Here is a 57,671-nt window from a genome sequence, read left to right as displayed (position 1 = left end):
GTATGCAGAGGGAACCGATGAGATGGTTTTAAGCCATATTAATTTTACAGTAGAACCAAGAGAAACCATTGGAATCATTGGTGCTACAGGAAGTGGAAAAACATCTCTTGTACAAATGATTCCTCGCCTTTATGATACAAGTGAGGGAGAAGTTCTGGTAGATGGAATCAATGTAAAAGATTATTCCATTCGACATCTTCGTGAAAACGTAGGTATGGTTCTTCAAAAAAACGTCCTGTTTTCCGGAACGATTGAGGAGAATTTGCGTTGGGGAGAAGCGGATGCTACGATGGAAAAGATCTATCAGATGTCGGAAAGTGCCCAAGCTCATGGATTTGTATCCAGTTTTAATGAGGGGTATAATACAGATTTAGGGCAGGGCGGATCGAATGTATCGGGAGGACAGAAACAAAGGCTTTGCATTGCAAGAACCTTGTTAAAGGAACCGAAAATATTAATTCTTGATGACAGCACTTCAGCGGTTGATACCGCAACGGAAGCCAAAATCAGACAATGTTTTCAAACAGCACTAAAAGACACTACAAAAATCATTATTGCGCAGAGAATTGGATCTGTAGAACACGCAGATAAAATCATTGTCCTGGATGAAGGAAAAATCACAGGGATGGGAACTCATAAGGAACTCATGAAATCTTGTGAGGCATATCAGGAGATTTACTATTCACAAAAAGATCGGGAAAAGGAGGCAGGTGCCTAATGGAAGAACAAAAGAAAATTAACAGTTTGAAAAAGCGCTACAACCGTTATACAGCACCTGCTAAAGTGGGAGGAGGTATGAGTGGCAGAGGGCACGGCCGAGGAGGATCAGTGAAAGGAAGCGCACCAAAGAACACGAAAGCTACAATTCGCAGGCTGATGTCATATTTAAGTGAATATAAACTTTCAATGGGAGTTGCCTTCTTTTGTGTTATTATCAATACACTTTCCATGCTGGGTGGTTCCTATATGCTTCGCCCTATCATCAACCAATACATTGCTCCTCTTGATGGAAGCAGAGGAAGTGCAGCAGGTCTTTTTCGAGGATTGGCAACAATGGGAATTATTTATTTGTTTGGAATTATAGCCAATTATACACAGGCAAGAATTATGCTTACAGTTGCTCAAAACGCATTAAAAAGGATAAGAGATGAACTGTTTGAAAAAATGCAGAAACTTCCAATCAGATTTTATGATACCAATAACACGGGTGACTTAATGAGTCGATTCAGTAACGATGTGGATACCATTGGTCAGATGTTAAGCAGTACACTGGTACAGATGTTTTCTGGTGCTCTGAGTATTATCGGAACTCTGGCTCTTATGATCTACACCAATCTCTGGCTTACTTTGATAACTATCGTGATTATACCGATCATGATAAAAGCAGCAAGTCTGATCGCTTCTAGAAGCCAGAAATATTTCTCGGCTCAACAAAGTTCCCTGGGAGCTGTCAATGGTTATATAGAAGAAACGATTAGTGGACAAAAGGTAGTAAAAGTTTTTTGCCACGAAGAGGTTGCGGAAGAAGAGTTTGGATTATTAAATGATGATCTGAGAAACAACATGATTCATGCCCAGTTTTTTGGTGGTGTCATGATGCCTGTTATGTTGAATTTAAGCCAGTTAAATTATATCTTCACTTCCTGTATTGGTGCGGCACTATGTGTACTGCGGGGCTTTGATGTAGGTGGATTGACTGTATTTTTAAACTTCTCCAGACAATTTAGCCGTCCCATTAATGAGATTTCCATGCAGATCAGCAACGTCTTCACTGCTCTGGCAGGAGCAGAACGTGTCTTTGCAATTATGGATGAAAAACCAGAGCCAGTAGATGATTCCAGTGCCGAAGTACTGAAGCCCATGAATGGCTTTGTAGAATTAAAACAAGTTACATTTGGATATAATCCAGACAAAGTGATCTTAAAGAATATCAGTCTTTATGCAAAGCCAGGACAGAAAATTGCTTTTGTAGGATCCACGGGAGCTGGGAAGACCACAATCACCAATCTGCTTAATCGGTTCTATGATATACAAAGTGGAGAGATAATCATTGACGGAGTGAACATACAACATTTAAGAAGAGATAATCTCCGCCAGAATATCGCTATGGTACTTCAAGATACCCACCTATTTACTGGTACGGTAATGGATAACATTCGTTATGGAAGACTGGATGCAACGGATGAAGAAGTGATTCAGGCGGCAAAAACAGCGTCTGCCTATTCCTTTATTATGAGACTGCCAGAAGGGTTTGATACTGTTTTAGAGGGAGACGGATCGAATCTAAGTCAAGGACAGCGGCAACTGCTTAATATAGCAAGGGCTGCCCTCTCGAAGGCCCCAATTCTAATTCTTGATGAAGCTACCAGTTCCGTTGATACAAGAACAGAAAAACACATTGAACAAGGAATGGATCGGCTTATGAAAGATCGTACCACCTTTGTGATCGCACATCGTCTTTCTACAGTACGCAATGCAAATGCCATTATGGTACTAGAAAATGGAGAGATTATAGAACGGGGGGATCATGAGGATCTGCTGAAACAAAAAGGCAGGTATTATCAGCTTGATACAGGAGCCCTTGAATTAGACTAACGATATAAAATAACAGTGATCAGGGAGCATGGAAACGATTTTTCCTTGCTCCCTTCATTTATTAATTATTTTAATAAGTAAAATATAACTGATAAAAATTCGATGGATGCAAAAGCCATATAAGGCAAAAATCAGCAGTTTATCATTAAAACTTTCACAAAGATAAAAATTTATTTTATGTAAATATGGTTTATTTTACAAAGATGATTCGTTAATTGTATTTTATCAAAAACAATGGCGAAGAAAGTCATTCCGAGCTGATAAATATTTAACAATAAGGAGTTATAATAAAAGGCATATATTTGATTCAATGGAAGGTTTTACTTTAGAAACACAGTATACAATATGTAATTTTCCATTGTTTCGGTTTTTTATTTGTGATATACTGTTTCGAGTGACGGAAGACAAAAATTCTGTCGGGAGAGACTAAGAATTGTAGAGAAAGAGGGTTAGTTAAATGGGTTTGGCTACATTTAAAGGCGGCATTCACCCTTATGAGGGAAAAGAACTGTCTGAGAGTAAATCAGTTCAAGTGCTTCAGCCAAAAGGTGAGATGGTGTTCCCACTGTCCCAGCATATTGGCGCACCTGCAAAGCCATTGGTGGCTGCAGGAGATCAGGTACTTGTTGGTCAGAAGATAGGAGAGCCGGGTGGTTTCATATCAGCATATGTGATCAGTTCCGTATCCGGATCGGTTAAGACAATTGAACCAAGAATGGTTGCCAATGGTTCCATGGTTCCATCTATTATTGTAGAGAATGACGGAAAATATCAAACTGTGGAAGGATTTGGTGCAGATAGAGATCCCAAGTCCTTGTCAAAGGATGAGATTCGTAATATTGTAAAAGAAGCTGGAATCGTAGGTCTTGGAGGAGCAGGATTTCCCACTCATGTAAAGCTTACACCAAAGGATGAAACCAAAATTGACACCATTATTGTAAACGCAGCAGAATGTGAACCATATCTGACTTCGGATTATCGTATGATGTTAGAAGAATCGGAAAGCATTGTAAAAGGTTTGAATATCATGCTTCAGCTTTTTGACAACGCGAAAGGTGTAATTGGCATTGAAACCAATAAACCAGAAGCGATCAAACGGATGACTGAGTTGGTAAAAGATGAGCCAAGAATCACAGTTTGTCCATTGAAGACAAAATATCCTCAGGGTGGAGAACGCTCTCTGATTTATGCTGTGACAGGAAGAAAGATTAATTCTACCATGCTGCCAGCAGATGCAGGCTGTATTGTTAATAATGTGGACACGGCTATTTCTATTTATTATGCAGTTGCAAAGAGCACACCGTTAATCCGTCGTATCATTACGGTTACCGGAGATGCCATAGTACATCCTCAGAACTATGAGGTGAGAACCGGAACAAATTATCGGGAACTTTTAGAAGCGTCAGGTGGATTTAAAACAGAGCCGGAGAAAGTGATATCAGGAGGTCCGATGATGGGGCAAGCCCTGTTTCATATGGATATTCCTGTTACAAAGACTTCTTCTGCGCTTACCTGTCTGACAACAGATGAAGTTGCAATAAACGCACCCACTGCCTGTATTCGTTGTGGCCGGTGTGTAACTGTATGCCCCAGCCGTGTCATTCCACAGATGATGATGGATGCTGCAGAGAGTTCTGACATGGATAAATTTTTAAAACTCGATGGTATGGAATGCTGCGAATGTGGCTGTTGTACCTTTATTTGCCCGGCAAAAAGGCCACTCACCCAGGCATTTAAAGAGATGCGAAAAGCTGTTGTTGCAAGTAGAAAGAAAGCGTAGGAGGTGGAGAATGAGTAAATTATTAAACGTATCATCATCACCTCATGTAAGGGATCGGATCACAACACAGAATATTATGCTTGATGTTGCGATTGCTATGCTCCCTGTAACTGCGTATGGTGTATATCAGTTTGGAATAAAAGCTGCCCTTGTTTTACTGGTCAGTGTTTTGTCTTGTGTATTAAGTGAATATGTATTTGAAACTTTAATGGGGAAACCAGTAACCGTTGGTGACGGAAGTGCTTTGGTAACTGGTATGATCTTAGGACTCAACATGCCACCGGCTCTCCCATTGTGGATGCCATTTTTGGGCGGTATCTTTGCAGTGATTGTTGTAAAGCAATTATATGGTGGATTGGGTCAGAACTTTATGAACCCAGCTTTGGCTGCCAGATGTTTCCTTTTGATTTCTTTTGCTGGTCCTATGACTACGTTTACATACAATGACGCAGTTGTAAGCCCGACACCACTTGCTGCATTCAAGGCAGGTCAGGTAGTTGATACAACTGCAATGTTTATAGGTAAGATTCCAGGAACGATTGGTGAAGTATCGGTGATTGCATTGTTAATTGGTGCAGCCTACTTAATAATCAGGAAAGTGATTTCCATTCGAATTCCTGCCGTTTATTTAATCACATTTTCTCTTTTTGTATTTATATTTGGGCAGCATGATCTGATGTATGTACTGACTCATTTGTGTGGCGGTGGTATTATTTTTGGCGCATTTTTTATGGCTACGGATTATACAACCAGTCCAATAACGCCCAAGGGACAAATTTATTTCGGTATCCTGTTAGGGGTACTCACTGGCTTGTTCCGTCTTTTTGGTGGTTCCGCAGAAGGAGTTTCCTATGCGATTATCATTAGTAATATTATGGTACCTTTGATAGAGAAGATTTCACTTCCTATTGCATTTGGAAAGGGGGGGAAGTAAGATGAAAAAAGGCGGTTATATGAAAGACGCTTTTGTTTTATTTTTGATTACCCTGTTCTCCGGTTTTTTACTGGGCGGCGCTTATCAGATTACGAAAGCTCCGATTGAAAAAGCGACTGTGGCAGCTAATCTAGAGGCATATAAAGCGGTCTTTCCTGACGCAGATGACTTTCAGACTAAGGATGAGATGGCAAAATCCATTGAAACATGTAATGAGGAACTGCTGACACAGAAGTTTGGCAAAGTTGGAGTTGAGAAAGCACTCGAAGCAGTAGACGAAAGCGGAAACGTACTTGGATATGTAATCACTTCCTACTCAGATGACAGTTATGGCGGTACCGTTCGTATTTCCGTTGGAATCAAAGAGGACGGCACCATGAACGGAATTGAATTTCTGACAATCAGTGATACTCCAGGACTTGGATTAAAGGCAGAAGAACCTGCATTTAAGGATCAATATGCTGGAAAGAACTCAGAGTCTTTGACGGTTGTTAAGTCAGGCAATGCAGGAGATTCAGAAATCAATGCCATCAGTGGTGCAACCATTACATCTAGCGCAACAACAAACGCAGTCAATGCAGCATTGTTTTATGTGCACAACTATATCAACCAGTAGGAGGTGGGAAAATGAGCAACAAATATTCAGAACGTTTATTTAACGGAATTGTAAAAGAAAACCCGACCTTTATGCTGATGCTTGGTATGTGTCCGACTTTGGCAGTTACAACTTCTGCAGTCAATGGTGCGGGAATGGGACTTTCGACTACTTTGGTCCTGTTGTTTTCTAATATGATTATATCTGCGATGCGTAAAGTGATTCCAGATCGTGTGAGAATCCCAGCGTATATTGTTATCGTAGCAACTTTAGTTACGATCGTGCAGCTTCTATTACAGGCGTATGTTCCTAGTCTGTATTCTGCACTTGGAATCTATATTCCATTGATTGTAGTTAACTGTATTATCTTAGGTCGTGCGGAGTCTTATGCTTCTAAAAACGGAGTTCTCTTATCAACGTTTGATGGAATTGGTATGGGGCTTGGATTTACCATTGCACTTACTTGTATCGGTATTGTCCGTGAGATTTTAGGATCAGGCGCTGTGTTTGGTCATGCATTTATTCCGGAAAGTTATCACATTGCGATCTTTGTATTGGCTCCAGGAGCATTCTTTGTACTGGCAATCTTAACAGCACTTCAAAATAAGTTTAAAGCTCCATCTGCAACCAATGGATCTGTTGTTTCTTCTAAACTAGCTTGTGGTGGAAACTGTGCTTCCTGTTCTGGTTCCTCATGCATGTCCAATCATGAAGTTTTGGAAACCAGAAAAAGACAGGCAGAAGAAGAGGCCCTGCAGGCAAAGAAGGCAGAAGTTGCGAAGAAAGAAGCGGATTTAAAAGCTGCGACTTCAAAGAAAGAGGATTAGGAGGATGGATAGATGAAAGAATTAATATTAATTGCCTTTGGTGCCGCACTGGTTAACAACGTAGTGCTAAGCCAGTTTCTCGGTTTATGTCCATTCCTTGGAGTTTCCAAAAATGTGAAGACTTCTGCCGGTATGGGCGGAGCAGTTATTTTTGTTATGGTCATTGCATCGTTTGTGACTGGTTTGATTTACAAATGGATTCTTTCTGGAGGACTCCACTTGGAATTTCTTCAGACCATTGTATTTATTCTGGTGATTGCAGCATTGGTACAGTTTGTAGAGATGTTCTTGAAGAAAGCAGTACCTCCGCTTTATGAGGCGCTTGGTGTCTATCTTCCTCTGATTACTACCAACTGTGCAGTATTAGGTGTTGCTCTGACAAGTGTACAAAAAAGCTATAATATATTAGAAAGTGTCGTAAATGGTATTGGAACTTCTTTGGGATTTACCATTGCCATTGTTATGTTGGCTGGTATCCGTGAGAGAATCGAAAATAATGACATTCCGTATTCCTTTAAGGGATCACCGATTGTTTTGATTACCTCTGGCCTGATGGCAATCGCATTTTTCGGATTTTCCGGATTAATTTAATAGGGAGGAAACGAAAGAATGGTAGCAGGTATAATTTATGCGGCACTGGTCGTAGGAATCATCGGTATTTTAATCGGTGTGTTCTTAGGAATAGCCAGTGAGAAATTTAAAGTAGAAGTAGATGAGAAGGAGATTCTTATCCGAAATGAACTCCCTGGTAACAACTGCGGAGGCTGTGGATACGCAGGATGTGATGCATTGGCAAAAGCGATCGCAGCTGGTCAGGCAGAAGTGTCGGCTTGTCCAGTAGGCGGTGCATCTACATCGGAAAAGATCGGTGAGATCATGGGAGTTTCAGCCGGTTCAACCGAAAAGAAGGTTGCATTTGTAAAATGCAAAGGAACTTGTGATAAGACAAAGGTTCAGTATAATTATTATGGGATTGACGATTGTCGCAAAGTCTCTGTGGTACCTGGATCTGGTGAAAAAGCATGCGTTTATGGTTGCATGGGATATGGTTCCTGTGTAAAGGCGTGTGAATTTGATGCGATCCACGTTGTTGACGGAGTCGCAGTTGTAGACAAAGAAAAATGTGTGGCCTGTGGCAAATGTGTGGCTTCCTGTCCAAACGCTTTGATTGAGCTAGTTCCATATAAAGCAAAGCATCTCGTACAGTGTAATTCCCATGATAAGGGAAAAGATGTGAAACTCAAATGTGGTGCAGGTTGTATTGGATGCACCCTCTGCATCAAGCAGTGTGAATTTGATGCAATCCATATGGATAATAATGTTGCAGTGATTGATTATGAGAAATGTACCAATTGCGGAAAATGCGCAGCCAAGTGTCCAGTAAAAGTAATACAGTAATTTTAAAGAGCCCGCTCCATTTAATGGAACGAGCTCTTTTTTGTCGTGATTGGATTAGAATCCGAAATAGTTCATGGTATTATTATAAGAAATTCCTTCAATCATTTCTTTCAGTGCTTTCTGATCATCAGGATATTCTCCATTATCAACCCAGCCACCGACTAATTCACAAAGAATCCTGCGGAAATACTCATGTCTGGTATAGGATAAAAAGCTTCTGGAATCGGTCAGCATACCGATGAAATTGCCAAGGCACCCTAAGTTAGCCAAGGAGATCATCTGCTCAGTCATGCCGGTCTTGTTATCATTAAACCACCATGCAGAGCCCTGCTGGATCTTACCAGGATACTGACTCTGGAAGCAGCCTAAGATGGTGCCGATGGAAGCATTGTCATTGGGATTTAGAGAGTACAGGATTGTTTTTGGTACTTCATCTGTAGCACTTAACGCATTTAAGAAATCAGCCATCTGTGCGGAGGGAGCATAATTGTTGATGCAGTCAAAACCAGTATCAGGACCCAGCTTTTCAAACATCAGGGCATTGTTATCTCTCTTACAGCCATAATGAAGCTGCATCACCCAACCCATGCGATTATATTCTTTAGCAGCAAAGAGCATGAATGCAGTTTTATATTTTAATTCATCTTCTTTTGTCAGTTCTTCGTTGGAAAGCCCTTTTGTAAAGATAGCGTTCAGTTCTTCCTCTCCGGCAGGAGCATACATCACGTACTCAAGCGCATGATCGGATACACAGCAGCCCTGGCTTTTAAAGAATTCCATACGATTTTTAAGAGCCTCTTTTAAGGTGGCGAAATCCTTGATCTTTACTCCACTTGCATCCGATAATTTAGTCATATACACAGCAAAATCAGATTTCTCAATGTTCATGGCTTTATCCGGTCTCCATGCAGGAAGGACCTTTACGGAAAAGGATGAGTCAGAAGCAAGTTTCTGGTGCCATTCTAAGGTATCCGCTGGGTCATCGGTTGTACAAATAACCGTAACGTTTGACTGTGTAATCAGGTTACGGACACTCATAGAATTCTGATGAAGTTTTTCGTTGCATAAGTTCCACACTTCTTCAGCGGTATCTCCGTTTAAGTATCCCGTATATCCAAAATATCTCTGCAATTCCAGATGGCTCCAGTGATAGAGTGGATTGCCGATTAATTTAGATAAGGTCTCGGCCCATTTTTGAAATTTCTCCCGGTCCGTTGCGTTACCAGTGATGTACTTTTCTTCCACACCGTTCGAACGCATCTGACGCCATTTATAGTGATCGCCGCCTAACCATACCTGAGTGATGGTATCGAACTTACGGTCTTCGAAAATCTCCTGTGGATTAATGTGACAGTGATAGTCTACGACGGGCATTTTTTCTGCATAATTATGATAGAGATCTTTTGCTGCGTCTGTTGACAATAAAAAATCTTTGTCCATAAACTGTTTCATGTTGAAAGTCCTCCTTATATATGATTAAAAATTTGTGGTACCTCGTTTTACAAGCTCCGGGGTTATGGTGGTTTTTGCCGGAACGTTTCCGCCTTCCAGCACTTTCATTAAGGTATTTACGGTTGTGGTGCACAGAGCCTCTACTTTGTTGTCGACCGTAGTGATTTCTGGTGAGGTACATCGTGACAAGATGGAATTATTATATCCAATGATGCTAAAATTCTCTGGAATTTTAAAACCGGCCTGATTTGCATATTTTACCGCACCAACTGCCAAAATATCCTCAGCGGCCAAAACGGAGTCAAAAAAGATTCCAGATTCAGAAAGTTCTTTCAATTGCAAAAGAGCCGCGTCTGGATCTTTCTGGCAAAGAACCATTCGCTCTTCCCGTAATGGAATGTTAGAATCAAGGGTTGCATCTTGATAACCAGAACGTTTGCTTAAACTACTGAAGGAATTTCCAGAGTAAAGATATAGAATCGATTTGCTCCCAGATTGATAGAGTTGTCTGGCAGCGTGATAAACAGCAGCATGATCATCGCATACCGTACTATAAATTTGTTTCCCTTCCAGATAGCCATTGACCAGCATAAGTGGAATCTCCTTTGCGGCCTCTAAAAGATAGGCGTTGTCCTTGGGTCTGGATTCAATATAGTGAGAACCCGTCAGTATAATGGCATCGACCCGTTTGGATCGCAGTAGTTCCAAATACTTCTTCTTTGTTTCAGGAAGATAGCCGCTGCAGCATAGAATCGAGTCGTAACCATATCCCCGTAATTCCTTTTCCAGACAGGAGATTGCTTCTGCAAGCCAGGAATCAGAAGAGTCGGCACACATAATTCCAATGGTTTTCATACTGTTTAATCCCAGACTTCTGGCAAACACATTAGGGGTGTAACCCAACTCATCCATGACAGCAAGAACCCGTTTTCTGGTCTTATCGCTGACGTTTGGATTGCCGTTGATTACACGGGAAACGGTGGCGATAGAAACTTGAGCATGTTCGGAAACATCGTAGATATTCAAAAACATCACCTCCGTAATTGTAAGTATTTACATACCAAGAATATTATACATAACTATTAGAAATAATACAATCCCTGATTTCTTCTTTTCCGAAAAAGGAACGAATTTTGCGTATATTTTTGTAACTGCTTACAAATACTTCGTATATACGAAATTAATCTTGCATTTATTTGGCAATCCGGAGTATACTAGGACGTAGAAATGGAGGATAACCATGAAACGAAACAGAACAACCCAAAGGACCGTGGAAATTCTGAAGCTGATCTCTAAATCTCCCGATGGTACAACCTTAGATGAATTATGTGATAAGCTTAATCTCCCCAAAACCAGTGCTTACGACATAGTGACGACTCTTGCAGAGATGAGCATGGTAAATGTAACAAGAGGGCAGAAACAAAACTATACCATAGGTTTAATGGCTTATCGAATTGGCGTTAACTATACCAACAATTTGGATTTCATTGGAATAATAGAACCTCTTTTAAAAGCATTTTCCAGAGAAGTAGGAAAAACTGTATTTTTTGGAATTCCATCGGATCATTATGTTGTATACATATGCAAATTTGAACCAGAGAACCCTATCATTACAACTGCAACCGTAGGATCTAAGAATCCTATGTATTGTACCTCTCTGGGTAAGGTGATTCTTGCTTATATAGAAGATGAGAGGAGAGAGCAGATCATGAACCGCATCCGTTTTACAAAATATACAGACCGGACGATTAAAAATAAAGAACAGCTGCTATGGGAACTGGAGCGCGTCAAAGAAAGAGGATATGCGTTTGATGCAAGGGAAATGGAAGAACATATGCAATGCGTTGGTGCACCCGTTTTTGATCAGGATGGCAACGTTCTTGGAGCAATCAGTGTATCTAGCTTGTATAAGCCGGCAGAGGATTACGAAGCCCTTGGAAAACTGGTGATGAGAAAGGGGCTGGAGGTTTCCCAGTTATTAGGGTTTCTTGGAAAAATATAAGGATTACCTGTTGACAAAATAGCTTGAAACGATTAATATTCAAGTATAAGAATCGTAAATAAGAAGTTAATTCGCATTTACGAATTTAAAGAAGGAGAGAAATCAATCATGAAAAAAGAACAGGTTTTATCAAAGATGAAAAAAGACTGTCTGGTTGCTGTTGTTCGCGCAAAAAATTTAGACCATGGCGAAAAAGTAGTAGATGCAATCATTGCTGGTGGAATTAATTTCATTGAAATTACTATGACTATGGATGAAGGAAATCCCATTGAATTCATCGCAAAAATGTCTGAAAAATATAGCGACAATCAGGATGTTGTAATTGGCGCAGGTACCGTACTGGATCCAGAAACTGCAAGAGCAACCATTCTTGCTGGGGCCAACTATGTCGTAAGCCCAGGATTAAATGTAGAGACCATTAAGCTTTGCAATCGTTACAAAGTTCCGATGCTTCCAGGTGTTATGACACCAACCGAAGCGATTACTGCATTGGAAAGTGGATGCGATATTATTAAGATTTTCCCAGGCAATATTATGGGACCATCTGCAATTAGTTCATTCAAAGGACCACTTCCTCAGGGTGATTTTATGCCATCCGGTGGAGTTGATGTGGATAACGTTGATAAATGGATTAAGGCAGGAGCTTATGCAGTTGGAACAGGCAGCAGTTTGACCAAAGGCGCCAATACAGGCGATTTTGCTGCAGTAACAGCAAAAGCAAAAGAATTCGTTTTAGCAGTAGCAGCAGCACGTAAATAAATTATAAAAAATTACAACAGAGTGTAAGGAGAGTATACAATATGGCTAAGATCGTTACCATGGGTGAGATCATGTTAAGATTATCTACACCGAACAATGAAAAATTTATTCAGGCAGATGAATTTGATGTTAATTACGGGGGAGGAGAAGCAAATGTAGCTGTTTCTCTAGCAAACTATGGTCACAATGTGGAATTTGTAACAGCAGTACCAAAGAATCCAATTGGTGATTGTGCAGTTGCAGCATTGAGAAAATACAACGTTGGAACAAAGCATATTGCAAAAGGCGGAGAAAGACTTGGCATTTACTTTTTAGAGACTGGATCAGCGATGAGAGCTTCTTCTGTTGTATATGACAGAGCACATTCTTCTATCTCAACAGCAGTTGCTGCTGATTTTAATTTTGATGAGATCTTTGACGGTGTGGATTGGTTCCATTTTACAGGAATCACACCTGCAGTTAGTGATGAAGCAGCAGAACTGACTGAAATTGCTTTAAAAGCAGCAAAAGCCCATGGAGTTACTGTTTCCGTTGACTTAAACTTCCGCAAAAAATTATGGTCCTCTGAGAAAGCTCAGAAAGTCATGACCAATTTAATGCAGTATGTTGATGTCTGCATTGGAAATGAAGAAGACGCAGAAAAAGTTCTTGGATTTAAGCCAGGTAACACAGATGTAACCACAGGAGAGCTGGAGTTACAGGGTTATGTTGATATCTTTAATCAGATGGTCGACAAATTTAATTTCAAATATGTAATTAGTTCCTTACGTGAGAGCCATTCCGCGTCAGACAACGGTTGGTCTGCATGCATTATGGATGGAAAAACTCGTGAATTCTATCATTCTAAAAAATATCATATCACCCCAATCGTTGACCGAGTAGGCGGCGGTGACTCATTTGCAGCTGGTGTTGTTTGTGGTATGGCTGATGGAAAAGATTTCAAGAGTGCGTTAGAGTATGCAGTTGCTGCTTCCGCATTAAAGCACACCATTCCTGGTGACTTTAACTTGGTTTCAAGAGAAGATGTTGACAATCTTGCAGGCGGTGATGGATCTGGCCGTGTGCAGAGATAGTTTTAGAGCCTGCTAGTAGCAGAGTTCATACTTTGAGTGAATATGTGAGAATTGGGGGTCATGATGAATGACCCCCTTTTTGAAAGTTATGGAGGAAATATCAAAATGAGTGACAGACCATTTGATTTATTGAGCCTGGGAGAACTGCTTTTGCGCCTGTCTCCGGCAGGGGTGGAAAGACTGGTTCGGGGCGAGTCCTTTCAAAAACAGGTGGGAGGAGCAGAACTAAACGTAGCAGTAGGCGCCTCTTTATTAGGGCTGCACACTGGTGTCGTTACCCAACTTCCATCCAATGATATGGGAAACTTTGTGAAAAATAAAGTCCGTTCTTATGGGATCAGTGATGATTATTTTGTATATGATCAAAGTTCCGATGCCAGACTGGGACTTTATTATTACGAATATGGAGCGTATCCCAGGAAACCAAAAGTTATTTATGATAGAAAGAACAGCTCTTTTTATAACATCACAGAAGAATCATTTTCAGAAGACATGTATCAGGCTACTACCTGCTTTCATACCACAGGAATCACTCTTGCACTGTGTGAGAATACCAGAGTCACAGCCATTGATATGATTCGCAAATTTAAAAAAAGTGGTACGATTATATCATTTGATGTTAACTTTAGGGGGAATTTATGGACAGGAGATGAGGCGAGAGCCTGCATCGAGCAAATCCTGCCATATGTGGATATTTTCTTTTGTTCCGAGGATACGGCTAGACTGACATTTAAAAAAGAGGGCACAGTCAAAGAGATGATGAAAAGCTTTACAGACGATTATCCGATCTCAATTGTGGCTTCGACTCAGAGGATCGTACATAGTCCAAAGAGTCATACATTTGGATCTATCATTTACGATGCTTCCAGGAACGAGTATTATGAGGAAGAACCCTATCGAAATATTGATGTGGTTGATCGGATTGGCAGCGGAGATGCCTATATAGCAGGCGCTCTCTATGGTCTCTTAAGCTCAGGCGGGGACTGTATGAAAGCAGTTCAATATGGTAATGCGACTGCGGCTTTAAAAAATACGATTCCGGGAGATCTGCCGACTTCTGATTTAAGTGAGGTAAATACGATCATACGGGAACACAATGACAAAGGACCACAGAGTGAGATGAGTCGTTAGTTAATCATAAAAAACCGGAAGAAAATCTTTGCAAAGATTTTCTTCCGGTTTTTTATGATTGATCATAGCCAATTGCTTTTTTGGGACAGACAGTGACGCATTTTCCACACTGAATACAATCGGGATGGCTGAGTAAATCCCCTTTGTACTCGTAAGGAACAAGACCAATCGGGCATTTCTTTTCGCAGAGTTTACAAGAAACACAAGAATTAGATACTTTTAATACCCGTTTGTTTTTTTTAAATCGGCTAACCCAGGAGGAGAGAGTACCCATGGGACAGAAGCTACACCAAGTCCGTTGATTGTAAAAGAGAGAGAGGATAATCCCTACAACGGTAGTAACAACAATCAGGCGGTAAAACACCATACCAATTCCATATAAGTTTCCCCAGTTCTGTTTGATTCCAAATCCAAACATACTCAACATGAACACAACCATAAAAGCCCGAAAGCCAGTGCTTTTCAAAAATTTGGGTACCGGTTTGTTCGGCGTAAATTTAATCATTACGTTGTCGTAAAAACTACCTCTTGGGCAAAGATTTCCACACCAGTATCTCCCTCGAAAGAAAGACACGGCAACGGGTGCAGCCATACAGATGACAGCAACTACGGCAAATCTCAAATCAAAAAGACCAGATATCACAAACATGACAAGTAACAGGAATGAATATTTTTTCCATAATAAAGATAACGTTTTCATAAAATCCTCCTCATAAATACATAGCAAAGAAGCTAAAGTTCGGTTTACCGACTATATATGATTATAAAGATTTTATAAAACAAAACAGTGACTTTATCACAGTCACGAAAGAGCTTGACAAATATTTTTAATTCCCGCATTCAATGCTGATTTCATTGAATTTATCTAGAATGAAATTGGTATTTATATTTGCTTTTTCGGTTTCGGATTTGTCAATAATTGCTTTTCCCTGGTGCATCATCAACAGACGATTTCCATATTCTTGTGCATAACGCAGGTTGTGGGTCACCATAATGGTAGTTAGCTTCTTCTCTTTCACGATTTTATCCGTCAAAGCCATAATGGTTTCCGCAGTCTTTGGATCCAGTGCAGCGGTATGTTCGTCCAGGATTAAAAATTCTATGGGGGTCATCGTGGACATAAGTAGAGCCATTGCCTGCCTCTGTCCTCCGGAGAGAACACCAACTTTTACATTCATTTTATCTTCCAGACCAAGAGACAGTGATCGAAGCTGTTCTCTATAAAAATCAATTCTCTGTTTGTTTGTACCAGGAAGCAAGTTAAAAGGCTTCCCTTTGGTATCAGCAAGTGCCATGTTCTCAACGATGGTCATTTCAGGGCAAGTACCCATGGCAGGATTCTGATAGACTCTGCCAATTCTGCGCTGCCGTTTATATTCTGGCATATTGGTGATATCAGTTCCATTCATGAAAATGGTACCACTGTCTAAAGGGATGCTTCCGCAGATAATATTTAAAAGAGTTGTTTTCCCAGAGCCATTGCTTCCAACAACAGATACAAACTGCTGGTCTTTAATGGTTAAATGAAAGTCATGAAACAAGCACATTTCATTGATCGTTCCTTGATTGTAATATTTATTGATGTCAATTAGTTCAATCATGATGCTTCACCTTTTTCTCCTTTCTGGTGCTGAATACCAGGATAACTAAAAACAAGATGGATGTGACCAGTTTAAGATCCGATGCTTCCATTCCAAGGAAGATGGCTAAGGAGACACAACCCTTGTAAATAATAGATCCTGCAATGACAGCCGTAGTAGATTTTATCAATCCAATCCGCTTAAACAGTTTTGTACCGATGATCACACTGGCAAGACCGATCACAATGGTTCCAGTACCAATACTGATTTCAAAAAAACCTTTATGCTGGCAGTATACGGCACCGGAGAGAGCTGCAAGCCCATTGGCAATGGAAAGACCAATGATTTTTACAGTTCCCTTGTCTTTGGCAAGAGAAGTCACAAGGGTTTCATTATCCCCAACAGCGCGAAGCAGATATCCAGAACGCGTCTTTAAATACTGGTCTAATAGCAGTTTAACAACAATCACGATGATTGCAAGGATAACAATCACAGATATATCAGAGAACGGTTCTGGGAACAAGCGGTTTATAAATTGGTTATCAAAAATGGTATCCTGATTAAAAAAAGCAACATTTGCCTGCCCTGCGATTCTTAAATTTAGAGAATAAAGCGCTGTCATGACAATGATACCAGAGAGAAGATCTCTTACCTTTAATTTGACGTGAATCAGCCCTGTGATGCATCCGGCAAGAGCGCCGGCGAGAAAGGAAAGTAAAAGTGAAACCATTGGATTTACTCCAGCTAATAGCAGAGTAACAGTGACCGCACCTCCAAGAGGAAAGGTTCCATCTACTGACAGATCCGGAAAATCAAGGATCTTATACGTAATGTATACCCCCAGTGCCATAATGGCATAGATGAAACCTTCTTCCATAAAACCTAGTAAAATTGACATGCTTTTATTTCCTCCAATATGGTTCGTATAATTTGGCGCGATACTAGCGGGTAATATCTGTAAAAATTTCAGCAGCTGAATCGGCCAAATTTTTAGGAAGTGTTATTCCCAGCTTTTTAGCTGCTTCTGCATTGCCGTAAAAAGCCGCATCCTTTATGATCTCAAAATTAAGTTCATCTGCATTTGATTCTCCCTTTAATACTTTTGCAGCCATTTTTCCTGTTTGCATTCCCAGGTCCACATAGTCAAGTCCCATAGCAGCCAGGCAACCGATCTTAACCTGCTCGATCTCACTTCCAAACACAGGAATGTTCTTTTTTGCTGCTTTATCTAAGATCATTGGAAGGGAACTTACTACCGTATTATCCGTTAAATTATTCAAACAATCAACCTTTGTTAAGATGTTATCAGCAGCAAGAGGAATATCAGCAGCTGCGGTAACTGGGCCTTCCACAATCTCGAAACCATACTCAGCTGCCGCTGCCTTATACTCCTTGATCGCTGCTTCAGAGTTTATTTCACTGGTACTGTATAAAATTCCGATGGTCTTTGCATCGGGAAGAATGGTACGAATCATTTCCAGCTGTTTTTCTACGGGCAGTTTATCACTGGTACCTGTTATTTTGCCAACCGGTGTCCCATCTTCCTTTGCCAGGGCGGCAGCAACTGGGTCGGTAACTGCTGTGAAAATAACTGGAATGTCTTTCTTTTTTGCTCCGCTATAGGCGGCTTGTGCCATGGGGGTTGCAATGGCACAGATTAAATCTGCTTTTTTGGTAATAAAGTTGTTAATGATCTGGCTGGCAGTTCCACCATCCGCCTGTGCATTTTCATACATAACGGTAAGATTCTTTCCTTCTTCAATGCCTTCTTCTTGCAGTCCTTTTAAAAATCCCTCTCGGCAGTTGTCTAAAGAACCGTGTTCTGCAAATTGACCAATGCCAATGGTATAAGTTTGATTCCCAGTGGAATCAGCAGCACTACCTGGGGTTTTATTGGAAGAGCAACCGGAGAGTGCAGCAGCAGTTAAAGCAGCAAATAGCAGGGTTTTCATAGATTTTTTCATAATATGTATCCTCCTTCATAATTTCAATTTTAATTTAATAAGCGAAAAAAATATAAAAAAAAGTCCCAAGTACGTTATTCCCATACTTGAGACGAATCATTCAATCCGCGGTGCCACTCAAATTGGCTTATTAAGCCCACTTTTCATATACGAACATATATGCCACGGATATAACGGTTGTGGTTTCCGTCAGCCCCTACATAATCATAAGTTCAAGGCTGCCCTCAAAAGTCCATTCAGCTCTCTGCATAATACCGCACTCACACCAACGACGGCTCTCTGTTATTATACTTAAAAAGCTTACTCCTCTTTTTCAACGGTTTTGTCTATTTAATCAATATATTAATGCGTGGAAGCTGATTTGTCAACTAATATTTGAGAAATACGGCTGGAAGGTAGAAATTGTCAGGCTTTCGATGCCGGATATTCTAGTAATCGATTCGCCTCTTTTTCTTCTTAGTGATTTGTGATAAAATGGAAGTATTATCATTGGTGGAGGTCTATTATGAAAAAATTACTAATTGTTGTAGATATGCAGAAGGATTTTATTGATGGTTCCTTAGGAAGCAGGGAAGCGGCGGCGATTGTTCCCAAGGTAAAAAAGAAAATAGAAGAATATAAGGCAGCAGGAGATGAGGTCATCTTTACGCTGGATACCCATGGGGAGAATTATCTGGAATCACTGGAGGGGAGTAAGCTTCCAGTGATTCACTGCGTAAGGGGGACTGATGGCTGGGAACTTGATGATAGAATAAAGGAATTTCAAGGAAAGCGGTTTGAAAAGAGTACGTTTGGCAGCGCGACAATCGGAGCATACGTGACGGGACGTGAGTATGAGTCCATTGAGCTGGTTGGTTTATGTACAGACATCTGCGTGATTTCCAACGCTTTGCTTATGAAAGCCTTTCTTCCGGAGACACCGATTCTGGTGGATTCCTCCTGCTGTGCCGGAGTTACGCAGGTAAGCCATGAGAATGCATTGAACGCAATGAAGGTGTGTCAGATCGAAGTGTCATGATCCGTTTGGAGAGAACAATTAGCGTAAGCGGCATAGAAATAAAAATATCGCCAGCGGCAGAAAGCGACTGGCGATATTTTTAGCGTTTCACAGGACTCTGCAGCTGCTCAAGATCTTGGTAAAAGCCGGGATAGGATATATTCACGCATTCGGCTCTTGAAATTTCGGTCTCTCCTTCGGCACACAGTCCGGTTACGGCAAAGGTCATGGCTATCCTGTGATCCAGATTACTGTTAATGACAGTGCCGTGAAGGGGCTTCCCGCCGCGGATGATCATTCCATCTTCAGTTTCCGTAACATCGGCACCCATGGCGGCCAGGTTTTGTACCATGACTTCTATCCGATTAGATTCCTTTACCTTTAACTCCGCAGCATCCTGAATAACTGTTTCACCCTTGGCAAAGCAGGCCATTGCGGCTATTACAGGAAGCTCGTCAATCAGAGTTGGAATGATGGCTCCTCCGATGACGGTGCCGTGAAGGGAACTGGATCTTACCAGGATATCGGCAGTAGGTTCTCCTGAATCCTTATGAACTTCCAAAAGCGTAAGATCAGCACCCATATCCCGGCATATGTGAAGGAGGCCGTCACGAGTAGGGTTGATGCCCACGTTTTTGATCAAAATTTCTGAATCCGGAACCAACAGGCCTGCGGCGATGAAGTATGCAGCAGAAGAGATGTCTCCCGGAACTACAATCTTATTTCCATAGAGTTCTCTGACAGGATAAATGCAAGCGGTGGTGCCCTCTGTCTGGACATCCGCTCCGAAGCTCTTTAGCATGATTTCCGTGTGATTTCTCGAAACGTATGGTTCTGTAACTTTTGTTTCGCTGTCTGCATAAAGCCCGGCAAGCAGAATTGAAGACTTAATCTGGGCGGAAGCAACCTCACTGTTATAATGAATCCCGTGGAGACTTTGTCCGTTGATTCTGAGTGGGGCGCAGTCATTGTTATTTACACTTTTGATGTCGGCGCCCATTTGTGCAAGCGGTTTCATAATCCGTTTCATGGGGCGTTTTTGTATGGATTCATCGCCAGTTAAAGTGACTCGAAAATTTTGAGCAGAAAGGATTCCGGAGATCAATCTGGTTGTGGTACCGCTGTTTCCACAGTCTAGAATGGTATCTGGCTTTCTTAAGCCATGAAGTCCATTGCCATGTACGGTTACGCGATCCCCTTTGTTCTCAATTTTAATTCCCATGTTTTTAAAACATGAGATTGTTGACAAACAGTCGGCCCCTTGAAGAAAATGGGAAATTTCTGTGGTTCCTTTTGCAATGGAACCAAACATGACGCTGCGATGGGAGATGGATTTGTCTCCTGGGATTGTGATTTCCCCCTTTAAAGGGGAGGCTTTTGTGAATTTCATAAAGAATCCTCTCATTAATTTGATGTTAAATCATAGTGGTAATGTTCCAGTTGTTTCCATGCCTGATTCATGTTCTCCCTGTCATAAAACTCAATGCGCAGAGCCCCTTCCCCTTGTTCCCGGTTATGATTGATGCCTATATTTTTAATGCTGATTCCCTTGGCAGCAAGGATAACCGATAACGTGGAGATGGCGCCAACCTCGTCTGCCATGTCTACCGTGAAGAAATGTTCTGGAGGAATGGAACCGGCTGCGTGTTCCGAAAAGGAATCACGGTATATTCTAGAAGACTGGAAAAGTTCATGGATGTACGGACTGTTTTTGGATTTTAATTCAGCCAGGATCTGATTTAAGGAAGTAATATAACGCTCTAGGATGATGCCCAGATTTTTATGGTTTGTCAAGCATATCTGTTCCCACATCTCTGGCGAAGACGAAGCGATTCTTGTAATATCCTTAAATCCTCCTGCGGCAAGCTGCTTCATAAGTCCCTGTCCGCTATCGGTATCTCTGATCAAATTGACCAAACTGGATGCGATAATATGCGGCAGGTGACTGATTCCGGCCGTAACAAAATCATGTTCCTGATAATCAAGGACAATTGGGAGGGAACCAATCATCGTTGCAATGTTAACCAAGCGATCTGTTTGTCCGGATGTGGTAAGGGTGGTAGGTGTTATGATGTAATAGGCATTCTCTAAAAGATGAGAGGTGGAATTTTCATACCCTGTTTTTTCCGACCCAGCCATGGGATGTCCCCCGATAAAACAGGATTCCATTCCAAGGCGGATCACTTCTTCATGAATGTCTGTTTTCGTGCTGCCTACGTCCGTAATAATAGCTCCCGGTTTTAGAAATGGTTGGATTTGTGAAAGGTAATTGGCGTTGTATTCAACTGGGGTGCAGAGAAAGATCAGATCGCATTCTTTTAATTCTTCTCCAACACCGTTAAGTATCACATCTACAATTCCGTCTTCTTTTGCTTTTAATAACTTTTTGCGAGTCCGCATATAAGCCATGATTTTTGTATCAGGTGCTTCTCGCTTGATCCCTCTGGCGATGGAACCTCCGATGAGACCAAGCCCAATAAAGGCAATGACCGCATCATTCATGGATATCCCTCCCGGAAAGTCTGGCGTAAGGAATCAGTTCTTCCACAAGATGATTAAATTGATCAAACGTAAGGGATTGGGGGCCATCTGACAATGCAGAAGAAGGGCAGGGGTGTACTTCTACAATCAGTCCGTCCGCACCTACAGCAATGGCTGCTTTCGAGATTGGTTCAATATAAGTTCTTACTCCGGTAGAATGACTAGGGTCAATGATAATAGGGAGGTGGCTTTTGGAACGAATCACAGGTACCGCACTGATGTCCAGCGTATTTCTGGTCGCAGTCTCGTATGTACGGATCCCTCTCTCGCAAAGTACGATGTTTTGATTGCCTTCCGATGCAATGTATTCTGCTGCATTGAGCCATTCGTCAATGGTTGCGGAGAGCCCTCTTTTTAACAATACAGGAATTCCGGCTTTTCCAGCTTCTTTTAGCAACTCGAAGTTTTGCATATTTCTGGCACCAATCTGTATCATATCTACATATTTGACAGAAGTTTCAAGAGCCCGAAGACTGGTGACTTCGCAGACAACATTAAGTCCAGTTGCCTCCCTTGCTTCTTTCATATACCTTAGCCCCTCTTCTTCCAGACCCTGGAATGCATAAGGTGAGGTTCTTGGTTTATAGGCGCCTCCTCGTAGAAATTGTGCACCAGCTTTTTTTACTGCATATGCAGTTTCTAAGAGCATATCATGATTCTCGATCGCACATGGACCTGCCATCATAGTAAGATGTCCGGAGCCTATTTTAGCGTTGCCCACAGAGATCACAGAGTCATCTGGATGAAATTTTTTATTTACAAGTTTATAAGGTTCCGTAACGGCCACAATTTTATCGACTCCTTCCATCATTTCTATGTTGGAACCTTCAAGTTTTGTTTTATCACCAACAACTCCAACAATCGTTACTTCTGTCCCTTGAGACAGATGAGCCTGTAGTCCTTTGGCTTCAATTATATATCTGATGTTTTCCACTGCTTCCACAGAGGCTTTTGGTTTCATTATGATAATCATATAGGATCCCCTCTCTTTTAACAAATGATTAATCCTCATTGTAAAGGATAGTTTGAGACTTGTCAACGCTTTTGTACTTTAAACTTTGAAACTTTAAAGCGAATACAATTATGAACTTAGTTATTACAAATATTTACAATAATATTAAGATATGGAAATTTGGATTAAAATCTGTTATAATTATAGAAAATCAGTGGAGGAGTAAATGATGAAAAAAGTATGGAAGAAGATGATTGTTTTTGGAACAACTGGTTTGATTTCGTTTGGTTGTTTGACCTTTTTACGTCAATCTCCCCTGCAAATAGAGGCAAATGCTCAAAATATTTATAATGAAGATACCTCTGAATCTCTGAAATCTGGCTGGAAAAAAGAAGCAGATGGTTGGAAATATAGAAACAGTGATGGCTCTTTTTCACAGGGCTGTTTTGCGGCTGTGGATAATAAGTGGTACTATTTTGATCAAGATGGGTATATGGTAAAAGGCTGGCAGAAGGTGAATGACGACTGGTATTATTTTGATTCCAAAGGTCATATGGTGACAGGTACGATTGAAATAGGTGGTTCTAGTTACTCCTTTGATAAGGGTGGAAAACTAGACAAAGCGTTTGAAGAATAAGATTTATTAAAAAGAGGGCTCAGCCCTCTTTTTTTTGTGTGTTAAGAAAAATGTCGAAAGATATTTGTGCAAATTGCACATTATACTTGCAATTAAAATGCTATTTCAGTAAAATGTGTTATATAAACGATAAGACGGAACAGGAGGAATGTTTATGGATGTGTATGGAACCAAACAGATTCGTAACGTCGCCTTGCTTGGGCATGGTGGTGCTGGAAAAACCACCCTGGCAGAAGCGATGACGTTCGTTACAGGAGCGATCAGCAGAATGGGTAAAGTGATAGATGGAAGTACTATCAGTGATTATGACAAAGAAGAGACAAAAAGACAGTTTTCTATTTCTACATCTCTGATTCCCTTAGAATATGAAGGAGAGGAGGGGAAGCTTAAAATCAATTTATTAGATACGCCTGGTCATTTTGATTTTACAGGTGAAGTAGAAGAAGCAATCAGCGTTGCAGATGGAGCTGTCATAGTGATAAACTGTAAGGCAGGAATCGAAGTGGGAACATTAAAGGCATGGGAACTCTGTAATAAGTACAAACTTCCCAGATTGTTTTTTGTGACCAATATGGATGATGATCAGGCGAGTTACCGTGAATTACTGCTGAAACTAGATAAAGAATTTGGAAGGAAGATCGCACCATTCCATCTCCCCATTCGGGAAAATGAAACGTTTGTAGGATTTGTGAATGTAGTTAAAATGGTTGGACGCCGATTTACTACAGCCAGTGATTATGTGGAATGCAGCATTCCAGAATATAGTAAGAAGAATCTGGGGATTGCTAGGGAAGCGTTAATGGAAGCGGTTGCTGAAACCAGTGAAGAATACATGGAACGCTATTTTTCCGGGGATGCATTCACCCAGAAAGAGATATCCACTGCACTTAGGCAGCATGTCATTGAAGGAGACATTGTACCGGTTTTATTAGGTTCTGGAATCCATGCTCAAGGAGCTAATATGTTACTACAGGCCATTGATAAATATTTCCCATCTCCAGACCGTTATGAGTGCATTGGCGTAGATGTTTCCACTGGGGAACGTTTTACGGCAAAATACAACGGAGATGTCTCTTTATCTGCGCGCGTATTTAAGACGGTTGTAGATCCCTTTATTGGGAAGTATTCCTTATTAAAAATTTGCACTGGAACACTAAAACCGGATTGTAATATCTATAACGTAAATAAAGAAATGGAAGAAAGGGTTGGTAAACTTTATCTGTTAAGAGGAAAAGAATCGATGGAAGTTAAGGAATTAAAAGCAGGAGATATTGGTGCAGTATCCAAACTGAACGTAACGCAGACTGGCGATACCATTGCTCTTCGTTCTGCTCCTATTCTGTATCACCGACCAGATATTTCCACACCTTATACCTATATGCGTTACCGGACCAAAACCAAAGGAGACGATGATAAAGTATCCAATGCGATTAGTAAGCTTATGGAAGAGGACTTGACCTTAAAATCAGTTAATGATAAGGAAAATCGGCAGTCTTTGTTGTATGCAATGGGGGATCAGCAATTAGAGGTAGTGGTTAGCAAATTGTTAAGCCGATACAAAGTCGAGATAGAACTTAGCAAACCTAAATTTGCATTTCGTGAGACGATCCAAAAAAAAGTGGAGGTACAGGGGAGATATAAGAAACAGTCAGGTGGACATGGCCAGTACGGGGATGTGAAGATGATCTTTGAACCAACCAATGATTTGGAAACACCCTATGTGTTTGAAGAGAATGTTTTTGGAGGTGCCGTTCCTAAAAATTATTTTCCTGCAGTGGAGAAAGGAATTGCAGAATGTGTGCGTAAGGGACCCCTTGCTGCTTATCCCATCGTAGGATTAAAAGCCATTTTAACCGATGGATCCTATCATCCGGTGGACTCTTCGGAACTGGCATTTAAGATGGCGGCAACCATGGCATTTAAGAAAGGATTTATGGAGGCGAACCCGGTCTTATTGGAACCGATTGTCACCCTTAAGGTATTAGTCCCTGATTCCTTTACCGGAGATGTTATGGGGGATTTAAACCGAAGGAGAGGCCGTGTGCTTGGGATGGAGTCCAATCATTCAAACAAACAGGTGATTGAAGCGGAGATTCCCATGTCCGAGCTGTTTGGCTATAATACGGATTTACGTTCCATAACAGGTGGAATTGGTACCTATGAATATAAATTCAGCCATTATGAGCAGGCTCCCATGGATGTACAGAAGAAAGAAGTGGAGGAACGGGCGGGAAAAGTGGACACTCTTTAAATTGCACTTCCTACTTATCTATGCTACACTAATAGCATGCTTACAGGAGGTGTGTATGAGTGGAAGATAAGAAAAGAGCAGCCCAAATATTTCGAAGAATTGGATTTGGCTACAGTGCATTCTTAGGAGGATCGATTGTAGTGCAGATCTTGTTTAGATTAATAATGTTTTTGCTTACGAAAGCAGGGATTGCGATCACGGATATGAATGGGTATATGTTTCTGTCTTCATTGGCCAATTACTTAATTGGGGGCAGTGTCGTATATTTGATTATAAGGAATCTACCAACGTCGGGAAAACCAGTGGAACAAAGAGCCGGAAAAGAGTTACTGATCCACTCGTTTTTCATATGTGTCAGTGGGTTGTTTCTAGGTAATATCATGGGGCAGGCTTTGATGAAGCTAGTCAGTGCACTGACAGGAGAGCCAATGATTAATCCCATTGATCAGGTGGTTCGACAGTTAGATCCAGTTACCATACTGATCGTGATGGTCATAATGGCTCCGATTTGTGAAGAATTTTTATTCCGTAAGTTATTGATTGACCGCGTTCGTATCTATGGAGACCGAGCGGCTATTTTGATTTCTGCGATTATCTTTGGATTGAGCCATGGGAATTTTTATCAGTTTTTTTATGCATTTGGAATCGGTCTGGTGCTTGCGTATGTATACATTCGTACTGGACGACTCCGCTATACCATTCTATTTCACATGATCATTAATTTTATGGGTTCTATCATAGCCTTGCAAGTGCAAAAGTCCATTCCGTTAGCATACCTATACTCCCTTTTTCTACTGGGAAGTGTAGTCATCGGCATTGTACTATTCTTTACGAGTCAGAAAAAATGGGTGCTGGAGCAGGGCGAATATGACGTATGGAACAGAGGGAGAAGGAATATAATTTTTCGTAATGCAGGAATGATCTTGTTTTTCCTGATTTCTGCCTTTATTTTTGTTATAACTGAGTTATTCTAAAAGGGTTGACACAATTCTTTGGGTATGATACATTTATTGACAGCATAAATACAATGATTAGGAGTAGTAAGCAGTCTGAAACATACAGAGAGCCAGCGGTTGGTGGAAGCTGGTTGGGATGGACAGCTGAACTGGCCTTTGAGTAGCATACTGAAGAAAGTTCGCTTTTGCGTAAGTGTTGCCGGTTTCCTCACCGTTATCGTAGGTGGATAGATAGAATATCCAGTGAGAGCATACTTTTTGTATGAAATAGAGTGGTACCACGTGGTGTAATCTGCGTCTCTATCATCGTCTAAGGACGGATGGGGACGCTTTTTTGTATTGTCTGGAGGTTCTTTGAACATCCCAAAACTTTAAAATTAAGGAGGAATTGTTATCATGGCATCATACAATCATAGCGCCATTGAGAAAAAATGGCGGGAAAATTGGAAAGAAAGTCCCATTAATGTGAATGATGGAAAAAAACCGAAGTATTACTGTCTGGATATGTTCCCATATCCATCAGGAAGTGGACTTCACGTAGGACACTGGAGAGGGTATGTAATCTCTGATGTATGGAGCCGGTATCAGATTTTAAAAGGGCATTATGTGATCCATCCCATGGGCTGGGATGCCTTTGGACTTCCTGCAGAGAATTATGCCATTAAAATGGGAGTTCATCCATCTAAATCAACAGCAGAAAATGTGAATAACATTAAGCGTCAGATGGGTGAAATTTCTGCTGTCTACGATTGGGATATGGAGGTTAATACCACAGATCCGGAATTTTATAAATGGACGCAATGGATTTTCGTTCAGATGTTTAAAAAAGGTCTTGCTTATGAAAAGGAATTTCCGATTAACTGGTGTCCATCTTGTAAGACGGGATTGGCCAATGAAGAAGTAGTAAATGGCTGCTGTGAACGATGTGCAACCCCAGTTACTAAGAAAAATCTAAGACAGTGGATGTTAAAGATCACAGAATATGCAGACAGACTATTAAATGATCTTGATCAGCTTGACTGGCCGGAAAAGGTTAAAAAAATGCAGGCAGACTGGATCGGTAAATCCTATGGTGCAGAAGTTGATTTTAAAGTTGAAGACAGAGACGATACAATTACGGTCTATACAACAAGACCAGACACCTTATACGGAGCTACTTTTATGGTATTGGCACCAGAACATGCACTTGCGGCACAACTATCAACGCCTGAGAATAAAAAAGCGGTTGATCAGTATATCTATGATGCTTCCATGAAATCCAATGTGGATCGTCTGCAGGATAAAGAAAAAACTGGAGTTTTTACCGGAAGTTATGCTCTAAATCCATTAAGTGGAGCAAAAGTTCCCATCTGGCTTTCTGATTATGTATTAGCAGATTACGGGACGGGTGCTATTATGTGTGTGCCGGCTCACGATGAGAGAGACTTTGAGTTCGCTACTAAGTTTGAGATTCCAATTATTCAGGTAATTGCTAAGGCTGGAGAAGAAATAAAACCATTAACCGAACCTTACACAGAAGCCAATGGAATTATGATCAATTCTTCAGAATGGGATGGTCTAGAGTCTGCAGTACTGAAAAAAGAGGCTCCTGCAATGATCGAAAAACGGGGACTTGGCAGGAAGACAGAAAACTTCAAACTTCGTGATTGGGTATTCTCCAGACAACGTTATTGGGGAGAGCCAATTCCGATTATTCATTGTCCGCATTGTGGCAATGTTCCAGTTCCAGAGGATCAGCTTCCCCTTACCCTTCCGAAAGTAGAAACCTATCAGCCCACTGGGACAGGGGAATCCCCACTGGCAGATATTGACGAGTGGGTGAATACGACCTGTCCAGAATGCGGTGCACCGGCGAAGAGAGAAACCAATACCATGCCACAGTGGGCAGGATCTTCCTGGTATTTCCTTCGTTATGTAGACAGTCACAATAACAAAGAATTGGTTTCAAAAGAAAAGGCACAACAGTATCTTCCGGTGGACATGTACATTGGAGGAGTGGAACATGCAGTACTTCACCTTCTTTATTCCCGCTTTTACACCAAATTCTTAAATGATATCGGTGTGGTTGATTTTAACGAACCATTTGTTAAGCTGTTTAATCAGGGTATGATAACCGGGAAAAATGGCATTAAGATGAGCAAGTCGAAAGGAAATGTGGTTTCACCAGATGAACTGGTTCGAGACTATGGCTGCGATGCCCTTCGTATGTATGAGCTTTTTGTTGGACCACCGGAACTTGATGCGGAATGGGATGACAGAGGAATTGAAGGAGTCAGCCGTTTCTTAAATCGTTTCTGGAATCTGGTAACGGAAAACGCAGGCAAACAGGTGGAACCAACCAAAGAGATGATCCGTCTTCGTCACAAGATGGTATTTGACATAGAACAGCGGTTTAATCAGTTTAATTTAAATACAGTTATCTCCGGCTTCATGGAGTATAACAATAAATTCATTGACTTGGCGAAAAAAACGGGTGGGATCGATAAAGAAACATTGGAGACGTTTGTAATCTTACTCGCTCCATTTGCACCTCACATCACAGAAGAACTGTGGCGTCAGCTTGGTGGTACAGATACTGTATTCCATGGGACATGGCCTAAGTGGGATGAAGAAGCGATGAAGGAAGACGAGATTGAGATTGCGGTTCAGGTGAATGGGAAAACCAGAGCTGTGGTGACGTTACCTGTAGATGTCTCGAAAGAAGCTGCCATAGAAGCTGGTAAAGCATTAATTCCAGATAAAATCACAGGAACGATCATCAAAGAAATTTACGTTCCCCGAAAGATAATTAATATCGTGTGTAAATAAAAAAAGGACATTATGGCCATTAGAAAAAACCATAATGTCCTTTCCTTTACTTTTTATTGCGTTTCATTAGATTCTGAGATAAAAGCCTAAGCGTATTAATACGTTGCTTTTCGTTAGGACTCATACCATCACTCATTATGGAGATCAGCAGATCAGTTTCCTCGTCATTAAACTCGACCCCTTTTTGGCTGGCTTGTGCATTTAAACTTATGAGAGTGGTAAAAAGTTGGTCCTTTGGAGTTGATTCTACCTGTTTTGCGAATTCAGTAAGCATAGAAAGTTTCTGAGGATTCATTTTTTTGAGTCTTGGGTCCTGTTTCCAATTGGAATTCATACGTTTTCACATTTCCTTTCTTTGACTGGTGGTATTAGTTCATCTGCTGCATGGCAGACATCATAAGCTGCATAGTATCTAGACGGGATTGCTGTTCCGGTGGAAGGAAATTTTTGATTTGATCAATTGGTAAATTACCAAACGGATTGTTTGAACGGTTTGTATTTTGATTTCTGTTATTTGTTTCCGACTGTGCCTGTAATGGAATGGTGGAACTTGGGACCTGATTGGAATAGGCTCCAGCCATCTTAAATCCCTGGAAAAAATTCATGAATAAATCAATTAAATCCTGTTCAGCAGGATTGGCATATGGCTTGATGATATTTAGCATATCCATGGGAGAATCTGGGGTTGATCGTTCTCCTGCAGAACAGATTCCCATAGTTGCCACCTCTTCATCATCAAATAAATGAACGGTACGGCGTAATTCACTTATTTTTATAAAATAAGAAATAAACCGTTGATTGGGAACATTCATATAAGGCAATGCTGCTTTCATCATTTGTATATGGTTGTCACCAATGCGTGAGTCTAGATCGTTTGCTTGTATATTTTCTTCATTGTTCATGGCATAAGATCCTTACTTTTCTTGTTGACAATATATGCAGCTGCATATATTAGTATTACAGGAGAGTGATATAGATATGAGAAGCCGATTAATTATAGATGGGAATGCAGTTTACGAAATCGACGAAGAATGTATGAAACAAAAACAAAATAGGAACACGTTAAAGGGCAGTAGTAACCCAAACACTTTTAAAAGGCCCGGACAGGATAAACCGCAAAATCGCTAAGAACGAAAACAGGACCCGAACAAAGAAAAGTTCGGGTCCTGTTTTATGTTTTTGTTTAGCAGAAGCCTCCGCCAAAACCGCTACCGCCGCCGCAGCAGCAAAGGAGAAGTATAATCCAAATAAAACTACCTCCATCACCGCAACCGCCGCCGCAACCGCCGCCGCAACCGCCGCCACAACTTCCACCGCCGCCGAAGCCGTTACCGCCACAGCAGCACAAGATAAGGATAAGCCAGATAATATTACCACATCCGCCACCACTACCACCACATCCTGTGTCGCATCCACATCCACAATTCGTTGCTGCCAGATCACTCATATTGGTTCCTCCAATTAATTTCTTTACACTGTAAGTGTATGAGTATCTGCTTGCCACTGTTTCCATTTTTTCTCAAAAATTTTTATTTATATGTTTGAACTTACCAGTTTGTTGTGTATAATTAGTAACAACAGAGGAAGAAGGGCAAGCATGGAAAAATTATTTTATGAAAAAACATATATAAAAACGTTTGAAGCGAATGTGACGGAATGCAGACTAGGCGAGAATGGAACGTTTGAGATCTTTTTGAATCGGACAGCCTTTTATCCAGAAGGTGGGGGACAGCCGTCTGACATAGGAACATTGGGAGAGGCAGTTGTCCTTTCCGTGAAAGAAACAGAGGAAGGAATCATCCATCAGACGGATAGACCACTTGTAAAAGGGAATGCAGTAGAGGGAGTGCTGGACTGGAAGAGGAGATTTTCTCACATGCAGAATCATTCAGGAGAACATTTACTTTCTGGTGTAGTACATAAGAAGTTTGGATACGATAATGTTGGCTTTCACATGGGGAAGAATGAAGTGACGGTAGATTTTAATGGAATTTTGACCATGGAGCAGATGATAATGGTGGAAGAGGAAGTCAATGAGTTAATCTGGTTAAATTTACCTGTATTGGAGACTTATCCCTCAAAAGAAGAACTAGAGGCAATGGATTATCGAAGTAAAAAAGAGTTGAGTGGGCAGGTACGAATTATAGAAATTCCCGGCGGAGACCGTTGTGCCTGCTGCGGAACCCACGTAAATCAAAGTGGTGAGATTGGGATCATGAAAGTGACAGGAATGGTACGCTACAAAGGTGGAGTAAGGATATCCTTACATTGCGGTCAGGATGCACTTTTCGATTATCGAAGAAAGCAAGAGTGTGTATCAGAACTTTCTACCTTGTTGTCGAAGAAATCAGATGGTATCGTGCAGGCTGTGGAAAAACTAAAAGAAGAAGGAGTAGAGAAGAACGTAAGAATTGACCAATTGACCAAGGATATACTTGAGAGAAAAGCGGCGGAATTTTCGTTCTCGGATTCTCCTTTGTTATTATTTGAAGAAAATATGTCTCCTTTGCACATGAGACAATACAGTACGTTATTGTTTGAGAAAAACAAAGGGGAAGTTGTTCTGATCTGTTCTGGATCAAATGGAGTCTATCAGTATGCCTTGGGAAGTGGGAAAAAGGATATGCGAGACCTAAGCAAGCGTATGAACAAAAGACTAGAGGGTCGCGGTGGTGGAAGTACACAGATGGTTCAGGGAACACTAAAAGCCACTGAAGAAGATATTAAAAAGATCTTTAAGGAAGAAACCTAGAAGGAGACAACTATGGAATTAAATGATCGCACGATTAAAAAAATCTACGGACTGATTGCATTTGCTGTTTTGGCAGCCGTTATCGGTTTTAACTACCGAATCTTGCTTGTGTTGATTCTTAGATTAATTGGATATACGACACCCTTTCTTTTGGGAGCAGTCATAGCATTTGTACTAAATGTACCGATGCGAAGAATCGAAAAGTTACTCCCAGTGAAAGAAAAGAATCGGTTTCGGAGGCCGCTAAGTCTTTTTTTAACTTTTTTATTCGTTATAGGTATCCTGCTTGTGGTAATCTTTGTTGTATTGCCGGAATTGTTTGCTACCATTTTAAGCCTGCAGAACAGTTTTCCAGTTTTCTTCACCCAGATGAAAGATGGAGCAGAAAATCTTTTCTACCGTTATCCTGAAATCGCAAACCAGATTGGACAGATACAGATCGACTGGAAGTCAGTTATGGAGCATATCCTGGAGTTTTTATCCAACGGCGCAGGAAATGTGATCTCTTCTACGGTTTCCGCGGCCTTATCCATGATAAGCGGAGTGATGACGTTTGGAATAGCCGTTGTGTTTGCCATTTATATTCTGCTTCAAAAAGAAATACTATCCCGCCAATGCAATAAGCTGATGAGAGCATTCCTACCAGATAAAGTGAATGCAAGAACGCTGGAGATTTTACAGTTAACTTCACATACTTTTTCCAGCTTTTTAGCGGGACAATGTATGGAGGCAGTCATATTGGGGAGTATGTTTTTTGTTACTCTTTGGATCTTTCGTCTTCCCTATGCTTTACTAATTGGGGTGTTGATCGCTTTTACGGCTTTGATTCCCCTATTTGGTGCATTTATTGGCTGCGCCATCGGCGCATTCTTAATGCTTATGGTGACGCCCTTTGACGCGCTTCTGTTTCTGATTCTCTTTTTTGTGTTACAGCAGTTAGAGGGGAATTTTATTTATCCCCATGTGGTTGGTAATTCAGTGGGACTTCCTTCTATCTGGGTTTTAGTTGCTGTTACACTTGGAGGCAGTGCCATGGGGATTGTTGGGATGCTCATATTTATTCCTCTCAGCTCTGTTTTTTATTCCTTATTAAGACAGACAGTCAATCGAAGATTACTGCAGAAGAAAAACCGAAACCATTCGTAGGAATCGGTTTTTCTTCGATTATGACTGTCTCAATCAAAATCCGCATGATATTTTGTTCCGTTGGAATGAATATCAATAGAACTTAAATTAAACTGATCTTCGAATATCTGTATATTATATTCGAAAAAAGTGTCTCCTGTTATTTTTGACATGAAAATATAGGCACCTGGCTCTTTCTCATCCATTTGATCACAGATCTCTTGATAGATCTCTTCTCCGCTTACTGGTTCTTGATATCCAGAGGCGCGGATTCCCGCCTCAATTGCCTGATAAAATTCTTCCATAGAACAGTCCTCATTTCTAGTTTGTAATATACAATTCTATTATAAGCAATCTTTTTCAATGCCGCAAGAATTACTTGAAACTTCTTTCTTCTAGTGTATAATAAGACGAGTACAAAGGAGGAATCAATTATGGATTTAGTATACAGGCCGAGAAGACTCCGGACAACGGAATCATTAAGAAAACTAGTACGGGAAACAAGAGTTTCAAAAGAATCTCTTATATATCCCATTTTTACAATGGATGGAGAAGGAATGATAGAGGAAATTCCTTCCATGGAAGGACAGTATCGGTACACAGTCGACCAGCTTCCTGTAATCATGGATAAACTTATACATTCAGGTGTGGAAAAGGTGCTTTTGTTTGGAATTCCCGCAGAAAAAGATAGCATGGGAACGCAGGCATACGACGACAATGGAATTGTACAGCGCGCCATTCGTTTCATTCGGAAAAATTATCCTGCTTTTTATATCGTTACAGATGTCTGTATGTGCGAGTATACCTCTCATGGACATTGTGGTATCTTAGATGGAACCTATGTTGACAATGATAAGACGCTTAATTATCTAGACCAGATCGCAGTATCTCATGTCCGTGCAGGTGCCCATATGGTTGCTCCTTCTGATATGATGGATGGCAGAGTTGCTTCTATAAGATCAGCGCTTACAGAAGCGGGTTTTAAAAACACCCCTATTATGGCTTACTCTGCAAAATACGCATCGGCTTTTTACGGACCATTCCGAGATGCGGCAGGCTCCGCCCCTTCTTTTGGTGACAGAAAAAGTTATCAGATGGATTTTCATAACAGAAAAGAGGCATTAAAAGAAGTGAAACTGGATGTGTTTGAAGGGGCTGATATTGTAATGGTCAAACCAGCACTTTCTTATCTTGACATTATAAGGGAAGTTTCAGACCAGTATGACCTTCCCGTGGCAGCCTACAGTGTAAGTGGGGAATATGCCATGATAAAGACGGCAGCAAAAGCAGGGTATATTGATGAGAAGAGAATGATAGGGGAATCAGCGATCAGTATATTCCGGGCTGGAGCCAATATTCTAATTACCTATTTTGCAATGGAACTTGCTGAAATGATGGATAGAGGTATCATTGGCTGACAACCAGCAGGAAAAGGATTAAAGTCCCTTTTCCTGCCTGATTTTCTTTATATCATCTAAAAGAAGGGAGGATACCCGTAATCCCCCTCTGCCGGAACCTAACTGGATATCTGGCTTATTGCTTCCATGAAAATCAGAACCTCCAGTAGGAAACAGGTCGTATTTGACAGATAGCTTTTTTAATTTGCCACTTTCGAACTGATTGTTCGAAGAATGATACACTTCTAGCCCATGCAGACCCAGACCTTTTAAATAGGCGACAAGTTCTTCTGTTTTTTTATCTCCTAATTTATATAGATATGGATGAGCGAGAACGGGTGAGGCATTGCAGTCTTTTAGGAGATTCATGGCATGCTCGGGTGTGATTTCTTCTTTTCTAGGGCAGTAGGGACCTGTGTAGCTGAGATATTTTTTGAATGCTTGGTCTGTGTTTTTTACGTAGCCTTTTTCAAATAGGACTCTGGCAAAATGAGCACGGGTAATAACCGTATCTGGATTTCCACCTTTTACCTCATCCAAAGTGATCAAAATCCCGGCTGCCTGGAAGCGCTTGATGATTTCCAGGTTTCTTTTTTCCCGATTGGCTTTTAGGGAATCGGTTTCTTTTCGGAATGTTTCGACTGTGGGGTCCACATAAAGTCCTAGAATGTGTATTTCTTCTCCCTGATAAACGCAGGACAGCTCAATTCCCGGTATGATCTCAATTGGCTGTGTTTTTGCTGCCTGTTGAGCTTCGAAAATTCCTTCTATCGTATCATGATCGGTAAGTGCAATGGCAGAAAGTCCTTTTTCCAATGCGGCTGCAACAACTTCAGAAGGGGTTAAGGTTCCGTCTGAAGCGTTTGAATGTACGTGTAAATCGACAAAATTCATAGAAACCTCCAAAATGAAATAGTTTAGTAACACTATATTAACATGTTTTTTATGTTCTGTAAAATGTTGAAATAACTCGAATAATAATTATCAAAATTCATAAAATCGTAATAGCATTTACAAAAAAGTATGGTATACTACAGGTTGTAATGCTACATAATCATGGTAAAAGGTGAATAGAATGAGTCAAAATAGTAACAGAGAAAATCGGGGAGGAAGAGTGCAATCTTCTCAAAACGGAAATAAAAAGAATACGTCAAGCACAAGACGTAGGACAAGCCAGTCTTATAGAACCAATGGTTCCTATCAGCATAGACGAGGGAAGAAGAGAAGGGGACCTCAGTACGGGGTTACTAAAATTCTTCTTGCGGTTTTGATGGCAGCTGCGGCAGTGATTTGTGTAGTGGCAGCAGTCAAATTGATTGGCAACAAGTCGAAAGAGACAGAAGTGAATACCACTACGGTTTCGGAGACAGATCTGCAAAAAGAAGTTAAGTTGGAAGGGATCTCTATTACTGGAATGTCAAGAGGGGAAGCCAGAGAAGCCATTGATCAAAAACTTATGTGGGGAATGAAGGTCACCTATCATGATGAGGAATACAAATTAAAAAACTTCATGGACAGCAAGGTCGATTCGCTGTTGGATGAAATTTATTCCGGGGAACCAAAAGATAATTATACGCTGAATACGGACGGACTGGATGTGGAAGTAAAAGAAGAAGTAAAGTCCATGGCCAAGAAGTGGGATGTTCCAGCTAAGAATGGTGAAATCTCAAAGTTTGATACAAGTACTGGGCAGTTTGTATATACGGATGAAAAGAATGGCTTTACCATTGATCAGGATCAACTGGTTTCAGATATTCTGGCTCAGATGAAAGCAAAGAATTTTAAGGCGGAAATTCTTGCCAAGGGAAGAGAAGTTGCTCCGGATTTTACCAAATCTCAAGCGAAAGAGATGTACCAAATGCTTGGTACCTATACAACAACTACAACGGCAAACAGTGCTAGAAACAAGAATATTGAACTTGCTTCCAAAGCGCTTGATGGTATGATCTTACAGCCAGGGGAAGAGTTTTCATTTAACAAAGCAACAGGGGAACGTTCCCCTGCAAAAGGTTATCGCCCGGCAGGTGCTTATTTAAATGGAGAGCTGATTGAAGAGCCAGGGGGAGGCGTATGCCAAGTTTCCTCCACACTGTATAATGCAGTTGTATTTTCCGGTCTTAACACTACGGAACGACATGCTCATAGTTATGAACCTTCTTACGTAACTCCAGGTGAGGACGCTATGGTTAGTTTTGGCGGGCCTGATATGAAATTTGAAAACAATTCCAAAAACGCCATTGCAATCCGGACCAGTTTTTCTAAGCGCAAGCTTAAGATATCCATTATAGGGATTCCTATATTGGAAAAAGGTGTCACTTTATCTTTGACTTCTAAGAAAACTGCCGAACTTGACGCTCCTGCTCCGGTATATGAAGAAGATCAGACGCTTCAATTGGAGGAAGAAAAGATTGCAAAAGCGGAAAAAAAAGGAAGCCGATGGGTTACCAATCTGGTCACAAAAAAGGATGGGGCGGTAGTCAAGGATGAATTTTTCCATAATAGTACTTATCGTGGAAAACCTGCGACAATAAAAAGAAACACCTCCGGAGTTGTAATTCCTGTTCCGGATCCAGAGGGGACTTCGACGGTGCCAGGTCAGGAAGGCACCACGGATGGATCGAAACCAGATTCATCTCATACAAATTCTTCAACGAATTCAGGTTCTGGTGGACCAGGGGAACAAGAAACACAGGAGTCTCCGAATGCACCGAATCAACCCAATGAACCGAATGGTCAAGAAAGTGCAGGGGCGGGTCCCGGTGTTTCCAGTGGTGGGGACAGCCAAAACATCGTACCTCCAAATCCATTTAGCTAACAAAAACACGACAAAGAGGACTGGATTTTTGATAATCCAGTCCTTTTTTAAAATTGTTTCGAAAAGAATACTTAATTTTCCAGTTTTATTATTTGCTTTTTGTTAAATAATTGTTATAATAACCATAGGTCACTTTCCCTTTCGGGGAACTAAATTATACAATATTCACATTTGCAGGAGGATATCAAGAATGGCAAGAAAAATGAAAACCATGGATGGTAACCATGCAGCAGCACATGCTTCTTATGCATTTACTGACGTAGCGGCTATTTATCCGATTACCCCATCTTCACCTATGGCAGAAGCTACAGATGAGTGGTCAACAGACGGAAGAACCAATATCTTTGGTCAGAAAGTACACATTACAGAATTACAATCTGAGGCTGGTGCAGCAGGTGCAGTACACGGTTCCTTAGCAGCAGGTGCGCTGACCACCACCTATACCGCTTCTCAGGGCCTGTTACTGATGATCCCAAACCTTTATAAAATCGCAGGAGAGCAATTACCAGGTGTTATCAATGTATCTGCACGTGCAATTGCAAGTCATGCGTTATCTATCTTTGGAGACCACTCAGATGTTTACGCATGCCGTCAGACCGGATGTGCTATGATGTGCGAATCCAGTGTACAGGAAGTTATGGACTTAACTCCAGTAGCTCACATGGCTGCTTTGGAAGGTAAAGTACCATTTATTAATTTCTTTGACGGATTCCGTACATCTCATGAGATTCAGAAGGTCGAAACATGGGATTACGAGGATTTAAAAGAGATGGTTAACATGGATTCTGTTGATGAATTCCGTCGCCATGCATTAAATCCAAATCATCCATGTCAGAGAGGTTCTGCTCAGAACCCAGACATCTTCTTCCAGGCAAGAGAAGCCTGCAATCCTTACTACGATGCATTACCTGAAATCGTTCAGAATTATATGGACAAGGTAAATGCTAAGATCGGTACCGATTATAAATTATTCAACTACTATGGCGCTGCTGATGCAGATCATGTCATTGTATCAATGGGTTCTGTTAATGATACAATTGAAGAGACACTGGATTATTTAACTGCTGCAGGTCACAAAGTTGGTGTGATTAAAGTTCGTCTGTTCAGACCATTCAGTGCTCAGGCTCTGGTAAATGCAATTCCAGAAACTGTAAAAACTATTTCTGTTTTAGACAGAACAAAAGAACCAGGCTCATTAGGTGAACCGTTATACTTAGACGTTGTTACCGCATTAAAGGGAACTAAGTATGATCAGGTTAAGGTATTGTCAGGACGTTATGGTTTAGGTTCTAAGGACACAACACCTGCTCAGATCGTATCTGTTTACGATAACAAGACAAAGTCTCCATTTACAGTGGGAATCATTGATGATGTGACTCATCTTTCTCTTGAAACAGGAGCAGCCATTGTTACCACACCAGAAGGAACTTCTAACTGTAAATTCTGGGGTCTTGGAGCAGATGGTACGGTAGGTGCAAATAAGAACTCCATTAAGATCATTGGTGATAACACAGATATGTATGCTCAGGCTTACTTTGATTATGATTCTAAAAAATCAGGTGGCGTGACAATGTCTCATTTACGTTTCGGAAATAAGCCAATCAAATCTACCTATTTGATTCACAAGGCTAATTTTGTGGCATGTCACAATCCTTCCTATATCCGTAAATACAACATGGTTCAGGAGCTGGTAGACGGCGGAGTATTCCTGTTAAACTGTGCTTGGGACAAAGATGGTCTTGAGAAACATTTACCTGGACAGGTAAAAAAATATATTGCTGACCACAACATTAAGTTCTATATCATTGATGGTGTGAAAATCGGTATTGAAACTGGTATGGGTCCAACCCGTATTAATACAATTCTTCAGTCTGCATTCTTTGAACTTACTGGAATTATTCCAGCTGAGAAAGCCAATGAACTGATGAAAGCAGCTGCAAAAGCTACTTACGGACGTAAGGGTGAAGAAATTGTTAAGAAAAACTGGGCAGCAATTGACGCTGGAGCAAAAGGCGTTGTTAAAGTTGAAGTTCCAGAGAGCTGGAAAAACTGCGAAGATGAGGGACTTGATTACAAGAAAATCACCAATGGCAGACAGGATGTTGTTGATTTCGTAAACAATATTCAGACAAAAGTAAGTGCTCAGGAGGGCGATACTTTACCAGTTTCTGCATTTGTTGATTATGCAGATGGGTCTACACCTTCTGGTTCTTCCGCATATGAGAAACGTGGGATTGCAGTTAATATCCCTCAGTGGAATCCAGATAACTGTATTCAGTGTAATTTCTGTGCTTATGTATGTCCTCATGCAGTCATTCGTCCAGTTGCTTTGACTGAAACAGAAGCTGCCAACAAACCAGAAGAGATGAAGTCACTTCCTATGACAGGAATGGCAGGATATCAGTTTGCAATCACTGTTTCTGCATATGACTGTACCGGATGTGGTTCTTGTGCCAATGTATGTCCTGGTAAGAAGGGCGAGAAAGCTCTTACTATGGTTAATATGGAAGCAAACTGCGATGTTACTCAGAAGAGATTTGATTATGGTCAGACTCTACCGATTAAGCAGGAAGTAATTGATAAATTCAAGAGCACAACTGTAAAAGGAAGTCAGTTCAAACAGCCACTTCTTGAGTACTCAGGAGCATGTGCTGGATGTGGTGAAACTCCTTATGCTAAATTAGTAACACAGTTATTTGGTGATAGAATGTACATTGCTAACGCAACAGGATGTTCTTCTATCTGGGGTAACTCTTCTCCATCTACACCTTACACAGTGAATGAAAAGGGACAGGGACCTGCATGGTCTAACTCTTTATTCGAGGATAATGCTGAGTTTGGTTATGGTATGTTATTAGCTCAGACTGCAATTCGTGGTGGTTTAAAGAATAAAGTTGAAGAGATCATGAATTCTGAAAAAACTTCGGAAGAAGTAAAGGCAGTTTGCAAGGAATACTTGGATACCTATGGTGTAGGAGCAACCAATGGTTCTGCATCAGACAAGCTTGTAGCTACTTTAGAAGGAATTGACTGCGATTTAGCGAAATCAGTTGTAAAAGATAAAGATTTCCTTGCTAAAAAATCACAGTGGATCTTTGGTGGTGACGGTTGGGCTTACGATATCGGATTTGGTGGTGTTGATCATGTCCTTGCTAGTGGACAGGATATCAATATCATGGTATTTGATACAGAGATTTACTCCAATACAGGTGGACAGTCTTCTAAGGCAACTAAGACTGGTGCAGTTGCACAGTTTGCAGCTGGTGGTAAAGAGACGAAGAAGAAAGATCTTGCTAGTATTGCAATGAGCTATGGTTATGTATATGTAGCACAGATCGCAATGGGTGCTGATTATGCACAGACAGTGAAAGCGATTGCTGAAGCTGAAGCATATCCAGGACCATCTTTGATAATCGCTTATGCACCATGTATCAGCCACGGTATTAAAAAAGGTATGTCCAAAGCTCAGACAGAAGAAAAATTAGCTGTTCAGTGTGGATACTGGAATAACTTCCGCTTTAACCCTGCAGCTGAGAAGAAATTCTCCTTAGATAGCAAGGCTCCAGCATTGGAAGGTTATCAGGATTTCTTAAAGGGTGAAGTTCGTTATGCATCTCTAGCGATGAAAAATCCTGAAAGAGCAGCTGAATTATTCTCCCAGAATGAGAAAGATGCAAAAGAAAGATATGACTATCTGCAGAAACTGGTTACTTTATACGGTAACGAATAATAAATCGTATTTGCAGTACGCACCCGGGGTTGACTCGGGTGCGTTTCTATTTTTATAAGAAACCTTCCAATAGGAATTTAGTTCCTGATTGGAAGGTTTTTTGTCTCATTAAAAATTTCGTTTGACATAGACAGAAGCAACTGCTATACTAAGCGTATTAGATGTATTAATACAGTTAGTAGGAGGTGAAATATGATACTGCTTGATTATAAAGACCGTAGACCTATTTACGAGCAGGTAGTGGAAAAACTCAGTGGACTTATGATCTGTGGAATTTTGGAACAAGATAGTCAATTACCTTCAGTTCGGTCAATGGCAACTGATTTGTCTATAAATCCAAACACCATTCAGCGTGCATATGCAGAATTAGAGAGAAGAGGATTTATCTATTCTGTAAAGGGTAGAGGAAGTTTTGTTGCAGACACCCGTTCAATTATGGCATTAAAAGATAGTGAATTGAAAAAAAAACTAAGGTCTTGGTTGGAAGAAGCAAAACGTGCGGGAATCACGGAACAGAAAGCTCATACCTGGATTGCAGAAGAGTGGTTGAAAGAGGATTATATGGAAGGGGATATGAAAGAAGATGATAAAGGCAGAAAATCTGACGAAACGATTTGACACAATTTTAGCTGTTGATCGTGTGAGTGCTGAGATAAAGTCTGGAAGCGTATTTGGTTTAATAGGAACAAACGGTGCAGGAAAAAGTACATTTTTAAGAATGCTCAGTGGGATTCTAAAGCCTGATGAAGGGACCATTACGATTGACGGGGAATCAGTTTTTGAAAATGAGGAAGTGAAAAGGCGATTTTTTTACATATCAGATGATCAGTATTTTTTCAATAATTCAACACCATCGGATATGATGGGATTTTATAGTAGAGTATATCCTGATTTTGATCCAATTAGATTTAACCATCTATTGGATAATTTTGGATTGGACCCTAGACGTAAAATTCATACCTTTTCCAAAGGAATGAAAAAACAACTTTCTGTGATATGTGGGATTTGTTCCAATACGGATTACCTTTTTTGTGATGAAACGTTTGATGGATTGGACCCTGTTATGCGGCAGGCAGTGAAAAGTATATTCGCCAATGATATGGAAGAGAGAAATCTCACCCCTATTATAGCCTCTCATAATTTAAGAGAATTAGAAGATATATGCGATCATATTGGTTTGCTTCACAGAGGAGGCATTCTTTTATCAAGAGAGTTGGATGATATGAAACTCAATATTCATAAAATCCAATGTGTATTAAAAGACGGAATGACAGCGGACGATCTTAAATCCCTAGATAAGATTAAGATAGAAAACAGAGGAAAACTTTACACCATTACAGTACGTGGTACAAAAGAACAAGTGGTTAAAACTATGGAATCGTGTAAACCTGTTTTTTATGAAATCATTCCTTTGTCTTTGGAAGAAATATTTATAAGTGAAACGGAGGTGGCAGGGTATGACATCAAAAAGCTTATTTTTTAATTTGGTAAAAGAAGATGGGAAACGCCGTCTCTGGTCTATCGCACTTGGATTTTTATTGTTTTTCTTTATTATGCCAGTTAAATATGCTTTATTGCTGGGGAATTCTATCAATTTAGAAAAAAGTTACGATTCGATGCTATCTCAAGTAATACACGGGCTTCGATTTGAATCAGGCTGGTTGGCAATTCTTATAATTCTGCTCTCTTTTATTATGGGTATTACCAGTTTCTCTTATCTTCATTCCAGACAAAAGGTGGATCTTTATCATGGAATACCAGTCAATCGCAATCATTTATTCTGGTCGAACTATATCAATGGAATACTGATCGTTGCAGGTGTTTATGCAGTTAATTTAGTCCTTACCTTTGGCGTGATTGCTGCATACAGAATTTCGCCTGGAGAAGTATTTGGTTCTGCAGTTAGTGGATTTTTACTTTTTATGATTTATTATGTCATGATATATAGTGTTACAGTACTTGCCATGATTCTAACTGGTAATGTAATTGTGGGTATGTTAGGTACGGTTGTTTTGCAATTTTATTCTACTTCCGTTATCCTGATCTTGCAAATGTATTTTAGTGAGTTTTTCCTCACGAGATATAATGGGGAAGGGAATATGTTGGAGTCTTTGTTGTTACGGTCATCTCCCATTGTCTTGTATTTCAATAATATAGAGTCCATGAATATGCCGATATCTTTACAGGAAAAGATCATTATGGTTTTAGTTGCAATAGGAATTGGTATCATCGTTACCGCATTTGCCTTCTTTCTTTATAAAAAAAGAGGATTGGAATCAGCAAAAAAAGCAATGGCGTTTTCAATCAGTATGCCCATCATTCGTATTCTGATGGTAATATTATTCTCTTTAAGTGGCGGCTTATTTTTCTGGCTTGTTAATTCTAGCATTGGCTGGGCTGCATTTGGTCTGATATGTGGGATGATGTTGTCTCATTGCATCATTGAGATTATATATCACTTTGATTTTCGGAAATTGTTTGGCTGTTGGAAACAGATGATTATTTCAGGATTGTTAGCGGCAATTATTTTCTGCTGTTTCTGTTTTGATTTATTTGGTTATGATAGCTATATCCCGAATGAAAGTTCTATTAAATCGGTCGCTATTTACTTTGATAATATGAGTAACTGGATCGATTACGGAGAGGTGAAACAAAATAAATCAAATCAGTATTACTGGGATTATATAAATGGATCTGATTATGTTTTGGATCATATGGAACTCACGGATAAGACCCCGGTTTTGTCTCTGGTGAGGGATGAGATAAAACGCAATCAGGTAGTACATCGCAATGTGCTTAATAAATCAAGAGTGAGTACCAGAACGTATTATACTGACATGGATGTGAAATACACATTAGTGGATGGAAGGGAGGTCTATCGTTCATACGAATTGGAGAAAGACGATGAAAGGTCCCAATTAGTAAAAATTTATGAAAATCCAGAGTTTATTCGTGCGTTCTACCCAATTATGAACCAAACACCAGATGACACGTCCCGGATTCGTATAAGACGTGGTTCTCAATCATACCTTGCAAGCAGCGACCGGAATGGCCGGGATAAAGCTATGACTGAAAAGATTTTACTGGCTTATCAGAAAGATCTAAGTGATTTGAAAGTTGAGACAATGGAACAGGAAAATCCAACTGCTTCGATTCAATTTTTATCTAAAATGCAGGCAAAAGCAGAGACGATTGGGGAACAGGATAAGGTTTCAAGGCAATATAACAAAGTATTATCACAAGGTTATTATCCTATTTATCCATCGTTTCATCGTACATTAGATTTATTAAAGGAGTCTCAGGTAAATACTGATAGTTGGAGCGATAAGTCTGGGGTTTTTGAGATTAATATAGATAAAACTCAATTGTATGGAGCATCAAGCTATAAAGATGACGATTCCGATTCGATGACGATTACAGAGAAGGAAGAAATAAGACAGATTATGGAACATGCAGTGATTGCGGAATATTCTAATATGAATCCATTCTATATTTCAAATGAAGACAAACAAATACGATTTACTGCAATTGATGCTACAGATGGAATTAAAAGCGAGTTGCAGTATGTTGTCCCGATAGAGTATCTTCCACAATCTATAAAAGATGGATTAATAGAGGAACAGAAGTTAGATCAATAGTCTTTCATTGACTTTTTCTACCATAGAAGTTAAAATAGTAGAAGCATATGTCAAAGGAGGAGTCATGGATGGCATTTTTTGAAGAGCTAGGAAAGACATTGAGTGATACCGGCAAAGAGGTTGCAACCAAAGCGAAGGTATTGTCTGACACGATACAGTTGAAGACACAAATCAGTACAGAGAAAACCAAATTGAAGGAAGCTTATGCAGTCGTAGGCAAACAATTTTACGAATCCAATAAAGAGCCGGATGAGATGTATGATAAGGCTTATGAAGCTGTCAGAGCTAGCCGGGAGAGAATTGCCGCTCTGGAGATTGAATTAACCCAAAGTGAAGGAAGTCATATTTGTGCAGAATGCGGAGCTAAGGTTCCTAAAAATTCTTTCTTCTGCGGTAAGTGCGGAGCACCAGTCAAAGAAGCAGAAGATGAGTCGGATAAAGAGGACGAAGAGGCAGTGACCAGAATAACAGAGCTAGAGAGTGATCCTGCTGGTATCAATGCAGCGCATGAAGATGCATTTGAATCTACAGAAGACCAGAATGAATAAACGAGATAGGCCGGCCCAATGGAGTTCGGTCTATTTTTTTACTTTTTTATTATTTTTATCAAAAGCTATGTAAATTCAATGTAAAATATGATAGACTATACCCGATTCAAGAAAGCAATAAGATAAAAGGGGTATAGTATGAAACAGTATGTTAGGTGGATGTGGAAGATCTTTGCTCTTTCAATAGGGATTAATATTTTGATTGAGTTTGCTAGCAGAAAGTCTGTCATTAGCCTTGGCTCCTATCTGACTGGGAGCTTTTTGATTTTTTTAATCAATACATTTATTATATCGGTTCCGTTTACAATCCTGTTTTTAACAAAGCGTAAGGTTTTTGCCTCTATGTTCGTATCAGCTGTCTGGTTGTTTCTGGGCGGTGTCAATGGGATGTTGTTGATTTTTCGGACAACCCCCTTTACGGCTGCGGATTTATACTTGATTAAATATGCAGTGAGCCTTGCTACTGTGTATTTTACCTGGGCCCAGATTATACTAATTACGGTTGGAATCAGCATTGGAGTGGCTGCATTGCTGATTCTTTGGAAAAAAGCACCTGTATGCGAAGAGAAGATACAATATCATAGAGGAATTACAATCTCGGCTTTTTGTGTCTTATTTGTTCTGGGGCTGACAAGTGCAGCAATGAAGACTGGTCTGGTTGCCGTACATTTTGGCAATATTGGGGAAGCATTTCATATATATGGTTTTCCGTATTGCTTTGCCAATTCTCTGTTTAATACCGGAATATCAAAACCCCATGGGTATGGAACGGAAACTTTGGAAGCAATTAAGGAAGAAGAATTGGTTCCTGAGAATACCTATGAGCTTTCAAAAAATACAAAACCGAATATCGTCATGATACAGCTGGAGTCCTTTTTTGATCCTTCCTTGTGGAAACAGAGCTCCTTATCTTATGATCCAATTCCTTTTTTCCACCAGCTTCAAAAAAATTATCCTGGGGGGTACATCAGTGTTCCTTCGGTTGGCGCGGGAACTGCCAATACAGAATTTGAATCCATTACAGGGATGAATCTTGATTTTTTCGGACCTGGGGAATATCCTTATAAAACAGTCTTAAAGAAAACAACGTGTGAGAGTGTGGCTTTTGACTTAAAAAACTTAGGGTATACTGCCCATGCCATTCATAACAATGAGGCAACTTTTTATGATAGGAATCGTGTTTTCCCCCAACTGGGTTTTGATACGTTTACTCCAATCGAGTATATGAATGAGATAGAAAGAAACCCTACGGGTTGGTGCAAGGATAAGATTCTAACGGGTGAGATCATTAAAACTCTAGATTCTTCCCTTGGACCTGATTTTATTTATACCATATCCGTTCAGGGGCATGGGAAATATCCGGATTTTGAATATTATTGTCATCAGATAGAAGAGATGGATCAGTTTGTTCGTTCCTTAGTTAATACGTTGAGAACTCGGAAAGAACCCATCGTCTTAGTCATGTATGGGGATCATCTACCTGGATTTGAATGGAAAGAGGAAGATATGAAAAATCAGTCCCTTTTTCAGACAGAGTATGTGATATGGAACAATATGAATTTACCAAAGGTGAAAAAGGATGTGGAGGCATATCAGATAGCAGCTCATGTTCTTGATATGCTTCAAATTCATGAAGGTACTATGATGCGATTTCATCAGAAGTACCTAAACAATGAGAATCCAAATGAAAAAAAATACTTAGAAGATATGAAAACACTGGAGTACGATATTCTTTATGGCGATCGGGAAGTGTATGGTGGTGAAAGTCCATATAAAAAAACAAATCTTAAAATGGGGATTGAAAATATTGATGTTGATCGGGTGGTCTATAATGATCATGATTTGTTGGTCTATGGTGAAAATTTCACACCTTATTCAAAAATCTGTTTGGATGGAAAAATGGTCGATACTACTTTTGTGTGGCCGCAATTGGTTATTGCCAAAGAAGTTCCGGAAAAGAAGGTGATTGATTCTGAAATCTCTGTTTGGCAGATTGGAAGAGATAAAGTACCCTTGGGAGTGGGTAAAACTTGGGATTTTAGATTTTATTATCAAAAAGAGAGGGATTAATATCAACATTACAATGATAGAATCTCTCTCTTTTCTATGATGGAATTTTTCTATTGTTTATATCGTGATCAGATCGTATTCTGCTGTACCAAGACCGATTTTTACTCCGTGATCAATGGAGGATTTCCAGTTTGTCTCCGGATGGGTATCCTTAAAATGATCCTGATGATGGCTCCCATGTTGTTCTAGTATACTACCTGCCATGACGGGCTGTCGGTTTACGGCGTCCGCACAGGCAACATCGAGTGCTACGGGGTCAAAAGAAGCAAACATACCTACATCAGGTATGATAGGGATATCATTTTCTGAATGACAATCACAATAGGGGGAGACGTCCATGATGAGACTGATATGAAAATGAGGACGGTCTTGTAAGATAGCTTTCGTGTATTCTGATATCTTACAATTTAAAATATCATTTGATTCGTCACAATCAGATTGTACAGCATCAGTGGGGCAAACACCAATACACCGTCCGCATCCAACACAACGATTGTGGTCGATGGATGCTTTTTTGTTGTCAAATGAGATTGCATGATGCGCACAGTTTTTTTCGCATGCATGACATCCGATGCAGTCGTTCTCCGTGACATGTGGTTTTCCTGCGTTATGCATCTCCATTTTGCCAGCTCTGGAACCGCAACCCATACCAATGTTTTTTAAAGCACCGCCAAATCCAGTACTTTCGTGCCCTTTGAAATGGGAGAGCGACACTAAAATATCAGCATCCATGATAGCTCGTCCGATTTTAGCATCTTTTATGTAATCACCGTTGATGGGGACTAGACTCTCATCCGTTCCTTTTAATCCATCGGCAATAATGACATGACAACCAGTTGAAAATGGTGAGAAACCGTTTTCATAGGCAGTTTCCAGATGATCCAGTGCATTTTTACGGCTGCCTACATACAAGGTGTTGCAATCGGTCAAAAATGGCTTTCCGCCCTGGGATTTAATTAAGTCTGCCACGACTTTGGCATAGTTGGGACGTAGGAAAGATAAATTCCCCAATTCGCCAAAATGAATTTTAATTGCCGTATATTTATTCTTAAAATCAATTTGGTTCAGCATTCCAGCAGTCTTTATTAGACGTGCTAATTTTTGAGGAAGATTTTCCTGGAATGTTGTGTGAAAATTCGTATAGTAAACCTTTGACTTTTCCATAGATGGTCTCCTTTTGATAATAATTATTACTTAGACATTATACTGTAAATAAAAGGGGAATACAAGAAAACTTTTGGTTTTAAACCTTGGTTGGACAGAGGCGCTAAGGGATTGCAAGAAAATAATTCAGGGGGTATAATGGAGAGGCTGTGAATTGTGTGGAGGAGCTTGGAGGTACAGAAGATGAAACAAATCAAAAGAATGTTAAGAATTATATTTGGGCGAACTATGTTTGTGGTTATTTCTCTTATGATACAAATTGCCATTTTACTTGCCATATTTGGAATGTTACGTGTGTATACTGCTTATTTTTATGGTGCATTCACATTACTTAGCGCATTTCTCATTATATATATATTAAATAAAGAGCAAAATCCAAGCTTTAAGATGACTTGGATGATACCGATTGCTGCAGTCCCTGTTTTTGGTTCCCTTTTTTATTTATTTGTAGAACTACAGATTATAGGAAGATTAATGAAAAACAAGCATTTTGCAAATATAGAACAATCAAAGGTCTATTTGGAGCAAGACCCAGACGTGACCCAGAAATTGTTGAAAATCAGTAAAGGAAATACGAACTTGGCTCATTACATTAAAAACTATGGTCATTATCCTGCGTATGGAAATACAAATTTACAATATTTTCCATTAGGGGAACTTATGTTTGAAGAGATGAAAAAGGAATTGGAGGGTGCAAAACGATTTATTTTCATTGAGTTTTTCATTATAGATCAGGGCGAAATGTGGGATTCCATTCTGGAGATTTTGGAACGTAAAGCAGGTCAGGGGGTAGAAGTCAGAGTAATGTATGATGGTATGGGTTCTCTAACTTATCTCCCATATCATTATTGTAATCATTTAAGAGAGAAAGGGATTAAGGCAAACGTTTTTTCTCCGGTCAAACCAGCTTTAACAACGTATCAAAATAATAGAGATCATAGAAAGATTCTTGTTGTAGATGGGCACACTGCATTTACGGGTGGAATTAATCTTGCAGATGAGTATATCAATAGGCGTGTAAGATTTGGTCACTGGAAAGATAGTGGAATTATGTTAAAAGGAGATGCTGTTACTAGTTTTACCATGATGTTTCTACAGATGTGGAATATTTCAGAGAAGAAGGAGGAGAAATTCGGGGCTTATCTAAAAGATCCAGAGTATTATTATCCTTTGGAACTTGGAATGGATGGGTTCGTAATTCCCTATGGTGACAGTCCCCTGGATCAGGAAACGGTTGGCAAACAAGTCTATCTGGACATCATTCATACGGCTAGACGCTATGTCTATATTATGACTCCATATTTAATCCTTGACTTTGAGATGATCAACGCTTTGACGTTTGCGGCGAAAAGAGGGGTTGAAACACGGATTGTGATGCCACGAATTCCGGATAAGAAATTCACTTTCTTACTATCGAGATCTCATTATAAGGAGCTTATAAAAGCGGGAGTTCAGATTTTAGAATATTCACCTGGCTTTATCCATGGGAAAGTGTTTCTTAGCGATGACATAAAAGCTGCAGTAGGTACCATTAATATGGATTATAGAAGTCTTTATCTGCATTTTGAGTGTGGAACCTATATATACAAGAATGAGGTAATTCAAGAAATACAGAAAGATTTTAAGGATACGTTTCGGCAGTGCCATCTTGTATCTTTAGAAGACTTGAAGGAGGATCCATGTTATGAAAAATTTGCCGGACGTGTACTTAGACTTTTTTCTCCACTTATGTAACATATTATGGCAATTAGTAAAGGAGCGAAGCTCCCCGGATGATTGCTCATCTGGTTCTGCTACGCTCCATTTGTGATACTATTTTGTTAGGTTGTAACTTCAAGAATGATCAAGTTGGCGATTACTGGTGTAGCTCCAAAGAATACGGGCTGTCCGGTGGTATTAACAATCTCTATGGTAGTAGGAACTGCACCAACGGTTACTAGAGATTGACCGTATAATTGACCGGTTACCGCAGGAGAACTTGCAGTAACTCCGCCGCTGCCATTAATCTGTGTTGTAAATTCAACAAACGTGGAAATTCCGGCACCATCAGTAGATATCCACCAAGCTACATAATAGACACCTTCAGCATTAATCGTCGCCACGCCAGTCGCTGTGTTGTAAGCAATATTAAGGCTTTGATCATTAACAACCGTATTAAAGATTACTGGGCTGTTATCTGCTACAGTAGATGCATTTGTTAACTGGACTTCAATACCTCTTAATTGTGCAAGAGGTCCAGTCGGTCCGGTATCACCGGTAGGTCCGGTAGGACCAGTCGGTCCGGTTGCCCCAGTTGGTCCAGTAGGTCCAGTGTCACCAGTCGCCCCGGTTGCGCCAGTGGGACCAGTCGGTCCAGTCGCGCCGGTAGCGCCAGTTGCGCCGGTCGGTCCAGTAGGTCCAGTTGCGCCGGTAGCGCCGGTAGCGCCGGTCGGTCCAGTAGGTCCAGTTGCTCCGGTTGCCCCAGTTGCGCCAGTTGGTCCAGTCGGTCCCTGAGGTCCTGCGGGTCCAACAGGTCCAGTCGCCCCGGTCGCCCCGGTTGCGCCAGTTGGTCCAGTCGGTCCCTGAGGTCCTGCGGGTCCAATAGGTCCAGTCGCTCCGGTCGCCCCGGTCGCCCCGGTTGCGCCAGTTGCGCCAGTTGGTCCGGTAGGCCCCTGGATTCCCTGCGGACCTTGTGGTCCAACGGGTCCCTGAGGACCTTGTGGCCCAGTTGGTCCATCAGGACCAGGTATTCCTTGAGGACCAGTCGGTCCGGTAGGCCCCTGAAATCCTCTTGGTCCCTGTGGTCCCATTGGTCCAGGACACCCTCTTGGTCCCTGTGGTCCGGTAGGTCCGATGCAGCCGCAACCGCAATTACCACCGCACCTATTATAGCGGTTTCCGTCCCAATCTCTACAATTATTCATTATAATTCCCTCCTGTCAAGGTGTAATATTTTCTTTGTATGATTTTTGTAGATGTGAATTGTAATATAAAGGGCTTTTTCAATCCTTTATAAGATATCATATGTGTTTAGTGTCAAGTTTGTTAGAGACATTATAAACTTCCTGTAATTTGTGGTGTTAATATGTCTGCTTTTCATTTTACAAACTGATTTTTTGGTTAAAATTATTTGGTTAAGAAGCCCCGGAAAACTGGGGCTTCTGTATATTAAATAACAATATTATTCATATTGCTATTTATTACGCTTGCACTTGTAATGTTAGTAGCTGCTGTAAATATAATTCGTAATTCATAAGTTGAAGTCCCTGTAGCAGGAGCTGTATCAACATAGGTGTTGCTAAGAACAATGTCCATAGTAGCAGCGGCAGATCCAGAAAAACTTGTAATCCTAGTCTCGATTAATGTTGCATCTCTGTATATTCTTAATTCAGCAGTATAACTATAAGAGGCAGTGGTTACCAATTGTAGATCGTTACCAAAATCAATTTTTACATTATCTCCAGCTGTAACTGGAGTGGCTATAGAATTAAGTGTAACTTCTGTTGCTAATGGTGGAAATACGGCTGTTGTAGCAGTGTTATTATCAAACGTAAAAGCAGATACAGAACCGGTAGGTCCAGTGTCGCCAGTCGGTCCGGTGTCGCCAGTAGGTCCAGTGTCGCCGGTCGGTCCGGTATCGCCGGTCGGTCCGGTATCACCGGTAGGTCCGGTATCGCCAGTCGGTCCGGTATCGCCGGTAGGTCCGGTATCACCAGTTGGTCCGGTATCACCGGTCGGACCAGTATCACCGGTAGGTCCGGTATCGCCGGTAGGTCCGGTATCGCCAGTCGGTCCGGTATCGCCAGTCGGTCCAGTATCGCCAGTCGGTCCAGTATCGCCAGTAGGTCCGGTATCGCCGGTAGGTCCGGTATCGCCAGTCGGTCCGGTATCACCGGTCGGCCCAGTATCGCCAGTAGGTCCGGTATCGCCGGTAGGCCCAGTATCACCAGTAGGTCCGGTATCGCCGGTAGGCCCGGTATCGCCGGTAGGTCCAGTATCGCCGGTAGGTCCGGTATCGCCAGTCGGTCCAGTATCGCCAGTCGGTCCAGTATCGCCAGTAGGTCCGGTATCGCCGGTAGGTCCGGTATCGCCAGTAGGTCCGGTATCACCGGTCGGCCCAGTATCGCCAGTCGGTCCGGTATCGCCAGTCGGTCCAGTATCGCCGGTCGGTCCAGTATCGCCGGTAGGTCCGGTATCGCCAGTTGGTCCGGTATCACCGGTCGGCCCAGTATCGCCGGTAGGCCCAGTATCGCCAGTCGGTCCGGTATCGCCGGTCGGTCCAGTATCGCCAGTCGGTCCGGTATCACCGGTAGGCCCAGTGTCGCCAGTCGGTCCGGTATCACCAGTTGGCCCAGTGTCGCCGGTAGGCCCAGTATCGCCAGTCGGTCCGGTATCGCCAGTCGGTCCAGTATCCCCGGTAGGTCCAGTATCGCCAGTCGGTCCAGTAGGCCCGGTGGGACCAGTGTCGCCAGTCGGTCCGGTATCCCCGGTAGGTCCAGTGTCACCAGTCGGTCCGGTATCTCCAGTCGGTCCGGTATCACCGGTAGGTCCAGTATCGCCAGTCGGTCCAGTAGCCCCGGTGGGACCAGTGTCGCCAGTCGGTCCGGTATCGCCAGTCGGTCCAGTATCGCCAGTCGGTCCGGTATCACCGGTAGGCCCAGTATCGCCAGTCGGTCCAGTATCGCCGGTAGGTCCGGTATCGCCAGTCGGTCCGGTATCGCCAGTCGGTCCGGTATCGCCGGTCGGTCCAGTATCGCCGGTAGGTCCAGTATCGCCGGTAGGTCCGGTATCGCCGGTAGGTCCGGTATCGCCGGTAGGTCCGGTATCGCCGGTAGGTCCGGTATCGCCGGTAGGTCCGGTATCGCCGGTAGGTCCAGTATCGCCGGTAGGTCCGGTATCGCCGGTAGGTCCAGTGTCGCCAGTCGGTCCGGTATCGCCGGTAGGCCCAGTGTCGCCAGTCGGTCCGGTATCACCAGTAGGTCCAGTGTCACCAGTCGGTCCGGTATCGCCAGTCGGTCCAGTATCGCCAGCAGGTCCGGTATCGCCAGTCGGTCCGGTATCGCCGGTAGGTCCAGTCGGTCCAGTATCGCCGGTAGGTCCGGTATCGCCGGTAGACCCAGTATCGCCGGTAGACCCAGTATCGCCAGTCGGCCCAGTGTCGCCGGTAGGTCCGGTATCGCCGGTAGACCCAGTATCGCCAGTCGGCCCAGTATTGCCAGTCGGCCCGGTAGGTCCAGTATCGCCGGTAGGTCCAGTATCGCCGGTAGGTCCGGTATCGCCGGTAGGTCCGGTATCGCCGGTAGGTCCAGTGCCGCCGGTCGGCCCAGTCGGCCCAGTCGGCCCAGTGTCGCCGGTAGGTCCGGTATCGCCGGTGGGTCCAGTATCGCCGGTAGGTCCAGTGTCGCCGGTAGGTCCGGTCGGTCCAGTAGGTCCGGTATCGCCAGTGGGTCCAGTATCGCCGGTAGGTCCAGTGTCGCCGGTAGGTCCGGTCGGTCCAGTAGGTCCGGTATCACCAGTGGGTCCAGTATCGCTGGTAGGTCCAGTGTCGCCGGTCGGTCCAGTCGGTCCAGTGGGTCCAGTAGGTCCAGTATCGCTGGTAGGTCCAGTGTCGCCGGTCGGTCCAGTGGGTCCAGTAGGTCCAGTATCGCTGGTCGGTCCAGTGGGTCCGGTAGGTCCAGTAGGTCCAGTAGGTCCAGTAGGTCCGGTCGGTCCAGTGGGTCCAGTAGGTCCGGTATCACCACTTCCGGTGATATCTTCTTGTATAATAACCAAAGAACCCCTTAAAGGAACCTGTTGAGCGAAAAATACTGTGCCAGTACTGATATTGACTAAAGATAATGTTACAGGTGCACTAACTACCTCAATTATGCCAGCTCCATATACTTCACCGGTTCTTAATGGTGAATTTCCTGTTAAAGAATCACCTTGCGAGCTAACAAGTGCAAAGGAGGTGCCGTTTGTAGATTGAGATGATTGCGTTGCCAGCCACCAGTCAATAGAAAATCTTCCTGCCTCCAGAAAAGTGATGATACCAGTTACAGGATTATAAGTTATATTTCCGGATGTAAAAGCAATGTTATCAAAAAGAACATTTTCGCCGGAATTTATTGTGGTGGCAGTTTCTAACTCCAATTGGAGAGCTATATCAGCCATAATTATCCCCCTTGTTATATTGAATTGGTTTTGATACTGATTATTATAAAATAATAGTATCCATATATAATATGTAGGTGAAGGAGATTTGGGACATAGTCATGGAAACTTGCATAAATGTACGTCATTTAGTAAAAATCAATAATTTATTGGTGGATATTGTAGTATCTTATTTTACTAAACTAATTTACTACAACTTTATACTTATTAAAAAAGTACATTATCAGGATTTATTTCTGATAGTTATTTATAAATAATATGATTTGTAAGAATAAGGCGGAATTGTTGCAGATATGAGAATAAATTTAAAGTTTTTAGTGGATAAAATTAAGGCCATCGGTAAACCGACGGTCTTAATTAAAATTTGCATATAAATCTTAAATCTAGATTAACGCGATTTTATTATAATAAATTGCTATTGGCTAATATATTCTATGGTTATAATAATAGAAGGTACAGCTGGCTGACCAGCTGGCGTAAATGCATAAATTCCGGTATTTCGACCGGCTACACTAACTGATTGATAAATTTGTATGGTATCTCCAGATGTCAGAGAAAGAAGAAATGGAAATGCCAAGCTTCCGACATCAGTAGCGGATGTTAGTGAACGAGTTCTGTTAGAATCTGTTATATCAACACCATTAACGCGAATCCAAATATAGATCCTGGTAGATTGTGCAACGGTTTGTGAGACTTCAACTGATATATTGATATAATATACGCCATCTGTTTGTACGGTAATTGTTCCGGTGCCTGTTGTGTGCGTAATGTCATTAAGCTGCTCATTTGTTGATAACGTTATTAGCGTTGGAGTATTTGCGGTGGCTGGAGTTTGGGTTGTATCGTCTGTAATTAAAGCATAGGGCTGAACGCCAATAGGGCCAGTCGATCCAGTATCGCCAGTCGGCCCGGTATCGCCGGTCGGCCCGGTAGGTCCGGTGTCGCCAGTGGGTCCAGTGGGTCCGGTATCACTCGTGGGTCCAGTATCTCCGGTCGGCCCAGTATCGCCAGTAGGTCCAGTATCTCCAGTTGGCCCAGTGTCGCCGGTAGGCCCAGTATCGCCAGTAGGTCCGGTATCGCCAGTCGGTCCAGTATCCCCGGTAGGTCCGGTATCGCCGGTAGGTCCTGTATCGCCGGTGGGTCCAGTAGGTCCGGTGTCGCCAGTAGGTCCAGTAGGTCCGGTATCACTCGTGGGTCCAGTATCGCCGGTAGGACCGGTGTCGCCAGTAGGTCCAGTATCTCCAGTATCTCCAGTATCTCCAGTGGGTCCAGTGTCGCCGGTAGGTCCGGTGTCGCCGGTAGGTCCGGTGTCGCCGGTAGGCCCGGTGTCGCCAGTCGGTCCAGTCGGTCCGGTATCACTCGTGGGTCCAGTGTCGCCGGTAGGACCGGTGTCGCCAGTAGGACCGGTGTCGCCAGTAGGTCCAGTATCTCCAGTATCTCCAGTGGGTCCAGTGTCGCCGGTAGGTCCGGTGTCGCCAGTAGGTCCAGTGGGCCCGGTATCACTCGTGGGTCCAGTATCACCGGTAGGCCCGGTGTCGCCGGTAGGTCCGGTGTCGCCAGTAGGTCCAGTGGGCCCGGTATCACTCGTGGGTCCAGTATCACCGGTAGGCCCGGTGTCGCCGGTAGGACCGGTGTCGCCAGTAGGTCCAGTAGGTCCGGTATCACCCGTGGGTCCAGTATCGCCGGTAGGACCGGTGTCGCCAGTAGGTCCAGTATCTCCAGTATCTCCAGTGGGTCCAGTGTCGCCGGTAGGACCGGTGTCGCCAGTAGGTCCAGTAGGTCCGGTAGGCCCAGTATCGCCAGTAGGTCCGGTGTCGCCAGTCGGCCCGGTATCGCCAGTCGGCCCAGTGGGTCCAGTATCGCCAGTGGGTCCGGTGTCGCCAGTTGGTCCAGTGAGACCGGTATCGCCAGTGGGACCAGTATCGCCGGTAGGCCCGGTATCGCCAGTGGGTCCGGTCGGTCCAGTAGAACCAGTAGGTCCAGTGTCACCAGTCGGACCGGTGTCGCCAGTGGGACCGGTATCGCTGGTAGGCCCGGTCGGTCCAGTAGAACCAGTGGGTCCGGTATCGCCGGTAGGTCCAGTATCGCCAGTAGGTCCGGTATCCCCCGTGGGTCCGGTATCACCGGTCGGTCCAGTGTCGCCGGTAGGACCGGTGTCGCCGGTAGGACCGGTGTCGCCAGTAGGTCCAGTATCTCCAGTGGGTCCAGTGTCGCCAGTAGGTCCAGTATCTCCAGTATCTCCAGTGGGTCCAGCGTCGCCGGTAGGTCCGGTGTCGCCAGTAGGTCCAGTGGGCCCGGTATCACCCGTGGGTCCAGTATCACCAGTCGGTCCGGTAGGCCCAGTATCGCCAGTAGGTCCGGTGTCGCCAGTCGGCCCGGTATCGCCAGTCGGCCCGGTATCGCCAGTCGGCCCAGTGGGTCCAGTATCGCCAGTGGGTCCGGTGTCGCCAGTTGATCCATTGAGACCGGTATCGCCAGTGGGACCAGTATCGCCGGTAGGCCCGGTATCGCCAGTGGGTCCGGTCGGTCCAGTAGAACCAGTAGGTCCAGTGTCACCAGTCGGACCGGTGTCGCCAGTGGGACCGGTATCGCTGGTAGGCCCGGTCGGTCCAGTAGAACCAGTGGGTCCGGTATCGCCGGTAGGTCCGGTATCGCCGGTAGGTCCAGTATCGCCAGTGGATCCGGCATCGCCGGTAAGTCCAGTATCGCCGGTAGGTCCAGTATCGCCAGTGGGACCGGTATCGCCGGTAGGCCCGGTCGGTCCAGTGTCGCCAGTCGGACCAGTATCGCCAGTAGGCCCGGTATCGCCAGTGGATCCGGCATCGCCGGTAAGTCCAGTATCGCCGGTCGGTCCAGTATCGCCAGTGGGACCGGTGTCGCCAGTAGGTCCAGTATCTCCAGTGGGTCCAGTGTCGCCAGTAGGTCCAGTATCTCCAGTATCTCCAGCGTCGCCGGTAGGTCCGGTGTCGCCAGTAGGTCCAGTGGGCCCGGTATCACTCGTGGGTCCAGTATCACCAGTCGGTCCGGTAGGCCCAGTATCGCCAGTAGGTCCGGTGTCGCCAGTCGGC

General features: G+C 42.2%; 46 protein-coding genes and 2 other annotated features (1 of these 48 running past the window's edge). Of the genes, 30 read left to right on the top strand and 16 right to left on the bottom strand.

The window, feature by feature from the left end:
* The 8 genes from EFT72_RS16170 to EFT72_RS16135 all read left to right on the top strand — a co-directional run.
* Window positions 1–718, top strand: the final stretch of a protein-coding gene (locus EFT72_RS16170; protein ID WP_124067958.1) for an ABC transporter ATP-binding protein. It extends 1,022 nt beyond the left edge of the window; the window shows 718 of its 1,740 coding nt (coding positions 1,023–1,740); its start codon lies off the left edge, out of view; its stop codon occupies window positions 716–718.
* On the top strand, window positions 718–2,595 hold the full coding sequence (locus EFT72_RS16165) for an ABC transporter ATP-binding protein (protein WP_124067957.1): 1,878 nt from the start codon (window positions 718–720) through the stop codon (window positions 2,593–2,595). Before EFT72_RS16170 ends, EFT72_RS16165 begins: the two co-directional genes overlap by 1 nt.
* Window positions 2,596–3,052: 457 nt before the next feature.
* Window positions 3,053–4,375, top strand: coding sequence for an electron transport complex subunit RsxC (rsxC, locus tag EFT72_RS16160; RefSeq protein WP_124067956.1), 1,323 nt, complete (start codon window positions 3,053–3,055; stop codon window positions 4,373–4,375).
* 10 nt (window positions 4,376–4,385) lie between these two features.
* Window positions 4,386–5,309: an RnfABCDGE type electron transport complex subunit D gene (locus EFT72_RS16155; RefSeq protein WP_124067955.1), complete on the top strand. Its 924-nt coding sequence runs from the start codon at window positions 4,386–4,388 to the stop codon at window positions 5,307–5,309.
* A 1-nt stretch (window position 5,310) separates the two neighbouring features.
* Window positions 5,311–5,925, top strand: a complete 615-nt coding sequence (locus EFT72_RS16150) for an RnfABCDGE type electron transport complex subunit G (protein ID WP_124067954.1) — start codon at window positions 5,311–5,313, stop codon at window positions 5,923–5,925.
* Window positions 5,926–5,936: 11 nt separating this feature from the next.
* Window positions 5,937–6,731: an electron transport complex subunit E gene (locus EFT72_RS16145; protein ID WP_124067953.1), complete on the top strand. Its 795-nt coding sequence runs from the start codon at window positions 5,937–5,939 to the stop codon at window positions 6,729–6,731.
* 12 nt (window positions 6,732–6,743) lie between these two features.
* On the top strand, window positions 6,744–7,322 hold the full coding sequence (locus EFT72_RS16140) for an electron transport complex protein RnfA (RefSeq protein WP_124067952.1): 579 nt from the start codon (window positions 6,744–6,746) through the stop codon (window positions 7,320–7,322).
* 18 nt (window positions 7,323–7,340) lie between these two features.
* Window positions 7,341–8,129, top strand: coding sequence for an RnfABCDGE type electron transport complex subunit B (locus EFT72_RS16135; protein WP_124067951.1), 789 nt, complete (start codon window positions 7,341–7,343; stop codon window positions 8,127–8,129).
* Between the two features lie 54 nt (window positions 8,130–8,183).
* Here the strand turns inward: EFT72_RS16135 and uxaC are convergent, their stop codons facing one another.
* Both uxaC and EFT72_RS16125 read right to left on the bottom strand, forming a co-directional pair.
* Complete coding sequence (gene uxaC / locus EFT72_RS16130) at window positions 8,184–9,581, bottom strand: glucuronate isomerase (protein ID WP_124067950.1); 1,398 nt, start codon at window positions 9,579–9,581, stop codon at window positions 8,184–8,186.
* Between the two features lie 24 nt (window positions 9,582–9,605).
* Window positions 9,606–10,607 carry a LacI family DNA-binding transcriptional regulator gene (locus EFT72_RS16125; protein ID WP_124067949.1) on the bottom strand — a complete coding sequence of 334 codons (1,002 nt, stop codon included), beginning with the start codon at window positions 10,605–10,607 and terminating at the stop codon, window positions 9,606–9,608.
* Window positions 10,608–10,821: 214 nt separating this feature from the next.
* Between EFT72_RS16125 and EFT72_RS16120 the strand changes: the two genes are divergently transcribed.
* From EFT72_RS16120 to EFT72_RS16105, 4 genes are all read left to right on the top strand, one after another.
* Window positions 10,822–11,583, top strand: a complete 762-nt coding sequence (locus tag EFT72_RS16120; RefSeq protein ID WP_124067948.1) for an IclR family transcriptional regulator — start codon at window positions 10,822–10,824, stop codon at window positions 11,581–11,583.
* A gap of 108 nt (window positions 11,584–11,691) precedes the next feature.
* The gene (locus tag EFT72_RS16115) at window positions 11,692–12,342 is read left to right on the top strand and encodes a bifunctional 2-keto-4-hydroxyglutarate aldolase/2-keto-3-deoxy-6-phosphogluconate aldolase (protein ID WP_124067947.1); all 651 of its coding nucleotides are present in this window, start codon (window positions 11,692–11,694) and stop codon (window positions 12,340–12,342) included.
* A gap of 41 nt (window positions 12,343–12,383) precedes the next feature.
* Window positions 12,384–13,415, top strand: coding sequence for a sugar kinase (locus EFT72_RS16110; RefSeq protein WP_124067946.1), 1,032 nt, complete (start codon window positions 12,384–12,386; stop codon window positions 13,413–13,415).
* Window positions 13,416–13,520: 105 nt separating this feature from the next.
* Window positions 13,521–14,546 carry a sugar kinase gene (locus tag EFT72_RS16105; RefSeq protein ID WP_124067945.1) on the top strand — a complete coding sequence of 342 codons (1,026 nt, stop codon included), beginning with the start codon at window positions 13,521–13,523 and terminating at the stop codon, window positions 14,544–14,546.
* 52 nt (window positions 14,547–14,598) lie between these two features.
* Here EFT72_RS16105 and EFT72_RS16100 read toward each other — a convergent pair whose 3' ends face one another.
* The 4 genes from EFT72_RS16100 to EFT72_RS16085 all read right to left on the bottom strand — a co-directional run bounded on the left by EFT72_RS16100 (window position 14,599) and on the right by EFT72_RS16085 (window position 18,090).
* Complete coding sequence (locus tag EFT72_RS16100) at window positions 14,599–15,246, bottom strand: 4Fe-4S binding protein (protein ID WP_124067944.1); 648 nt, start codon at window positions 15,244–15,246, stop codon at window positions 14,599–14,601.
* 127 nt (window positions 15,247–15,373) lie between these two features.
* Complete coding sequence (locus tag EFT72_RS16095) at window positions 15,374–16,147, bottom strand: ATP-binding cassette domain-containing protein (RefSeq protein WP_124067943.1); 774 nt, start codon at window positions 16,145–16,147, stop codon at window positions 15,374–15,376.
* Window positions 16,140–17,024 (bottom strand): ABC transporter permease, encoded by an 885-nt coding sequence (locus EFT72_RS16090; RefSeq protein WP_124067942.1) that lies wholly within the window; start codon window positions 17,022–17,024, stop codon window positions 16,140–16,142. Before EFT72_RS16090 ends, EFT72_RS16095 begins: the two co-directional genes overlap by 8 nt.
* A 43-nt stretch (window positions 17,025–17,067) precedes the next feature.
* The gene (locus tag EFT72_RS16085; protein WP_124067941.1) at window positions 17,068–18,090 is read right to left on the bottom strand and encodes an ABC transporter substrate-binding protein; all 1,023 of its coding nucleotides are present in this window, start codon (window positions 18,088–18,090) and stop codon (window positions 17,068–17,070) included.
* Window positions 18,091–18,174: 84 nt separating this feature from the next.
* Window positions 18,175–18,416, bottom strand: a binding site (T-box leader).
* Between the two features lie 179 nt (window positions 18,417–18,595).
* Between EFT72_RS16085 and EFT72_RS16080 the strand changes: the two genes are divergently transcribed.
* Window positions 18,596–19,108, top strand: a complete 513-nt coding sequence (locus tag EFT72_RS16080; RefSeq protein ID WP_124067940.1) for an isochorismatase family cysteine hydrolase — start codon at window positions 18,596–18,598, stop codon at window positions 19,106–19,108.
* A gap of 79 nt (window positions 19,109–19,187) precedes the next feature.
* Here EFT72_RS16080 and aroA read toward each other — a convergent pair whose 3' ends face one another.
* From aroA to aroF, 3 genes are read right to left on the bottom strand one after another with little or no spacing between them, the layout of a single operon-like run.
* Complete coding sequence (aroA, locus tag EFT72_RS16075; RefSeq protein WP_124067939.1) at window positions 19,188–20,477, bottom strand: 3-phosphoshikimate 1-carboxyvinyltransferase; 1,290 nt, start codon at window positions 20,475–20,477, stop codon at window positions 19,188–19,190.
* A 14-nt stretch (window positions 20,478–20,491) separates the two neighbouring features.
* Window positions 20,492–21,589 carry a prephenate dehydrogenase gene (locus EFT72_RS16070; RefSeq protein ID WP_124067938.1) on the bottom strand — a complete coding sequence of 366 codons (1,098 nt, stop codon included), beginning with the start codon at window positions 21,587–21,589 and terminating at the stop codon, window positions 20,492–20,494.
* On the bottom strand, window positions 21,582–22,601 hold the full coding sequence (aroF, locus tag EFT72_RS16065) for a 3-deoxy-7-phosphoheptulonate synthase (RefSeq protein WP_124067937.1): 1,020 nt from the start codon (window positions 22,599–22,601) through the stop codon (window positions 21,582–21,584). The genes EFT72_RS16070 and aroF overlap by 8 nt, the downstream gene beginning before the upstream one ends.
* A 205-nt stretch (window positions 22,602–22,806) precedes the next feature.
* Between aroF and EFT72_RS16060 the strand changes: the two genes are divergently transcribed.
* From EFT72_RS16060 to leuS, 4 genes are all read left to right on the top strand, one after another.
* Entirely contained in the window at window positions 22,807–23,217 is a 411-nt protein-coding gene (locus EFT72_RS16060; RefSeq protein ID WP_124067936.1) for a hypothetical protein, read from the top strand.
* A 154-nt stretch (window positions 23,218–23,371) separates the two neighbouring features.
* Window positions 23,372–25,468: an elongation factor G gene (locus EFT72_RS16055; protein ID WP_124067935.1), complete on the top strand. Its 2,097-nt coding sequence runs from the start codon at window positions 23,372–23,374 to the stop codon at window positions 25,466–25,468.
* A gap of 59 nt (window positions 25,469–25,527) precedes the next feature.
* Window positions 25,528–26,442 (top strand): type II CAAX endopeptidase family protein, encoded by a 915-nt coding sequence (locus tag EFT72_RS16050; RefSeq protein ID WP_124067934.1) that lies wholly within the window; start codon window positions 25,528–25,530, stop codon window positions 26,440–26,442.
* Window positions 26,443–26,486: 44 nt separating this feature from the next.
* Window positions 26,487–26,729, top strand: a binding site (T-box leader).
* Between the two features lie 91 nt (window positions 26,730–26,820).
* Window positions 26,821–29,232 (top strand): leucine--tRNA ligase, encoded by a 2,412-nt coding sequence (gene leuS, locus EFT72_RS16045; protein ID WP_124067933.1) that lies wholly within the window; start codon window positions 26,821–26,823, stop codon window positions 29,230–29,232.
* Between the two features lie 46 nt (window positions 29,233–29,278).
* Here the strand turns inward: leuS and EFT72_RS16040 are convergent, their stop codons facing one another.
* From EFT72_RS16040 to EFT72_RS16030, 3 genes are all read right to left on the bottom strand, one after another.
* Complete coding sequence (locus EFT72_RS16040; RefSeq protein WP_124067932.1) at window positions 29,279–29,566, bottom strand: hypothetical protein; 288 nt, start codon at window positions 29,564–29,566, stop codon at window positions 29,279–29,281.
* A 34-nt stretch (window positions 29,567–29,600) separates the two neighbouring features.
* The gene (locus EFT72_RS16035) at window positions 29,601–30,134 is read right to left on the bottom strand and encodes a hypothetical protein (RefSeq protein ID WP_124067931.1); all 534 of its coding nucleotides are present in this window, start codon (window positions 30,132–30,134) and stop codon (window positions 29,601–29,603) included.
* Window positions 30,135–30,415: 281 nt separating this feature from the next.
* Window positions 30,416–30,679, bottom strand: a complete 264-nt coding sequence (locus EFT72_RS16030) for a hypothetical protein (RefSeq protein ID WP_124067930.1) — start codon at window positions 30,677–30,679, stop codon at window positions 30,416–30,418.
* 150 nt (window positions 30,680–30,829) lie between these two features.
* Between EFT72_RS16030 and EFT72_RS16025 the strand changes: the two genes are divergently transcribed.
* Together EFT72_RS16025 and EFT72_RS16020 are read left to right on the top strand one after the other, a co-directional pair.
* Complete coding sequence (locus EFT72_RS16025) at window positions 30,830–31,984, top strand: alanyl-tRNA editing protein (protein ID WP_124067929.1); 1,155 nt, start codon at window positions 30,830–30,832, stop codon at window positions 31,982–31,984.
* Between the two features lie 12 nt (window positions 31,985–31,996).
* The gene (locus tag EFT72_RS16020) at window positions 31,997–33,130 is read left to right on the top strand and encodes an AI-2E family transporter (protein WP_124067928.1); all 1,134 of its coding nucleotides are present in this window, start codon (window positions 31,997–31,999) and stop codon (window positions 33,128–33,130) included.
* A 29-nt stretch (window positions 33,131–33,159) separates the two neighbouring features.
* Here the strand turns inward: EFT72_RS16020 and EFT72_RS16015 are convergent, their stop codons facing one another.
* Window positions 33,160–33,414: a hypothetical protein gene (locus EFT72_RS16015; protein WP_124067927.1), complete on the bottom strand. Its 255-nt coding sequence runs from the start codon at window positions 33,412–33,414 to the stop codon at window positions 33,160–33,162.
* A 129-nt stretch (window positions 33,415–33,543) separates the two neighbouring features.
* Here EFT72_RS16015 and hemB point away from each other — a divergent pair, with 129 nt between their 5' ends.
* Entirely contained in the window at window positions 33,544–34,527 is a 984-nt protein-coding gene (gene hemB, locus EFT72_RS16010) for a porphobilinogen synthase (RefSeq protein WP_124067926.1), read from the top strand.
* An 18-nt stretch (window positions 34,528–34,545) separates the two neighbouring features.
* Here the strand turns inward: hemB and EFT72_RS16005 are convergent, their stop codons facing one another.
* Window positions 34,546–35,400 carry a PHP domain-containing protein gene (locus EFT72_RS16005; RefSeq protein WP_124067925.1) on the bottom strand — a complete coding sequence of 285 codons (855 nt, stop codon included), beginning with the start codon at window positions 35,398–35,400 and terminating at the stop codon, window positions 34,546–34,548.
* A gap of 181 nt (window positions 35,401–35,581) precedes the next feature.
* Here EFT72_RS16005 and EFT72_RS16000 point away from each other — a divergent pair, with 181 nt between their 5' ends.
* The 7 genes from EFT72_RS16000 (at window position 35,582) to EFT72_RS15970 (ending at window position 47,307) form a co-directional block, all read left to right on the top strand.
* Entirely contained in the window at window positions 35,582–37,321 is a 1,740-nt protein-coding gene (locus EFT72_RS16000; RefSeq protein WP_124067924.1) for a VanW family protein, read from the top strand.
* 190 nt (window positions 37,322–37,511) lie between these two features.
* On the top strand, window positions 37,512–41,051 hold the full coding sequence (nifJ, locus tag EFT72_RS15995; RefSeq protein ID WP_124067923.1) for a pyruvate:ferredoxin (flavodoxin) oxidoreductase: 3,540 nt from the start codon (window positions 37,512–37,514) through the stop codon (window positions 41,049–41,051).
* Window positions 41,052–41,243: 192 nt separating this feature from the next.
* Window positions 41,244–41,669, top strand: a complete 426-nt coding sequence (locus tag EFT72_RS15990) for a GntR family transcriptional regulator (RefSeq protein ID WP_124067922.1) — start codon at window positions 41,244–41,246, stop codon at window positions 41,667–41,669.
* On the top strand, window positions 41,635–42,534 hold the full coding sequence (locus EFT72_RS15985; protein WP_124067921.1) for an ABC transporter ATP-binding protein: 900 nt from the start codon (window positions 41,635–41,637) through the stop codon (window positions 42,532–42,534). Before EFT72_RS15990 ends, EFT72_RS15985 begins: the two co-directional genes overlap by 35 nt.
* The gene (locus EFT72_RS15980) at window positions 42,509–44,689 is read left to right on the top strand and encodes a DUF6449 domain-containing protein (protein ID WP_124067920.1); all 2,181 of its coding nucleotides are present in this window, start codon (window positions 42,509–42,511) and stop codon (window positions 44,687–44,689) included. The genes EFT72_RS15985 and EFT72_RS15980 overlap by 26 nt, the downstream gene beginning before the upstream one ends.
* A gap of 68 nt (window positions 44,690–44,757) precedes the next feature.
* A complete protein-coding gene (locus tag EFT72_RS15975; protein WP_124067919.1) occupies window positions 44,758–45,237 on the top strand; it encodes a zinc ribbon domain-containing protein in 480 nt (159 codons plus the stop codon).
* 138 nt (window positions 45,238–45,375) lie between these two features.
* Window positions 45,376–47,307 (top strand): alkaline phosphatase family protein, encoded by a 1,932-nt coding sequence (locus EFT72_RS15970; protein ID WP_124067918.1) that lies wholly within the window; start codon window positions 45,376–45,378, stop codon window positions 47,305–47,307.
* Between the two features lie 57 nt (window positions 47,308–47,364).
* On the opposite strand, the gene EFT72_RS15965 is transcribed toward EFT72_RS15970, so the two are convergent.
* On the bottom strand, window positions 47,365–48,471 hold the full coding sequence (locus EFT72_RS15965; RefSeq protein ID WP_124067917.1) for a DUF362 domain-containing protein: 1,107 nt from the start codon (window positions 48,469–48,471) through the stop codon (window positions 47,365–47,367).
* Window positions 48,472–48,654: 183 nt separating this feature from the next.
* On the opposite strand from EFT72_RS15965, the gene cls reads away from it, so the two are divergent.
* Window positions 48,655–50,205 carry a cardiolipin synthase gene (gene cls, locus EFT72_RS15960; protein WP_124067916.1) on the top strand — a complete coding sequence of 517 codons (1,551 nt, stop codon included), beginning with the start codon at window positions 48,655–48,657 and terminating at the stop codon, window positions 50,203–50,205.
* An 86-nt stretch (window positions 50,206–50,291) separates the two neighbouring features.
* Here cls and EFT72_RS19815 read toward each other — a convergent pair whose 3' ends face one another.
* On the bottom strand, window positions 50,292–51,374 hold the full coding sequence (locus EFT72_RS19815; RefSeq protein ID WP_124067915.1) for a collagen-like protein: 1,083 nt from the start codon (window positions 51,372–51,374) through the stop codon (window positions 50,292–50,294).
* A 488-nt stretch (window positions 51,375–51,862) separates the two neighbouring features.
* On the opposite strand from EFT72_RS19815, the gene EFT72_RS19930 reads away from it, so the two are divergent.
* Both EFT72_RS19930 and EFT72_RS19345 read left to right on the top strand, forming a co-directional pair.
* Entirely contained in the window at window positions 51,863–54,247 is a 2,385-nt protein-coding gene (locus EFT72_RS19930) for a DUF4573 domain-containing protein (RefSeq protein WP_347561896.1), read from the top strand.
* A 1,294-nt stretch (window positions 54,248–55,541) separates the two neighbouring features.
* The coding region (locus tag EFT72_RS19345) for a DUF4573 domain-containing protein (protein ID WP_243110041.1) at window positions 55,542–57,671 on the top strand (2,130 nt) is incomplete at its 3' end.

It is taken from the genome of Clostridium sp. E02, from assembly GCF_003833015.1.
Lineage (GTDB): Bacteria > Bacillota > Clostridia > Lachnospirales > Lachnospiraceae > Lacrimispora.
The sequence above is the reverse complement of the archived record's forward strand: the minus strand, read 5'-3'. Positions and strand labels throughout refer to the sequence as shown.

What these genes read in the sequence shown, in the direction of transcription:
- EFT72_RS16040 (WP_124067932.1), bottom strand. Translation starts at nt 29,566, where the DNA reads ATGAATTCCAATTGGAAACAGGACCCAAGACTCAAAAAAATGAATCCT.
- EFT72_RS16105 (WP_124067945.1), top strand. Translation starts at nt 13,521, where the DNA reads ATGAGTGACAGACCATTTGATTTATTGAGCCTGGGAGAACTGCTTTTG.
- EFT72_RS16155 (WP_124067955.1), top strand. Translation starts at nt 4,386, where the DNA reads ATGAGTAAATTATTAAACGTATCATCATCACCTCATGTAAGGGATCGG.
- EFT72_RS16140 (WP_124067952.1), top strand. Translation starts at nt 6,744, where the DNA reads ATGAAAGAATTAATATTAATTGCCTTTGGTGCCGCACTGGTTAACAAC.
- EFT72_RS16110 (WP_124067946.1), top strand. Translation starts at nt 12,384, where the DNA reads ATGGCTAAGATCGTTACCATGGGTGAGATCATGTTAAGATTATCTACA.
- EFT72_RS16000 (WP_124067924.1), top strand. Translation starts at nt 35,582, where the DNA reads ATGAGTCAAAATAGTAACAGAGAAAATCGGGGAGGAAGAGTGCAATCT.
- aroA (WP_124067939.1), bottom strand. Translation starts at nt 20,477, where the DNA reads ATGAAATTCACAAAAGCCTCCCCTTTAAAGGGGGAAATCACAATCCCA.
- EFT72_RS16015 (WP_124067927.1), bottom strand. Translation starts at nt 33,414, where the DNA reads ATGGAAGAATTTTATCAGGCAATTGAGGCGGGAATCCGCGCCTCTGGA.
- EFT72_RS16035 (WP_124067931.1), bottom strand. Translation starts at nt 30,134, where the DNA reads ATGAACAATGAAGAAAATATACAAGCAAACGATCTAGACTCACGCATT.
- EFT72_RS16120 (WP_124067948.1), top strand. Translation starts at nt 10,822, where the DNA reads ATGAAACGAAACAGAACAACCCAAAGGACCGTGGAAATTCTGAAGCTG.
- leuS (WP_124067933.1), top strand. Translation starts at nt 26,821, where the DNA reads ATGGCATCATACAATCATAGCGCCATTGAGAAAAAATGGCGGGAAAAT.
- rsxC (WP_124067956.1), top strand. Translation starts at nt 3,053, where the DNA reads ATGGGTTTGGCTACATTTAAAGGCGGCATTCACCCTTATGAGGGAAAA.
- EFT72_RS15985 (WP_124067921.1), top strand. Translation starts at nt 41,635, where the DNA reads ATGATAAAGGCAGAAAATCTGACGAAACGATTTGACACAATTTTAGCT.
- EFT72_RS16090 (WP_124067942.1), bottom strand. Translation starts at nt 17,024, where the DNA reads ATGTCAATTTTACTAGGTTTTATGGAAGAAGGTTTCATCTATGCCATT.
- EFT72_RS15965 (WP_124067917.1), bottom strand. Translation starts at nt 48,471, where the DNA reads ATGGAAAAGTCAAAGGTTTACTATACGAATTTTCACACAACATTCCAG.
- EFT72_RS16020 (WP_124067928.1), top strand. Translation starts at nt 31,997, where the DNA reads ATGGAATTAAATGATCGCACGATTAAAAAAATCTACGGACTGATTGCA.
- aroF (WP_124067937.1), bottom strand. Translation starts at nt 22,601, where the DNA reads ATGATTATCATAATGAAACCAAAAGCCTCTGTGGAAGCAGTGGAAAAC.
- EFT72_RS15970 (WP_124067918.1), top strand. Translation starts at nt 45,376, where the DNA reads ATGAAACAGTATGTTAGGTGGATGTGGAAGATCTTTGCTCTTTCAATA.
- EFT72_RS16070 (WP_124067938.1), bottom strand. Translation starts at nt 21,589, where the DNA reads ATGAATGATGCGGTCATTGCCTTTATTGGGCTTGGTCTCATCGGAGGT.
- EFT72_RS16080 (WP_124067940.1), top strand. Translation starts at nt 18,596, where the DNA reads ATGAAAAAATTACTAATTGTTGTAGATATGCAGAAGGATTTTATTGAT.
- EFT72_RS15975 (WP_124067919.1), top strand. Translation starts at nt 44,758, where the DNA reads ATGGCATTTTTTGAAGAGCTAGGAAAGACATTGAGTGATACCGGCAAA.
- nifJ (WP_124067923.1), top strand. Translation starts at nt 37,512, where the DNA reads ATGGCAAGAAAAATGAAAACCATGGATGGTAACCATGCAGCAGCACAT.
- EFT72_RS16060 (WP_124067936.1), top strand. Translation starts at nt 22,807, where the DNA reads ATGATGAAAAAAGTATGGAAGAAGATGATTGTTTTTGGAACAACTGGT.
- EFT72_RS16150 (WP_124067954.1), top strand. Translation starts at nt 5,311, where the DNA reads ATGAAAAAAGGCGGTTATATGAAAGACGCTTTTGTTTTATTTTTGATT.
- EFT72_RS16135 (WP_124067951.1), top strand. Translation starts at nt 7,341, where the DNA reads ATGGTAGCAGGTATAATTTATGCGGCACTGGTCGTAGGAATCATCGGT.
- EFT72_RS16005 (WP_124067925.1), bottom strand. Translation starts at nt 35,400, where the DNA reads ATGAATTTTGTCGATTTACACGTACATTCAAACGCTTCAGACGGAACC.
- EFT72_RS16095 (WP_124067943.1), bottom strand. Translation starts at nt 16,147, where the DNA reads ATGATTGAACTAATTGACATCAATAAATATTACAATCAAGGAACGATC.
- cls (WP_124067916.1), top strand. Translation starts at nt 48,655, where the DNA reads ATGAAACAAATCAAAAGAATGTTAAGAATTATATTTGGGCGAACTATG.
- EFT72_RS16055 (WP_124067935.1), top strand. Translation starts at nt 23,372, where the DNA reads ATGGATGTGTATGGAACCAAACAGATTCGTAACGTCGCCTTGCTTGGG.
- EFT72_RS16145 (WP_124067953.1), top strand. Translation starts at nt 5,937, where the DNA reads ATGAGCAACAAATATTCAGAACGTTTATTTAACGGAATTGTAAAAGAA.
- EFT72_RS19815 (WP_124067915.1), bottom strand. Translation starts at nt 51,374, where the DNA reads ATGAATAATTGTAGAGATTGGGACGGAAACCGCTATAATAGGTGCGGT.
- hemB (WP_124067926.1), top strand. Translation starts at nt 33,544, where the DNA reads ATGGATTTAGTATACAGGCCGAGAAGACTCCGGACAACGGAATCATTA.
- EFT72_RS15980 (WP_124067920.1), top strand. Translation starts at nt 42,509, where the DNA reads ATGACATCAAAAAGCTTATTTTTTAATTTGGTAAAAGAAGATGGGAAA.
- EFT72_RS16100 (WP_124067944.1), bottom strand. Translation starts at nt 15,246, where the DNA reads ATGAAAACGTTATCTTTATTATGGAAAAAATATTCATTCCTGTTACTT.
- EFT72_RS16030 (WP_124067930.1), bottom strand. Translation starts at nt 30,679, where the DNA reads ATGAGTGATCTGGCAGCAACGAATTGTGGATGTGGATGCGACACAGGA.
- EFT72_RS15990 (WP_124067922.1), top strand. Translation starts at nt 41,244, where the DNA reads ATGATACTGCTTGATTATAAAGACCGTAGACCTATTTACGAGCAGGTA.
- EFT72_RS16025 (WP_124067929.1), top strand. Translation starts at nt 30,830, where the DNA reads ATGGAAAAATTATTTTATGAAAAAACATATATAAAAACGTTTGAAGCG.
- EFT72_RS16115 (WP_124067947.1), top strand. Translation starts at nt 11,692, where the DNA reads ATGAAAAAAGAACAGGTTTTATCAAAGATGAAAAAAGACTGTCTGGTT.
- uxaC (WP_124067950.1), bottom strand. Translation starts at nt 9,581, where the DNA reads ATGAAACAGTTTATGGACAAAGATTTTTTATTGTCAACAGACGCAGCA.
- EFT72_RS16165 (WP_124067957.1), top strand. Translation starts at nt 718, where the DNA reads ATGGAAGAACAAAAGAAAATTAACAGTTTGAAAAAGCGCTACAACCGT.
- EFT72_RS16085 (WP_124067941.1), bottom strand. Translation starts at nt 18,090, where the DNA reads ATGAAAAAATCTATGAAAACCCTGCTATTTGCTGCTTTAACTGCTGCT.